General features: G+C 62.0%; 50 protein-coding genes and 2 other RNA genes (2 of these 52 running past the window's edge). 26 read left to right on the top strand and 26 right to left on the bottom strand.

Annotated features, from left to right (window positions below; translation table 11 throughout):
• Together VZ068_RS17835 and VZ068_RS17830 are read left to right on the top strand one after the other, a co-directional pair.
• On the top strand, positions 1-45 hold the end of the coding sequence (locus tag VZ068_RS17835) for a TonB-dependent receptor (protein ID WP_349656040.1). The gene continues 2577 nt to the left of window position 1, outside the view; 45 of the gene's 2622 nt are visible here — the last part of the coding sequence; the start codon falls outside the window, past its left edge; the stop codon is at positions 43-45.
• Positions 46-228: 183 nt separating this feature from the next.
• Positions 229-2514 (top strand): transferrin receptor-like dimerization domain-containing protein, encoded by a 2286-nt coding sequence (locus VZ068_RS17830; RefSeq protein WP_349656039.1) that lies wholly within the window; start codon positions 229-231, stop codon positions 2512-2514.
• A gap of 443 nt (positions 2515-2957) precedes the next feature.
• Here VZ068_RS17830 and VZ068_RS17825 read toward each other — a convergent pair whose 3' ends face one another.
• Complete coding sequence (locus tag VZ068_RS17825) at positions 2958-4346, bottom strand: DEAD/DEAH box helicase (RefSeq protein ID WP_259156570.1); 1389 nt, start codon at positions 4344-4346, stop codon at positions 2958-2960.
• 306 nt (positions 4347-4652) lie between these two features.
• Between VZ068_RS17825 and VZ068_RS17820 the strand changes: the two genes are divergently transcribed.
• Positions 4653-5711, top strand: coding sequence for a fumarylacetoacetate hydrolase family protein (locus VZ068_RS17820; RefSeq protein WP_349657749.1), 1059 nt, complete (start codon positions 4653-4655; stop codon positions 5709-5711).
• 43 nt (positions 5712-5754) lie between these two features.
• Positions 5755-6417, top strand: a complete 663-nt coding sequence (maiA, locus tag VZ068_RS17815) for a maleylacetoacetate isomerase (protein WP_349656038.1) — start codon at positions 5755-5757, stop codon at positions 6415-6417.
• 797 nt (positions 6418-7214) lie between these two features.
• Here the strand turns inward: maiA and VZ068_RS17810 are convergent.
• Positions 7215-8348 (bottom strand): PilT/PilU family type 4a pilus ATPase, encoded by a 1134-nt coding sequence (locus VZ068_RS17810; protein WP_259156566.1) that lies wholly within the window; start codon positions 8346-8348, stop codon positions 7215-7217.
• Between the two features lie 99 nt (positions 8349-8447).
• Here VZ068_RS17810 and VZ068_RS17805 point away from each other — a divergent pair, with 99 nt between their 5' ends.
• The 11 genes from VZ068_RS17805 (at position 8448) to VZ068_RS17755 (ending at position 20597) form a co-directional block, all read left to right on the top strand.
• Positions 8448-8831, top strand: a complete 384-nt coding sequence (locus VZ068_RS17805) for a DUF4398 domain-containing protein (protein ID WP_046963332.1) — start codon at positions 8448-8450, stop codon at positions 8829-8831.
• Positions 8828-9718 (top strand): hypothetical protein, encoded by an 891-nt coding sequence (locus tag VZ068_RS17800; RefSeq protein WP_349656037.1) that lies wholly within the window; start codon positions 8828-8830, stop codon positions 9716-9718. Before VZ068_RS17805 ends, VZ068_RS17800 begins: the two co-directional genes overlap by 4 nt.
• 353 nt (positions 9719-10071) lie before the next feature.
• The gene (locus VZ068_RS17795) at positions 10072-10290 is read left to right on the top strand and encodes a YdcH family protein (protein WP_002814034.1); all 219 of its coding nucleotides are present in this window, start codon (positions 10072-10074) and stop codon (positions 10288-10290) included.
• A gap of 238 nt (positions 10291-10528) precedes the next feature.
• Positions 10529-11899, top strand: a complete 1371-nt coding sequence (locus VZ068_RS17790) for a pyridoxal-phosphate dependent enzyme (RefSeq protein ID WP_259156539.1) — start codon at positions 10529-10531, stop codon at positions 11897-11899.
• An 89-nt stretch (positions 11900-11988) separates the two neighbouring features.
• The gene (locus VZ068_RS17785) at positions 11989-13203 is read left to right on the top strand and encodes a cystathionine gamma-synthase (RefSeq protein WP_349656036.1); all 1215 of its coding nucleotides are present in this window, start codon (positions 11989-11991) and stop codon (positions 13201-13203) included.
• Complete coding sequence (locus VZ068_RS17780) at positions 13196-14014, top strand: ABC transporter permease (RefSeq protein ID WP_046963328.1); 819 nt, start codon at positions 13196-13198, stop codon at positions 14012-14014. Before VZ068_RS17785 ends, VZ068_RS17780 begins: the two co-directional genes overlap by 8 nt.
• A gap of 41 nt (positions 14015-14055) precedes the next feature.
• On the top strand, positions 14056-15402 hold the full coding sequence (locus VZ068_RS17775; RefSeq protein ID WP_349656035.1) for an ABC transporter ATP-binding protein: 1347 nt from the start codon (positions 14056-14058) through the stop codon (positions 15400-15402).
• Positions 15399-15956 carry a CatB-related O-acetyltransferase gene (locus VZ068_RS17770; RefSeq protein ID WP_349656034.1) on the top strand — a complete coding sequence of 186 codons (558 nt, stop codon included), beginning with the start codon at positions 15399-15401 and terminating at the stop codon, positions 15954-15956. The genes VZ068_RS17775 and VZ068_RS17770 overlap by 4 nt, the downstream gene beginning before the upstream one ends.
• Positions 15895-17076, top strand: coding sequence for a class I SAM-dependent methyltransferase (locus VZ068_RS17765; protein WP_349656033.1), 1182 nt, complete (start codon positions 15895-15897; stop codon positions 17074-17076). The genes VZ068_RS17770 and VZ068_RS17765 overlap by 62 nt, the downstream gene beginning before the upstream one ends.
• 48 nt (positions 17077-17124) lie before the next feature.
• Complete coding sequence (locus VZ068_RS17760; RefSeq protein ID WP_349656032.1) at positions 17125-19632, top strand: glycosyltransferase; 2508 nt, start codon at positions 17125-17127, stop codon at positions 19630-19632.
• Complete coding sequence (locus tag VZ068_RS17755; protein WP_349656031.1) at positions 19629-20597, top strand: glycosyltransferase; 969 nt, start codon at positions 19629-19631, stop codon at positions 20595-20597. The genes VZ068_RS17760 and VZ068_RS17755 overlap by 4 nt, the downstream gene beginning before the upstream one ends.
• A 58-nt stretch (positions 20598-20655) precedes the next feature.
• Here VZ068_RS17755 and VZ068_RS17750 read toward each other — a convergent pair whose 3' ends face one another.
• Positions 20656-21234: a hypothetical protein gene (locus VZ068_RS17750; RefSeq protein ID WP_349656030.1), complete on the bottom strand. Its 579-nt coding sequence runs from the start codon at positions 21232-21234 to the stop codon at positions 20656-20658.
• Entirely contained in the window at positions 21231-22949 is a 1719-nt protein-coding gene (locus VZ068_RS17745; protein ID WP_349656029.1) for a hypothetical protein, read from the bottom strand. The genes VZ068_RS17750 and VZ068_RS17745 overlap by 4 nt, the downstream gene beginning before the upstream one ends.
• A gap of 196 nt (positions 22950-23145) precedes the next feature.
• Here VZ068_RS17745 and VZ068_RS17740 point away from each other — a divergent pair, with 196 nt between their 5' ends.
• Both VZ068_RS17740 and VZ068_RS17735 read left to right on the top strand, forming a co-directional pair.
• The gene (locus VZ068_RS17740) at positions 23146-24750 is read left to right on the top strand and encodes a hypothetical protein (RefSeq protein WP_349656028.1); all 1605 of its coding nucleotides are present in this window, start codon (positions 23146-23148) and stop codon (positions 24748-24750) included.
• A 20-nt stretch (positions 24751-24770) separates the two neighbouring features.
• The gene (locus VZ068_RS17735) at positions 24771-25292 is read left to right on the top strand and encodes a hypothetical protein (protein ID WP_349656027.1); all 522 of its coding nucleotides are present in this window, start codon (positions 24771-24773) and stop codon (positions 25290-25292) included.
• A gap of 41 nt (positions 25293-25333) precedes the next feature.
• Here VZ068_RS17735 and VZ068_RS17730 read toward each other — a convergent pair whose 3' ends face one another.
• From VZ068_RS17730 to VZ068_RS17675, 12 genes are all read right to left on the bottom strand, one after another.
• Positions 25334-26818 (bottom strand): hypothetical protein, encoded by a 1485-nt coding sequence (locus VZ068_RS17730; RefSeq protein ID WP_349656026.1) that lies wholly within the window; start codon positions 26816-26818, stop codon positions 25334-25336.
• A 69-nt stretch (positions 26819-26887) separates the two neighbouring features.
• Positions 26888-27280, bottom strand: coding sequence for a GtrA family protein (locus tag VZ068_RS17725; RefSeq protein WP_349656025.1), 393 nt, complete (start codon positions 27278-27280; stop codon positions 26888-26890).
• On the bottom strand, positions 27277-28575 hold the full coding sequence (locus VZ068_RS17720; RefSeq protein ID WP_349656024.1) for an NAD(P)/FAD-dependent oxidoreductase: 1299 nt from the start codon (positions 28573-28575) through the stop codon (positions 27277-27279). The genes VZ068_RS17725 and VZ068_RS17720 overlap by 4 nt, the downstream gene beginning before the upstream one ends.
• A gap of 40 nt (positions 28576-28615) precedes the next feature.
• Positions 28616-29560 (bottom strand): NAD-dependent epimerase/dehydratase family protein, encoded by a 945-nt coding sequence (locus VZ068_RS17715; RefSeq protein WP_046963318.1) that lies wholly within the window; start codon positions 29558-29560, stop codon positions 28616-28618.
• A 30-nt stretch (positions 29561-29590) separates the two neighbouring features.
• Positions 29591-30262: a class I SAM-dependent methyltransferase gene (locus VZ068_RS17710; protein WP_349656023.1), complete on the bottom strand. Its 672-nt coding sequence runs from the start codon at positions 30260-30262 to the stop codon at positions 29591-29593.
• A gap of 30 nt (positions 30263-30292) precedes the next feature.
• Entirely contained in the window at positions 30293-31021 is a 729-nt protein-coding gene (locus tag VZ068_RS17705; RefSeq protein ID WP_349656022.1) for an SDR family oxidoreductase, read from the bottom strand.
• Between the two features lie 2 nt (positions 31022-31023).
• Positions 31024-32325 (bottom strand): FAD-binding oxidoreductase, encoded by a 1302-nt coding sequence (locus tag VZ068_RS17700; protein ID WP_349656021.1) that lies wholly within the window; start codon positions 32323-32325, stop codon positions 31024-31026.
• Positions 32325-33713: a UbiA family prenyltransferase gene (locus tag VZ068_RS17695; protein WP_046963385.1), complete on the bottom strand. Its 1389-nt coding sequence runs from the start codon at positions 33711-33713 to the stop codon at positions 32325-32327. The genes VZ068_RS17700 and VZ068_RS17695 overlap by 1 nt, the downstream gene beginning before the upstream one ends.
• Before the next feature lie 95 nt (positions 33714-33808).
• The gene (locus tag VZ068_RS17690) at positions 33809-34804 is read right to left on the bottom strand and encodes a lysylphosphatidylglycerol synthase transmembrane domain-containing protein (RefSeq protein WP_349656020.1); all 996 of its coding nucleotides are present in this window, start codon (positions 34802-34804) and stop codon (positions 33809-33811) included.
• A gap of 23 nt (positions 34805-34827) precedes the next feature.
• Positions 34828-34903, bottom strand: a non-coding RNA gene (locus VZ068_RS17685) — sX9 sRNA.
• A 60-nt stretch (positions 34904-34963) separates the two neighbouring features.
• A complete protein-coding gene (locus VZ068_RS17680) occupies positions 34964-35908 on the bottom strand; it encodes an electron transfer flavoprotein subunit alpha/FixB family protein (RefSeq protein WP_349656019.1) in 945 nt (314 codons plus the stop codon).
• The gene (locus VZ068_RS17675; protein ID WP_104615412.1) at positions 35908-36654 is read right to left on the bottom strand and encodes an electron transfer flavoprotein subunit beta/FixA family protein; all 747 of its coding nucleotides are present in this window, start codon (positions 36652-36654) and stop codon (positions 35908-35910) included. Before VZ068_RS17675 ends, VZ068_RS17680 begins: the two co-directional genes overlap by 1 nt.
• Positions 36655-36884: 230 nt before the next feature.
• On the opposite strand from VZ068_RS17675, the gene rfbB reads away from it, so the two are divergent.
• The 4 genes from rfbB to rfbD are packed head-to-tail and all read left to right on the top strand — an operon-like array spanning position 36885 to position 40339.
• Positions 36885-37940, top strand: coding sequence for a dTDP-glucose 4,6-dehydratase (rfbB, locus tag VZ068_RS17670; protein WP_349656018.1), 1056 nt, complete (start codon positions 36885-36887; stop codon positions 37938-37940).
• A 52-nt stretch (positions 37941-37992) separates the two neighbouring features.
• A complete protein-coding gene (gene rfbA / locus VZ068_RS17665; RefSeq protein WP_349656017.1) occupies positions 37993-38880 on the top strand; it encodes a glucose-1-phosphate thymidylyltransferase RfbA in 888 nt (295 codons plus the stop codon).
• Positions 38877-39434 carry a dTDP-4-dehydrorhamnose 3,5-epimerase gene (rfbC, locus tag VZ068_RS17660; protein WP_349656016.1) on the top strand — a complete coding sequence of 186 codons (558 nt, stop codon included), beginning with the start codon at positions 38877-38879 and terminating at the stop codon, positions 39432-39434. Before rfbA ends, rfbC begins: the two co-directional genes overlap by 4 nt.
• The gene (gene rfbD, locus VZ068_RS17655; RefSeq protein ID WP_349656015.1) at positions 39431-40339 is read left to right on the top strand and encodes a dTDP-4-dehydrorhamnose reductase; all 909 of its coding nucleotides are present in this window, start codon (positions 39431-39433) and stop codon (positions 40337-40339) included. Before rfbC ends, rfbD begins: the two co-directional genes overlap by 4 nt.
• Before the next feature lie 104 nt (positions 40340-40443).
• On the opposite strand, the gene VZ068_RS17650 is transcribed toward rfbD, so the two are convergent.
• Together VZ068_RS17650 and VZ068_RS17645 are read right to left on the bottom strand one after the other, a co-directional pair.
• On the bottom strand, positions 40444-41847 hold the full coding sequence (locus VZ068_RS17650; RefSeq protein ID WP_259156510.1) for a mannose-1-phosphate guanylyltransferase/mannose-6-phosphate isomerase: 1404 nt from the start codon (positions 41845-41847) through the stop codon (positions 40444-40446).
• Positions 41848-41896: 49 nt separating this feature from the next.
• On the bottom strand, positions 41897-43243 hold the full coding sequence (locus tag VZ068_RS17645; RefSeq protein ID WP_349656014.1) for a phosphomannomutase: 1347 nt from the start codon (positions 43241-43243) through the stop codon (positions 41897-41899).
• 133 nt (positions 43244-43376) lie between these two features.
• On the opposite strand from VZ068_RS17645, the gene VZ068_RS17640 reads away from it, so the two are divergent.
• A complete protein-coding gene (locus VZ068_RS17640; protein ID WP_259163083.1) occupies positions 43377-44108 on the top strand; it encodes a CoA transferase subunit A in 732 nt (243 codons plus the stop codon).
• A complete protein-coding gene (locus tag VZ068_RS17635; RefSeq protein WP_349656013.1) occupies positions 44108-44743 on the top strand; it encodes a CoA transferase subunit B in 636 nt (211 codons plus the stop codon). Before VZ068_RS17640 ends, VZ068_RS17635 begins: the two co-directional genes overlap by 1 nt.
• 32 nt (positions 44744-44775) lie before the next feature.
• Here VZ068_RS17635 and VZ068_RS17630 read toward each other — a convergent pair whose 3' ends face one another.
• Both VZ068_RS17630 and VZ068_RS17625 read right to left on the bottom strand, forming a co-directional pair.
• On the bottom strand, positions 44776-46863 hold the full coding sequence (locus VZ068_RS17630; protein WP_349656012.1) for a glycoside hydrolase family 99-like domain-containing protein: 2088 nt from the start codon (positions 46861-46863) through the stop codon (positions 44776-44778).
• On the bottom strand, positions 46860-48509 hold the full coding sequence (locus VZ068_RS17625) for an electron transfer flavoprotein-ubiquinone oxidoreductase (protein ID WP_349656011.1): 1650 nt from the start codon (positions 48507-48509) through the stop codon (positions 46860-46862). Before VZ068_RS17625 ends, VZ068_RS17630 begins: the two co-directional genes overlap by 4 nt.
• A 125-nt stretch (positions 48510-48634) precedes the next feature.
• Between VZ068_RS17625 and VZ068_RS17620 the strand changes: the two genes are divergently transcribed.
• On the top strand, positions 48635-49234 hold the full coding sequence (locus VZ068_RS17620; protein ID WP_349656010.1) for an alpha-ketoglutarate-dependent dioxygenase AlkB: 600 nt from the start codon (positions 48635-48637) through the stop codon (positions 49232-49234).
• A 742-nt stretch (positions 49235-49976) separates the two neighbouring features.
• A non-coding RNA gene (locus VZ068_RS17615) (sX9 sRNA) lies at positions 49977-50052 on the top strand.
• A gap of 22 nt (positions 50053-50074) precedes the next feature.
• Here the strand turns inward: VZ068_RS17615 and VZ068_RS17610 are convergent.
• From VZ068_RS17610 to VZ068_RS17595, 4 genes are all read right to left on the bottom strand, one after another.
• Entirely contained in the window at positions 50075-50719 is a 645-nt protein-coding gene (locus VZ068_RS17610) for an ABC-type transport auxiliary lipoprotein family protein (RefSeq protein ID WP_349656009.1), read from the bottom strand.
• A complete protein-coding gene (locus VZ068_RS17605; protein ID WP_005991785.1) occupies positions 50716-51642 on the bottom strand; it encodes an MlaD family protein in 927 nt (308 codons plus the stop codon). The genes VZ068_RS17610 and VZ068_RS17605 overlap by 4 nt, the downstream gene beginning before the upstream one ends.
• Positions 51643-51644: 2 nt before the next feature.
• Positions 51645-52481 (bottom strand): ABC transporter ATP-binding protein, encoded by an 837-nt coding sequence (locus VZ068_RS17600; RefSeq protein WP_259156499.1) that lies wholly within the window; start codon positions 52479-52481, stop codon positions 51645-51647.
• Between the two features lie 85 nt (positions 52482-52566).
• Entirely contained in the window at positions 52567-53796 is a 1230-nt protein-coding gene (locus VZ068_RS17595; RefSeq protein ID WP_259156496.1) for an ABC transporter permease, read from the bottom strand.
• A 49-nt stretch (positions 53797-53845) separates the two neighbouring features.
• Between VZ068_RS17595 and VZ068_RS17590 the strand changes: the two genes are divergently transcribed.
• Complete coding sequence (locus tag VZ068_RS17590; protein WP_259156494.1) at positions 53846-55105, top strand: threonine/serine exporter family protein; 1260 nt, start codon at positions 53846-53848, stop codon at positions 55103-55105.
• 60 nt (positions 55106-55165) lie between these two features.
• Here the strand turns inward: VZ068_RS17590 and VZ068_RS17585 are convergent, their stop codons facing one another.
• Positions 55166-55630, bottom strand: a complete 465-nt coding sequence (locus VZ068_RS17585; RefSeq protein ID WP_259156493.1) for an H-NS family nucleoid-associated regulatory protein — start codon at positions 55628-55630, stop codon at positions 55166-55168.
• Positions 55631-55773: 143 nt separating this feature from the next.
• Positions 55774-56956, bottom strand: partial view of a proline--tRNA ligase gene (locus tag VZ068_RS17580; protein ID WP_349656008.1) — the 3' portion only. The gene runs 512 nt beyond the window's last position; only the last 1183 of its 1695 coding nucleotides appear in the window; its start codon lies beyond the right edge, outside the window; it ends in the stop codon at positions 55774-55776.

Below are 56956 nucleotides of genomic sequence, written 5' to 3'. Positions count from 1 at the left end.
CTGCGTGGGCGCTATTTCACCGTCGGCCTGGACTATCGATTCTGATCGGCATACGCACGGCCCTTGTGCGCGACGTGGGAGTGCCGGTCAGGCCCCATCGCGTGCAAGCGGACTCCTGCACACTGCGGCAGCTAGGTGCGCGACCGCAGCCGTGCAATGGTGGCTCTGCCTGCCACCGCTCTGAACGACTGCAGCGCCATTGGCCCTGAACACCTTCAAGGAATCACCATGACCTCTTCGCAGCACGCCTGGCTACTTGCCCTGGCCTTCGTCGCGCCTCCCCTGGTCGCGCAACCTGCCGCACCACCCGCCGCGCTACCGGGTTACGACACCGCCGCCGCACAGGCGCAACGCGCGCTGGAAGCGCGTTTCGATAGCGGCTTGCAGGACGCCGATTATCGCGGCTGGTTGAAGCAATGGTCGTCGGCGCCGAATCATGTCGGCGCGCCGCATAACCTGGAAAACGCCCGCGATCTGCAAACGCGCCTGCGCGGCTACGGCTGGGATGCGCGCATCGAAACCTTCGAGGTGTTGTGGCCCTCGCCCAGGACCTCGCAGCTGGAACTGCTCGGTCCCAAACCCTATGTCGCGCGTCTGAAAGAGCCGCCGCTGCCGGGCGACAGCACCTCCACCCAAACCGACAACGTACTGCCGCCGTATGTGATCTACGGCGGCAATGGCGATGTCACCGGCGATCTGGTCTACGTCAATTACGGCATCGCCGAGGACTACGAAGCGCTGGCGCGCAACGGCGTGGATGTGCGCGGCAAGATCGTCATCGCCCGCTACGGCAAGGGATGGCGCGGGCTCAAGCCGCGGCTGGCGCAGGAGCATGGTGCGATCGGCGCGATCATCTATTCCGATCCGCGCGACGACGGGTACTTTCAGGATCGGGCCTATCCCGATGGCCCGGCGCGCAATCAGTGGAGCGTGCAACGCGGCTCGGTCGCCAATTTCGCGATCTATCCCGGCGATCCGCTCACCCCGGGCGTCGGCGCCAGCAAGGGCGCCAAACGCCTGAAGATCGACCAGGCCGGCAGTGTGTTGAAGATCCCGACCCTGCCGATCAGCTGGGGCGACGCGCAACCCTTGCTGGCCGCCCTGGGCGGGCCGGTGGCACCGGAGGACTGGCGCGGCGCGCTGCCGATCACCTACCGCATCGGCGGCGACGACAGCGCGCGCGTGCATCTCAAGGTGGATGCGGACTGGGGCAGCAAGACCATCTACAACGTCATCGCCACCCTGCGTGGCAGCGAATATCCGGACCAGTGGGTGGTGCGCGGCAATCACCGCGACGGCTGGGTATTCGGTGCGGCCGATCCGCTCTCGGGCACCACCGCCTTGCTGGCCGAAGCCAAGGCGATCGGCGAGCTGGCCAGGCAGGGGCAGCGCCCCAAGCGCACGCTCGTCTACGCCAGTTGGGACGGCGAAGAAGCCGGCCTGCTCGGCTCCACCGAATGGGCCGAACAGCACGCCGACGAACTGCGCCGCAAGGCGGTGCTGTACGTCAACACCGACGGCAACGGGCGCGGCTTTCTCAATGCCGGCGGCAGCCATTCGCTGCAGCGGCTGGTCAATGGCGTGGCGGCGGATCTGCGTGACCCCGACAGCGGCGTGAGCGTGCTCGAACGGCAGCGCGCCCGTGCGCGTATCGATGCGCTGGCGCCCACCGCCAAGCCGGCGCAGAAGGACATCGCCAGGCAGGTCGCAGCCGGCGGCGACGTGCCGCTGAAGGCACTCGGCTCGGGCAGTGACTACAGCCCGTTCCTGCAGCATCTGGGATTGGCGACGCTGGATCTGGGCTATGGCGGGCAGGGCGGCGGCAGCGGCGTCTATCACTCGCTGTACGACTCCTACGATTACTTCGCGCGCTACATCGATCCGGACTTCAGCTATCTGCCGCTGTTGTCGCAGACGGTCGGCCGCACGGTGCTGCGCGTGGCCAACGCACTGGTGTTGCCGCAACGCTTCGGCGACTTTGCCGACGCGGTGGCCGGCTATGCGCAGGAACTCAAGCAGCAGGCCGACAGCGACCGCACTGCCGCACGCACGCAGGCCGAGTTGCTGCAGGCCGGCGCCTATACGGCCGTCGATAACCCGAACCGGCCGCAACGCGCGCCCGAGCCGAAAGCCGCGGTGCCGCAGATCGACTTCGCCGCGCTGGACCAGGCCATCGCGCGATTGCAGGCCAGTGCCAAGCGCTACGACGGAGCGCTGGCATCGCGTGGCGGCAGCCTGGATGCAGGCGTGCGCGGCAAGCTCAACGCCTCGCTGCAGCGCATCGACCAGACCCTGCTGGCCGAAGGCGGTTTGCCGGGGCGGCCGTGGTACCGCAACCTGATCTACGCACCCGGCCTTGCCACCGGCTACGAGGTCAAGACCCTGCCAGGCATTCGCGAAGCGCTGGAAGACCGGCGTTGGGAGGATCTCAACAAGTACATCGTGCAGACCGCCGCGGTGCTGGATCGGTATCGCGAGGCAATCGATCGCAATACCGCGTTGATCGACGGCTAGGCAGTGAGCACGCAAGACAGGAAGCGCTGAGGGTTGGCGGTGAGGTTCCAGCCTCCCGTCAGTCCTGAGCGTTGCCGCGATCGGTGCTCGCGCTCAAGCCGCTGCGTCTGCGGTGTGGCCGAGCGCAGGGAGTGCCGGAAGATCGTCGGGCACGTTGCCTGCCTTGCGGAAGCAGACCAACTGCAGCGGCGAGCGAGGAGGGGTGGCGCCAGCCACGCGCCACCAGCGTGACCGGGCTTGTTTGTGCAACCACCGGTTCTTGCCTTGATCGTTGCACCGCTCCGGCTTCTTCGATGGCACGCGCGGCGCTTGCGAAGGTTGCACCTGGCCTCTACCGCCTTGCACTTTCGCGCGACGACGCCCACAAAAAAGCCGTCCCGAGGGGCGGCTTTTTCTGTCACGTCACTGCATGCGGCAACGCCAGTGGAACCGGCGCGCGGGATTCAGCGCGTGCCGCTCGGGCGCTGGCCGCCACGGCCGCTGTCGCGACGGCCTGCACCGGCACCCGCGCCCGCACCGGCCTGACGCGGCCCGCTGCTGCGCTGGCCACCGGGCTTCTTCGGGCCGGCATGCGCATGCGCCTGACGCGGCGCATCGCCATGCGGACGACGGGCGTGGCTCTTGCGCGGGGCGCGATCGCCACCCGGCTGCTCGGCACGACCCGGCGCGCTATTGCCCCAACGGATCGGGGTCTGCGGCTCGTAGCCAGGCACGTCGCGGATTTCCACGTCGCGGCCCAGCATGCGCACGATCTGGCGCAGCAGCTTGGCTTCGTCCTGCGCCACCAGCGAGATCGCCTCGCCGGTGGAACCGTTGCGGCCGGTGCGGCCGATGCGGTGCACGTAGTCTTCGGCCACCATCGGCAGGTCGTAGTTGATGACCTTGGGCAACTGGTCGATGTCGATGCCGCGCGCGGCGATATCGGTGGCCACCAGCACGGTCACGCGGCCGGCCTTGAAGTCGCTCAGGGCACGCATGCGCTGGCCCTGGCTCTTGTTGCCGTGGATCGCCGCGGTCTTGATGCCGGACTTCTCCAGGAACAGCGCCAGCTTGTCGCTGCCGTGCTTGGTGCGGGCGAACACCAGGGTCTGCTCGCGGCTGTCCTGCGCCAGCAGGTGCAGCAGCAGGTCACGCTTGCGCGCGCCATCGACCGGGTGCACGCGGTGGGTGATGCTCTCGGCCACGGTGTTGCTCGGGGTGACCTGGATCTGCATCGGGTTGCGCATGAATTCCAGCGCCAGCTGCTTGATGTTCTCTTCGAACGTTGCCGAGAACAGCAGGGTCTGGCGGTCCTGGCGCGGCAGCTTGGTCAGGATGCGCTTGATCGACGGCAAGAAGCCCATGTCGAGCATGCGATCGGCTTCGTCCAGGATCAGCACTTCGATGCCGGACAGGTCCACGCTGCGACGCTCGATATGGTCGATCAGGCGGCCCGGGCAGGCGATCAGCAGGTCCACGCCACGACGCAGCGTATCGAGCTGGTTGCCCATGCCCACGCCGCCGTAGATCACCGCGCTCGGGATGCGCAGGTACTTGCTGTAGCCGCGCAGGCTGTCGTGCACCTGGGTGGCCAGTTCGCGGGTCGGGGTCAGGATCAGCGCGCGCGGCTTGCGCGGGCCGTTGACCGGCTGCGGGCTGGTGCCCAGGTGCTGCAGCAGCGGCAGGCCGAACGCGGCAGTCTTGCCGGTACCGGTCTGCGCGCCGGCCAGCAGGTCGTGGCCTGCCAGCACCAACGGGATCGCCTGCTGCTGGATCGCAGTGGGGGTTTCATAGCCCTGCTCGGCCAAAGCGCGCAGCAGGAAGGGCGCCAGGCCCAGGGATTCAAAAGACATCAGGAAGCTCCAAGTAAAGCGTCGCCACCAGGCCAGGCCCGGAGCGCAAACGCATTGCAGATGCAAAAAGTGAGGCTCGGAGCGTTCCCGTGAACCGCGCTGCGAGATGGTGGAACAACCCAATCAAGAAGCGATGGGTTTGTCGGCACCACGAAAGGCGTCGGGTGGGGCGGGCGAGCGGATCGAGCGATCCTGGCCTCGCCGGCGGTCCCAAAGGGAAACGGACGGCCGCATGCAGACCCGGCCAGTGTACGCCCCTTTGGCGCGCTGCACAAAATTCCGGCATCGCGTTGTGTTCCGGGTCAGCTGTTTCAACCGCAACCATTATTGCGCCAGGTCGTACAATCGGCACATCAGCCACAGCACAGGATGGTCATGAAGCTAGGTTCCCTGAAGGAAGGCGGCCGCGATGGCAGCCTGATCGTGGTTTCGCGCGACCTGAGCAAGGCCGTGCACGCCACCGGCATCTCACCGACGCTGCAGCGCGCGCTGGAAGACTGGAGCAACGTCGCGCCACGGCTGAACGCCTTGGCTGCCGCGCTCGACGAGGGTAGCGCCGATGGCGTCTTCGATCTGGATCTGCAGGCACTGGCCGCGCCGCTCCCGCGCGCGTACGAATTCGTCGATGGCAGCGCCTACCTGCCGCATGTGGAGCGCGTGCGGCGCGCGCGCAATGCCGAGGTGCCGGAAAGCTTCTACACCGACCCGCTGATGTACCAGGCCACCAGCGCCGGCTTCTACGGCCCGCGCGATGCCATCAAGGTGATCAGCGAAGATCACGGCATCGATCTGGAAGCCGAAATCGTGGTGATCACCGACGACGTGCCGATGGGCGCATCGCCCGAACAGGCGGCCGCGCATATCCAGTTGATCGGCCTGGTCAACGATGTTTCGCTGCGTAACCTGATCCCGGCCGAGCTCGCCAAGGGATTTGGTTTTGTGCAGTCCAAGCCGCGCTCGGCGCTGTCGCCGGTGTTCGTCACCCCCGACGAATTGGCCGATGCATGGCGCGACAACAAGGTCCATCTGCCGCTGGTGACCCACGTCAATGGCGCCTGGTTCGGCGCGCCGGAGGCAGGCAACGACATGCAGTTCGATTTCGCCCAGCTGATCGCCCATGCCGCCAAGACCCGCCCGTTGTCGGCCGGCACGATTGTCGGGTCCGGCACCATCGCCAACGAAGACACCACGCTGGGCGCATCGTGCTTCGCCGAACAGCGCGTGGTCGAGACCTTGCGCGATGGCAAGCCGAGCACGCCGTTCATGGCGTTCGGCGATGTGGTTCGGATCGAGATGTTCGATGCCGGCGGCGCCAGCGTCTTCGGCGCGATCGAGCAGCGCGTCGAACGGCAGCCATTGCCATGACGCGCAGCGTCTGGCCGGCGGGCGCGGTCACCGGCCGGCGCGCATGAGCGCGGCGCTGGAGCTGTTTTCGTACTGGCGTTCGAGCGCGGCGTATCGCGTGCGCATCGGCCTGCACCTGAAGTCGCTGGCCTATGTCACCCATCCGGTGCATCTGGTGCGCGACGGCGGCGAGCAGCATGCGGCGGCCTATGCGCAGCTCAACCCGCAGCAGCTGGTGCCGACGCTGCGTCACGGCGCAGTGGTGATCCCGCAGTCGCTGGCGATTCTGGACTATCTGGAAGAGGCCTTTGCGGGCAGCGCGCCGCTATTGCCGGCAGCCCCGGCCGACCGCGCCCGCGTGCGCGCGCTGGCCCAGCTCATCGCCTGCGATGTGCATCCGCTCAACAATCTGCGCGTCACCCAACTGCTGGAGCGCGAGTTCGCGCTGGACGCTGCGCAACGCCTGCACTGGACCCGGCACTGGATGCAGCGCGGGTTCGCCGCACTGGAGGCGCAACTGGCGCACGATGCGCGCACCGGGCGTTTCTGCCACGGTGACACGCCGGGGCTGGCCGATTGCGTCCTGATTCCGCAGCTTTACAACGCCCATCGCTTCGAGGTCGATCTGGCGCCGTATCCGACCTTGCAACGCATCGAACTGGCCTGCCTGGCGCTGCCGGCCTTCGATGCGGCACGGCCCGAAATACAGGTCGATGCGATGGCGTGAGGGTAGGGAATCAAGGCCCTCATCCGCCCTGCGGGCACCTTCTCCCGCTGCGCGGGAGAAGGGGGTGCCAGGACGCCGACGCGCTAGCTCCCGGCCAGGCACTGCGGGAACTGGCTTGTCGCTGGCACATCAAGCCCCTCATCCGCCCTTCGGGCACCTTCTCCCGCCGCGCGGGAGAAGGGGGTGCGGGAGAGGGGCATGCCAGGACGCCGACGCGCTAGCTCCCAGCCAGGCACTGCGGGAACTGGCTTGTCGCTGGCGCATCAAGCCCCTCATCCGCCCTGCGGGCACCTTCTCCCGCCGCGCGGGAGAAGAGCGCGCGGGAAGGGTGAGCCAGAACGCCGACGCGCTGGTTCCCGACCAGGCACTCCGGTAACCGGCTCCGCGTTGCGCGCACGCGTAAATCCTGGCGTTGCCATCAGCGAGAGCAGCGGCTTGCAACGCCGGTGGAGATGCCTTGGAGACCCAGGATGCGTGCTTGGGAGAAACGCAGGGATGCGCTTTGGAGAAGGCGAATGACGTGTTCTGGAGCAGGTGATGCTCTGGAGAAGGTGGATGACGTGCTCTTGAGAAGGCAGTAGCGCTGGAAACACTACCTCAGGCAGCAGCGGCGCTGCCCCCGGGCCACACTGACATTCCGGGTTGCCGACTCCGTTGCCCTTCTCCCGCGAGCGGGAAAAGGTGGCGCGCAGCGCCGGATGAGGGCGCTTCGGGCAGCGACGACACGCCGCAGGACTCAGCGCCGTCAGCGACCATCTAACAACGCTGCCGCCTGCCGCTTCTGCCCACCAGACCGATCAGATAAATCCGTGACTGATCTTCGGTGCGGCGGCAGTCTCGTAATCCGCATACGGGTCGTGCTCGCCCGAACCACCTTCGGACAGCCGGAACTTCAGTGCCAGGCCATCGCGCGAGTCGGCAGCGCGCAGCGCTTCCTCTTGCTCGATTTCCCCTGATTTGACCATGCGGAACAGACATTGGTCGAAGGTCTGCATGCCTTCTTCCAGCGACTCTTCCATCGCCTGCTTGACCTCGTGCACCTGGCCGCGGCGCAGCAGGTCGCGGATCATCGGGGTATTGAGCAGCACTTCGGTCGCCGGGCGACGGCGCCCATCCAGCCCCTTGACCAGGCGCTGCGAGACCACTGCGCGCAGATTCAGCGCCAGATTCATCAGCACGTTCTTGTGCGCGCTTTCCGGGAAGAAGTTGAGGATGCGCTCGATGGTCTGGTCGGCATTGTTGGAGTGCAAGGTGGCCAGGCACAGGTGACCGGTCTCGGCGAAGGCGATGGCCGCCTCCATGGTCTCGGCATCCAGGATCTCGCCGATCAGGATCACGTCCGGCGCCTCGCGCATCGCGTTCTTCAGCGCGCTCTGGAACGCATGCGTGTCCAGGCCCACCTCGCGCTGGTTCACGATCGACATCTTGTGCTTGTGCAGATATTCGATCGGGTCCTCGATGGTGAGGATGTGCCCGGTGGTGGTGCTGTTGCGGTGGTCGATCATCGAGGCCAGCGAGGTCGACTTGCCGGAGCCGGTCGAACCGACCACCAGCACCAGCCCGCGCGGAGTCATGATGACGTCCTTCAGCACCTGCGGCAGGTTGAGTTCTTCGATGCTCGGGATCCGGCTGCGGATGGCGCGGATCACCATGCCCACCTCGCCTCGCTGCTTGAACACGTTCACGCGGAAGCGGCCGGCGTCGGGCAGGGCGATGGCCATGTTGAGCTCGAGCTCGCGCTCGAACTGCGGTACCTGGCCTTCGTCCATCAATGAGTAAGCGATTTTCTTGACCATCCCCGGCGGCAACCCCGTATTGCCGAGCGGGTAGAGCTTGCCTTCGATCTTGATGTACACCGGCGCACCGGTGGTCAAGAACATGTCCGAGGCATTCTTTTCGGTCATCAGCTTCAGGAAGTAGCCGATATCCATGCGCAATGGTTCCCCAACAAACAGCAGCGTCTCGTTGCAAGTCCGCCGCAGGCTTCCGACAATGGCCGTGCTCGAGACTTCCTCGCTACGGCTCCCCTAATGACGGCTAGCTTCGCATACTTGCGGCGATCCCTGTATGGCATCGCCTGTTTCATGGTTCTTTCCTCTCCGGCCGCCGCCCAGGTGGCTCCGGAGCTCACCGCCGCCGAACAGGCCGTGCAACGCGCCACCCAGGCCGACGCCGACCAATACGCCCCGGATCTGGTCAACCTGGCCCGCCAGGAACTGATGCAGGCCCAGCAGGCGCAGCTGGACAAGCGCCAGCGCAAGCAGGTGCCGCAGATCGCCCTGCGCGCCGCCGCCGATGCCGATCTGGCCAAGGCGCGCAGCGAAGAGGCGGTGGTCAGTGCCCAGCTGGAGCAACGCCGCAAGGAAGTGGCGCAACTGCAGAACAGCCTCAACACCGGGGAGAGCGGTCGATGAAACTGCGCCCCTACCTTTATATCGGTGTGCTGAGCCTGGCCACGCTGCCGTCGCTGGCGATGGCGGCCAAGGACGACCCGCAGGCCGACGCGCTCAACCGGCGCCTGGCGGCGCTGCAGAACGACCCGCAGACCAGCGACCTGGCCCGCTACGAGCGCTTGCAGGCCCAGCAGACCGTGGCCGCGCTGGCCGAGGCCAAGCGGCGCGACCGCGATGAGCTGGTGTTTCTGGCCGACCGCCGGGTCGAGATCGCTGAGCTCACCGCCCGCACCGCGCTGGCACGGCGCGAGCTCGACCGCCTGGAAGGCACCCGCAACGACCTGCTGATCGAAGCCAGCCGCCGTGACGCCTCGCGCGCCCGGCAGGAGGCCGAGCGCCTGCGTGTGCAGGCGCAGATCCAGGCCGAGGAGGCCGAGCGCATGCGTCAGGCCGCCGAACAGGAAACCCTGGCCCGCCAGGATGCCGAGCTGGCGCTGACCAACGTGGCCGGCAAGCAGACTGCCAAGCTCAACGCCGCCCAGCAGAAGGCGCTCCAGCTGGCGCACGAGGAGGCCGAACTGGTGGCAGGGGCCAAGCTGCCCTCGTCCAAGGTGGACAGCCGCGGCGAAGTGTTCTCGCTGGGCAGCGGCGCGTTCGGCGGCAAGGCGGCGTTGTCCGGCGATGCGGCCGGGCAGGCCAAGGCGCTGGCCGAGTATCTGAACATCGGCAAGAAGGGCCGGGTCAGCATCGTGGGCTTCGACAGCGATGCGGCCATGGCCAAGAAGCGCGCCGAGGCGCTTCGCGATGCGTTGGTCGCCGGCGGCGTTGCGGGATCGCGGTTGCAGGTCAGTGGCAGCAAGGGTGCCGCCAGCAAGACGCGTGCGGCCGAGGTCGTTGTCGCTCCATAATGCAAGTAGTTGGAAGTTAAGGCGTTTTAACCCAGGCATGACGCCCGGTTGAACCGCGGTCACTGATTGACGCAAGGAACGGCAAAAGCAGCCGTTCCGGCCTTGAACCCCCTTCGCGACCGGCGTAGGGTCGTACCTCCGGGCAGCAACTCCGCCGCCCGGAAAGTACGGAGGGCCGGGTCAGTGACGCAAGGGCACACAGCGACGCACGCAGTTGCAACAGGTAGTGGTTTTACCAATGCGTCTACCGTGGTGACCTTTGCCAACGCGACTCGCGGGTCTTCCATTCCCAAGCAGCGCCCTGCGCCGTCCGCGGCCGGGGCGTTCTTGTTTTAAGTGAAGGAGGTAACGCCATGTTCGAAGGGCAACCGCAGACCGAAATCGACGCATTGGTCAAGTCCGATCCCGAGTTCAAGCAGCTGTACCAACGCCACAAGCTCTTGAACAAGAAATGCATGGATGCCGAACTTGGGGTACTCCCCATCGACGACGTGACCTTGGGCCAGATGAAACGCGAAAAATTGCAGGCCAAAGAAAAGCTCACCCGGATGTACGACCAGCTCACGCACTGATCCTTCCCCACCGTTAGAACAAGTTCACCGTCGCGGGCGGTGGCGGCCTCCTCGTCGGCTTGCCACCGTCCGCGTCCTTGTTTTGGCCGATGCCGGCGCCACCAGGCGCCAGCATTTCGAGCAGTTGAGCACGCTCGTTCATAGGCGGGCACGATCGTTTCCCGCCTGGATGAGCATTCCCCGGCGGTTCGTCGGATAATGACCGGTCTAGCCCGCGCGGCGCAGCGACGATATCCCGATGGCGATCCATTCCTCCGTACTCGAACTGATTGGCAACACGCCGATCGTCAAGGCCCAGCGCCTGGACACCGGTGTCTGCGAGCTGTTCCTCAAGCTGGAGGCGAACAATCCCGGCGGATCGATCAAGGATCGCATCGGGCTGTCGATGATCGAAGCGGCCGAACGGCGCGGCGATCTCAAGCCCGGCGCCACGCTCGTGGAAGGCACCGCCGGCAACACCGGCCTGGGTCTGGCCCTGGTGGCGCAGCAGAAGGGCTACCAGCTGATCCTGGTGGTGCCGGACAAGATGAGCCGCGAGAAGATCTTCAATCTCAAGGCCATGGGCGCCAATGTGGTGCTGACCCGGTCGGACGTGGCCAAGGGCCACCCGGAGTACTACCAGGACCTGGCCGCCAGGATCGCCGCCGAGACCCCCGGTGCGTATTTCATCAATCAGTTCGGCAACCCGGACAACCCGGCTGCGCACGAATTCGGGACCGGTCCGGAAATCCTGGCGCAGATGGACGGCCAGCTGGACGCGATCGTGTTCGGTTGCGGCAGCTCCGGCACCATGACCGGCCTGTCGCGCGCCTTCGCCACCGCTTCGCCGCACACCGAGCTGGTACTGGCCGACCCGGTGGGTTCGATCCTGACCCAGTACATCGAAGAGGGCACGGTCAGCGAGAAGTCCGGCAGCTGGCTGGTCGAAGGCATCGGCGAAGATTTTCTGCCGGACATCTCCGACTTCACCCGGGTCAAGAAGGCCTATTCGATCAGTGATGCCGAAAGCTTCCACACCGCGCGCGAGCTGCTGGCCAAGGAGGGCGTCCTCGGCGGCTCGTCCACCGGTACCTTGCTGGCTGCGGCGCTGAAGTACTGCCGCGAGCAGACAACGCCCAAGCGCGTGCTGGTGTTCGTCTGCGATACCGGCAACAAGTATCTGTCGAAGATGTACAACGACTACTGGATGCTCGACAACGGCTTCCTGGAACGCCCGCAACACGGCGACCTGCGCGACCTGATCCTGCGCCCGTACAACAAGCGCGACACCGTGGTGGTGGGCCCGAAGGACCTGCTGACCACCGCCTATCAGCGCATGAAGCTGTATGACGTGTCGCAGCTGCCGGTGATCGACGACGGCGAACTGGTCGGCATCGTCGACGAGAGCGACGTGCTGCTGCATGTGTATGGCGATGAAGCGCGTTTTCGCGACCCGATTTCCACCGCAATGGTCAGCAAGCTCGACCGTCTGGATGTGGCCTCGCCGATCGAAGCGCTGCTGCCGGTGTTCGACCGCGGCCAGGTCGCCATCGTCATGGACGGCAAGCAGTTCCTCGGCCTGATCACCCGCATCGACCTGCTCAACTACCTGCGCCGCCGCGTGCAGTGACCGCACAATGCCGCGCGCGCTGGTGAGGCGCGCGGCATTGGCCGTTCAGACCTGCTTGCTACAATCGCCCACTTTTTCCGGGAACCTCCATGTCCAACAGCACGACCAAAGGCCACGAGGGCGAGCGCGCATTGGCGCTTGCAACGCTGGCGATCCATGGAGGGCAGTCGCCAGATCCCAGCACCGGCGCAGTGATGCCGCCGATCTATGCGACGTCCACCTACGCGCAGTCCAGCCCGGGCGAACATCAGGGCTTCGAGTACTCGCGCACCCATAACCCGACGCGCTTCGCCTACGAGCGCTGCGTTGCCGCGCTGGAAGGCGGTGCGCGCGCATTCGCGTTTGCTTCGGGCATGGCCGCCACGTCCACCGTGATGGAGCTGCTGGATGCCGGCAGCCACGTCGTGGCGATGGACGACCTGTATGGCGGTACCTTCCGCCTGTTCGAGCGTGTGCGTCGTCGCACCGCCGGCCTGGATTTCAGCTTCGTCGACCTGACCGACCCGGCTGCCTTCGAAGCCGCAATTGGTCCCGACACCAAGATGGTCTGGATCGAAACCCCGACCAACCCGATGCTCAAGCTGGTCGACATTGCGGCGATTGCCGCCATCGCCCGCAAGCACGGCCTGCTGATCGTGGTTGACAACACCTTCGCCTCGCCGATGCTGCAGCGCCCACTCAGCCTGGGCGCCGACATCGTCGTGCATTCGGCAACCAAGTATCTCAACGGCCACTCGGACATGGTGGGCGGCATTGCGGTCGTTGGCGATAACACCGAGCTTGCCGAGCAGATGGCGTTCCTGCAGAACTCCATCGGCGGCGTGCAAGGCCCGTTCGACAGCTTCCTTGCGCTACGCGGATTGAAGACCTTGCCGCTGCGCATGCGCGCGCACTGCGAGAACGCCCTGGCGCTGGCGCAGTGGCTGGAAACCCACCCCGCCGTCGAGAAGGTGATCTATCCCGGCCTGGCCTCGCACCCGCAGCATGCATTGGCCAAAACGCAGATGTCCGGCTTCGGCGGCATCGTCTCGATCGTGCTCAAAGGCGGGTTTGATGCGGCCAAGCGGTTTTGCGAGAAGACCGAGCTGTTCACCCTGGCCGAATCGCTGGGTGGTGTGGAAAGCCTGGTGAACCATCCCGCCGTCATGACCCACGCCTCGATCCCTGTGGCCCGCCGCGAGCAGCTTGGTATCAGCGATGCGCTGGTCAGGCTGAGTGTTGGGGTTGAGGATTTGTGGGATTTGCGGGGGGATTTGGAGCTGGCGCTTGGCGCGGCCGCAAAGGGAGCGGCTGAAAATGCGTAATCCCTTGTCCGTCTTGTCGGCTGTCCATAGTCTGCGACAGCACCGAAAGCTTATTTACCAATTGGCCAAGCGCGAGGTGCTGGGGCGTTACCGCGGCTCCATCGTCGGACTAGCTTGGTCATTTTTCAATCCGCTGCTGATGCTGGCGGTGTACACCTTCGTTTTCTCTTACGTGTTCAATGCACGCTGGGCAGGATCGGCGCAAGGTAGTAGGTCCGAGTTCGCGGTGGTTCTATTTGCGGGCATCATGGTCCATGCCTTTCTTTCCGAGTGCATAAGTAAGGCGCCCAATTTGGTGCTGGGGAATGCGAGCTACGTAAAGAAGGTAGTGTTTCCACTGGAAATCCTGACTTGGTCTGCAGTTGCATCGGCATTCTTCCACATGCTGATTACCCTGGCAGTGCTGCTTATTGCGCAATATTTCCTGCTTGGGCGACTGCCGCTGACCGTGTTGTATTTCCCGCTCGTCATTTTCCCGTTGGTGTTGGTCTCAACTGGCGTCACTTGGTTCTTTGCGGCACTGGGCGTGTACTACCGTGATATCGGGCAGATCACCGGACTATTGGCAACCGTGTTGTTGTTCATGAGTCCCGCGTTGTATCCAGTCTCTTCATTGCCGCCAAGCATGCAGAAGCTGATTTATCTCAATCCGCTCACTTTCATCATCGAGCAATCGCGCAACGTGTTGATGTGGGGCTTGCCGCCGGATTGGTCGGGGCTATTGAAGTACTTCATCGGAAGCGTGGTGCTTGCCTACCTTGGTTACTACTGGTTCCAACTGGTCCGTCGCGGATTCGCGGACGTTGTTTGACAGTGGTATCCACATTCGACACTGAACTAAGGGCTCCCCCAATGCCAGAGTTGGCAATCCAGGTTTCTGGCGTTTCCAAGTGTTACCAGGTCTACGACAAACCACACGACCGGATTAAGCAGGCTGTTGTGCCGCGCATGCATCGCGCGCTCGGCTTAGAGTCCCGGCGGTATTTCAAAGAGTTCTGGGCGCTGCAAGACCTTTCTTTCGAGGTCCGCAAAGGCGATACGGTCGGCATTATCGGGCGGAATGGCTCGGGCAAGTCGACGCTGCTGCAGATGATCTGCGGCACGCTCACTCCCAGTACTGGTGACATCAAAGTAAAAGGACGCGTTGCTGCGTTACTGGAACTCGGTGCGGGTTTCAATCCCGAATTCACTGGGCGCGAAAATGTGTTCATGAGTGCCGCCATCCTTGGTCTGAGCCATGAGGAGGTCGTGGAGCGCTTTGATCGGATCGTGGCCTTCGCCGATATCGGTGACTTTGTCGATCAGCCTGTCAAGGTGTATTCCAGTGGTATGTACGTGCGTCTGGCGTTTGCGGTGATCGCGCATGTCGATGCAGACATCCTGGTAGTCGACGAAGCGCTAGCTGTGGGAGACGCGGTGTTCGTGCAAAAATGCATGCGCTTTCTGCGTTCTTTCCGCGAGCGCGGTACGTTGTTGTTCGTCAGTCATGACACCAACTCGGTCCTGAGCTTTTGCCAGTCCGCGATTTGGCTGGACAAAGGCGTAATGCGCATGCACTCCAGTGCGCAGGAAACTACCCAGGCCTACATCGAGTATTGTGCCCAGGAAAGTTATGGCGATGAGGTGAAACTGCAAGCGCTGGATCGCCGGCAGATCAAAGGCAGCATATCCCCGAGTGGACGGACGCCGATCAAGCCTGTCGAAGAAGTCACTCTGGAGATGTTCGATAACATCGCCCATTCGGACGGATGGAAGTCAGACGAGGCAAGCATTGAGAAAGTCTCGTTGACCAACATCGACGATCCCTCACGGGCTTTCTTCTATGGTGGCGAGCATGTTCTGCTGCGGATTTCGGCACAGGTTCACCGTGACATGAATAGTCCGATTATCGGGTTTTTCGTCAAAGACAGTCTTGGGCAGTCGTTGTTCGGTGAACATACCTATACCCATGTGCAGCCACCGATGGAGTTGAAAGCTGGGCAGGCAGTGGAAGCCGAGTTCGAGTTTCACCTGCCATTGCTGCCGAATGGCGACTACTCGATGACGGTATCCATCGCAGAGGGCGACCCGGTGACAAATACTCAGCATCATTGGCTGCACGATGCGGTAATTTTGAGGGTTTCATCGCCGACCCTGCGTTACGGACTGGTTGGTATTCCTTTCGACCGGGTACAGATGCTGATGGTGGATAAATCGTGAGCGGATACGCAAGCCAGATCGCTCCGTTGCTTAGCCATGATCCACGTGTGGAGGTCGGACGCTTTACCTACGGGAATCCGCAATTCAAGGTGTGGAGCGATGACGAGTCGGTGAGTGTCGGGGCATTTTGCTCGATCGCAGAAGAAGTCGTCATCTTCGGTGGTGGCGAGCATCGCAGCGAGTGGGTGACGACCTTTCCGTTACGCATTGCGTTTGGCGATGCTCTCGCCGGACGCGACGGCCATCCGGCGACCAAGGGGCCGACGCGGATCGGCAATGATGTATGGATCGGCTATGGCGCGACCATTCTTTCCGGTGTGACTGTAGGCGACGGCGCGATCATTGGTGCGCGCGCTGTGGTTACGCGAGACGTGGCGCCGTATTCGGTAGTGACGGGCAACCCTGCACGCCAGGTGAAAATGCGTTTTACGCCCGAACAGGTCGACGCGTTGATGCGTATCCGCTGGTGGGATTGGCCGATCGAGGAGATTCATGCGCGGCAGTCCGATCTTTGTGGCGGCAGCGTGGAAGCGTTCGTTCAGCGATTTCGTTAAACAAGACGGCACATGGGCCATTGGCCTTGTTGCTACATACAAGATTTATGAGGCCCTGATGATCAGCTTCACCATCAACAATTCGATGTTCATGCAGCCGCGCAACACGCCCGAAAGCGCGTGGTTGGGGCATATTCCATTTGCAGCCTGGCTGGTTGAACTCGTGCGCCCATATATTCTTGTAGAGTTGGGAACGCATCGTGGCGCCTCTTACCTGGCTTTCTGTCAAGCTGTCCAGACTTGCGCGGCTCCGACACGATGCTATGCGGTCGACACGTGGCAAGGTGATGAGCATGCCGGCGAATACGGCGATGAAGTGTTTCTGCCGCTGTTGGATTATCACGAGCGCAACTACGCAGATTTCTCCCGTCTCATGCGTATGCGCTTCGAGGAAGCCGTCGAATATTTTGATGACGGTACTGTTGATGTATTGCATATCGATGGCCTGCACACGTATGAAGCGGTTCGAAACGATTTCGAGACATGGCAGGCAAAGCTTTCCAGGCGCGCAGTCGTCCTGTTCCATGACATCAACGTCCGGGAGCGTGGCTTTGGCGTTTGGAAGTATTGGGACGAGATGCGAGTCCAGTATCCATCATTCGCTTTCACGCACACTCACGGCTTGGGGGTATTGCTTGTTGGCCCCGAACAGCCCCAGCCGTTGTTAGATCTGTGTCGTCTGGACGATGCTAATGGAGATGCAGTGCTTGGTAATAGGTTGTTCGATCAGCTCGGTAAGCTGATCGACGCCAATATCGACATAGTAACTCTGGCTCGAGAGCAGGGCCGCCTTATTGGCTTGGTTAACGAGCATGAAGCTGCCCGCCAGGCGCTTAGTCAGGAGGTCGTCGATCTCAAGACAGGTCTTGAGCAGCGGATAGATGCGCTGCACAAAGGAGCCTTGAAGATGGATGAGCTGAAATCCTCTTTAGATGCCGCTGATTCGTTGCTTCGCGAGCAGCTGAGTCACAGTCAGGCAATTCTTGCTTTTCGTGAGAAGGAAAACCAGGATTTAAATGCATCGTTGCTGTCCATCACAAGAGAATTGGAGCGGGTGCGAGGGTCGTTGAGTTGGCGTTTGATGGGGCCATTTCGGCGGGTACGCAGATTATTCGGTTGATTTGTAACTGATTGCCCACCACCACACGGCGACAAATGGTATGTCTCGATGAAGCAATGGCGCGTTCTGATCCTCGATACGAAGAGGAGCAATCCGAATCACTACATCTGCTTGGCCATGGCCAGGGCCTTGGCTGAAGTGGACTCGGTGGAGTGCGTGGTGCGTGCAGACTACGCCGGCGCCGTTTTGGCAGCGGAGCGTGGTGCCTGCAATCTCTTTATCGCCTTTGACGGGGAGCAGCTGGACCGCCCCATCGTCGAGCGCATCGCCCAGGTATGCGGACGCAGCGTGCTTTGGGTGACTGAGGATCCGTACGAACGCAGCATCAATGTTGCTAATGCTGATCTTTTCGATTTGGTGTTCACCAACGACTCGGGAAGTGTGTCTGGATACGGCGGCAAGGGTGTGTCGCTGCCGCTAGCAGCCGATCCACGCTTTCATTTTCATGCTATCCCCGATGATCACGACGATGCCCATTATCTGTACGACCTGTTTTTCGCAGGTACGGCATGGCCCAATCGCTCCGACTTTCTGGCGCGCCTGCAGTCAGCGATTCCGGAGATTAATCTGAAGCTGGCGTTGCCCGCTAATCCTTATATTCCGGCGCCCAAACTCGGCATGGATCCGAGCGCCTACGACTGGCGCACGCCAAATACCGAATTCGCCCGGTTCGCCAACCGTAGCCGTTCGGTCCTGACCCTGCATCGTTCATTCTCGTCTTCGGGCAACGATCCAGTGGCGCATACGCCTGGTCCGCGTTTCTTCGAGGTCGCGCTGGCCGGTGGTTTTCAGCTGGTCGATGTTTCTATTCCCGAAATCCGGGTCCAGGATTACTACCAAGAGGGTCGCGACTACGTTGGCTTCGACGGTCCTGCAGATTGTATTGAGAAACTGAGGCATTACCTGGCGCGTCCTGAGGAGCGTATGGCGGTTGCCCGATCGGCGCAGGCGGTTACGCTGAAGCAGCATCTATACCTACATCGGGTGGAGTATCTACTGTCTTGTGTAGATGCTTTGCGGGGCGAGCCCGAGTCAAGCAGGAAGCCTGGCGAAGTTTCTCCACTGGCTCGACGTAAAGTTCTGGTCGTGTCGCACAATATCCTCGGTGTAGCTCCTTACGGAGGCGTGGAGGTCTATCAAGACTCAGTACGCCGGGCATTGGCCGACGAGATTGAGTTCCTATTTTATACGCCCGACCGTAGCGTCCAGCCTAGCGGCAGTCGCTATACATTGCGCAACGAAGCACTGGAAGTCATCGAATCGATCGGCTTTGATGGAGGGCTGGACGAGGCCGCATTGACCTGTTCCATGCGCGAAGAAGCTTTTTCCGGATTACTTTATAAGTACGGCATTGAGCTGGTGCATTTCCAGCACCTGATAGGGCATCCGCCTTCGATCTGCCTGCTGCCTGCAGCTTTAGGGTTGCGTTGTCTCTTCAGCCTCCACGACTACTATGCCGTATGTTCTCGCTTCAATCTGCTCGATTATCGTGAGGTGTACTGCAATATTCCCTCGCTGCCGATCGAAACTTGCGATGTCTGCCTAAATGCTTCGCGAGGTGCTGACACCGGCAGCCAAGCACGCCGACGTGCTTTCTTCAGTCGCGTGCTGGAGAACATGGACGTCCTGCACGCAAATACGCCCGGAGTCGCTGCACTCTACGAGCGCATGTATCCGGGGCTGTCGGACTCCGGGCGTCTTCGCGTCAATGCGGTGCCCATGCCAAAGGATGACGAAATAGCCGCTGTGCCGCTGCCGCAGTTACATAGGGGCAAGTTGAGGGTTGCCATACCCGGCAACTTTACTCGCAACAAGGGCGGCAACGAACTGATCCACGTGCTCAATCAACTTCGTTACGATGAAGTGGAAGTCAGTATTGTGGGTCCGGTTCCGCCCGAATACCAGACGATTCTGGATATTCTGAAGATTCCCAACCTGAAGCTACATGGTGCCTATAAACCAGGAACGTTGAAGCAGATCCTGGCAGGCCATGATCTGTCGATCCACTTCTCGATTTGGCCCGAGACCTACTGCATTAGCCTGTCCGAAGCATGGTCGGCCGGAGTGGTTCCGATTGTTTCTGATATCGGGGCCCTGGGGGAGCGGGTGATCCATGGGGAAAATGGCTACGTAATTCCAGTCAGCGAAGCGGGCAGTATGGTTTGCCTAATCCGCCAGCTGATTGCCGACCGTACCGGCTTGGAAACCATACGTGGCCGCGTGTTGGCGGCGACCACGCAAAATCATGACGAACACATGCAGTGGCTCCGTGACCTGTATGTCGAGCTGCTGCCGCTGCAGCCCTTCGTGCAACATACGCAAAAGTACCCGCGCGGCAACACCATTCGAGATCTGGGCATTTTACTCGTCGAACCGAACTGGGTAATCCCGCCGCGTGCGGCAAGCGTCGCCGATGGAGGTAATGGCCCAATTCCGGTTCTCCCGATAGGCCTCGTACGCAAGGCATACCGCTTCTATAACAAAAACGGGCTTGGAAATACGATCGCGAGAGTTCTGCAGGAAATTGCGCGGCGCCTCGGAGGAGTGCGGACATGAGTGCTTTTGCGCAAAAGATCTTAGTCAGCGGGGCATCTCCTGACAACCAGAACCGTAATGTCGTTCTTCGCAAGTATGTGGCAGAAGGGTTTGCGCAACTGCCGCACGTAGTGCAAGCGTTGGCCACCCCGTTGGAATTTGCCGCTGAACGTGCGAGCGAGCTGCAGCCAGATGTAGTTGTCTGTTTTGGATCGTGCATGCCTGACGATGCCGAGTACGCCCGTCTACGCCGCTATTGCACGCAGGCTGGTGTGCCGATGGTGTTCTGGCTGCACGATGACCCTTATGAGTTCGATTACAACTACAAGATCCTTCAAGTTGCCGATATCGTCTTCAGTAATGACCGCTGGTGTGCCGAGCACTATGCACACCCGTTTGCGCGGCACTTGCCTCTGGCCGCTAGCCAGCAAGCACATTGGCGGCCGGTTCGCGCTGATAAAGACATCAACATTTTTTTCTGCGGCGTCGCTTTCGCCAATCGTAAGCGCCTGTTGGGTGACCTGAGCAAGACCCTGCAGTCGTACGATGCGATGATTCTTGGGGATGGCTGGCCCAATGAGCTAGCGTTCTGCAGCAATCGTCGACTGCCTAATGATCAGCTGTCCGATCACTATGCGCGGTCTTTGGTGACACTCAATATGGGTCGTGATTTCAATTACGCCAACGATCGCTTCAAACTCGAGCCTTCTACACCTGGCCCGCGAACCTTCGAGGCTGCTATGGCCGGAACCACTCAGGCGTTCTTCGTCGAGAGTCTAGAGATCACCGAATACTACCGCCCTGGTAGCGAGATCCTGCTGTACAACTCGGCTGCTGAGTTTGCACACCTGATGGATCAGGTACTGTCGGATCGTGGTGGGTGCGCACGTATCGCAGAGGCGGCGCAACGCCGCACCATCAACGAACATACCTACCAGGCGCGCGCGCAGCACATTCTCGATGTCGTAGACGAGTGGCGCGCGTGAGGTAATTGAGCCCTCATCGGGTCTGAAGACGGGGGGCGACGCTCCCACGCCCCGGTTACTACTGTGCGGCCACTTCCGCCACCACGACCTTGGGATCTCGCATCAGCGTCCAGATCCCCTGCTGCGCACTCGGTACCAGCTGAATCTTTACGTTATCTCCAGCCAGTGGTGCAAGGTCCAGTTCGATTCGGGTCCATTCGGTCTGTTTTTCCAGGCTGGGCGTCAGTGTCGCCTGCAGGGGCGGCTTGCCCGGCGAGAGTGCAAGCACTCGGAACTCGACTTCGGTAGCACGGTCGCGGGGCCACTCCGGATGCACGCGAACCTCAGCGACAAAGCGACTGCGTCGCGTCGCCGGCACATGATCGAAACGCAGCCATTGTCCAGTATTGATCCATGATTCGTGGTGCAAGGGCGGGTCACGATCTGGCCGATTTATGCCGAGAACCGCCCCACCGTTCCGATAGACAGAAATTTGAGTCCAGCGACCGAGGTCGACTTGCTCGCCATTCTCGATAAAGCCGCCGTCATTGCTGAGTCGGTAGACCAGGCGAGGAGCAACGAGTGCGCTGACGGCAACGAAACCGACTGCAACAGCCATGCAGAGATTAGGAGTCAGCCATTGCAGATGGCGGCTCATCGAACATGCTCCGGAATTCCTCCTGGAAGGGGCAGCCGGAGTGGCCGCGGCCAAGCGATGCATGCAGCGGTAAACAGCATGCCTACCGTGATTGCGGCGAGGTAGTAAGCGTTGAACTCGCCGACGTAGCGTCCTGGTGGGTAGCGCCAGAAGTAGATCATCAGGTACTCGGCAATCATCGCCAATCCAATGACAGTCATCGTGCTGTTGCGCAGCAAGTGGAATCCGATGGAGAACGATATCAGTACTGGTATCGCTGCGAACATCATGATCGGCAGAAGGAAATGATCGTCGCGTCGGTATAGGCCAAGGCCTGGAATCAGGGGCAGGAGGAAGAATGCAATTAGCGCCAGCCGCGGCAACCACTGTGATGAATTGGCATGTGTCAGGCCTCGGCAGGCAACAGCGCCTCCAATCAGCCCCAGTGCGAACCAGGCGCGCATGAATTGCGTGCGGAATAGAGTCTCACCCAGTGCGCGCCAGCCGGTCGCCTCGTTCGAGAGGCGATAGTTGAGTATCAGGTCGAGCGTTTCGATTGGCAAAATTCCCTTGATCATGTTTATCCATGGCAGGTTCACGAGGTTCGTAGCATTCGTCGAGGCATAGAATCCCTGCGCGATCTGTTCGGCGCTATGGTGCAGGCCATGGTTGACCGAAACGTTGTAAAGATAATATGTACGAAGCGGGGTGGCACTTCCGGTCAAGTGTTCCGCTGCGAACCAAGCGGCCGGTACAGCCAGGCAAATGAGTAACATTGCTGCCAATCGGGGCCAGGCCATTGACGACTGTCTCCACCCTTGGGCTATTAGGGTGAAGATCAGTACTCCCCCAAATGACAAATGGGCCCAGAGGAAGGACCCGTGTGCGAAGAACGACGCACCGCTGAGCAACATTGCTGCAATCCACTTTTGGCGTAGCGCTTGATTGCAGGCATAGCACAAGAGCGCAAGTGCCAGCAATTTGGGCCATGCCCCAATGCTGTTGAACACCAGGAAGGGTGATGCCAGAACCAACAGGCTGATGATCAACGCGCTACGGCCACGACTGAAGCGTTCGACGATCCCCAGAAGGCTGAGTGCAGAGATTGCGTTGATCGCAATCCATAGGCTGACATAAGCGAACGCGGTCAGTTCTGAGTAGTCGAAGAACCTGGAAGGTAGACGGATGCCGAAAGCGGGTAGGGTGCCGGCGGTGATGATTCCACCTAGGAATGGGCGGTCGAACAGAGCAAAATCCTCTGCGCCGATAAGGTTTTTGCCAAACAGTAGGTATTGCGCCTGCAGCGCTGCCTGGGGCGAATCACCCGGAGTGATGTTGGTCAGCGTGTAGATGCTCCAGAAGATCGTAACGCCACGCCCTGGACCACCGTGGAAGCTAAGTAGCAACCCGAAACAGACCAAACTGTACGATATAACCAGCAGGGTCGGCATGCACAGGCCTGCAAGCTGAGGCCGCTGCCAGCGCCAACTAACCAAGCAACCGGCAAGCAGGATCCAAAGCGATGCCCCGCTCCAAGACGGCGCGACAATGAGAAACGCACTGGCCAACAATACATGGGCCAGCAGGCCGGCAAGCAGCACCGAGGCGCCGCGTTCCCAGCGGCATGTGATGCCGCGGATCCATGTGTGTCCGACGGTGCTCCCGACAAGACAAAGAATTACTAGGTAGGCGGGACCTACCAGCGCCGCTAGAGTGGCGGTCTGTAGCTGACTCATCCTGTGATCCCAAAGCTTGCGTTGCCGTAATCGTCCGGCACAGACGATTCTCTATTATAAGGTTGCCGCGTACCAAGTAAGCCGAAGCATCCTGGCGATACGATGGCGTGATCAGACTGCGGAATTGCTCTATCCTCTAGCCATCGGGCTGCAGTCTCGGGAGCTGCAGCCCATTTTTCTTACGGGGGTGTTGAAGATGATGGCGATGCTGGTGGCACTGGGGTTGATCGCATTGACCGCCTTATTGGTGCTTGTGGTAGGCGGAGCCATTGTTGCCTGTTCTGCGCGTGGCCGTATGCTCATGGGATTGGAGTTGTTGTCTTACTCCATTGGGTTCGGGATCTTGGGGCTCGCGATTCTAGGCGTGGGCGTCGTTTCGGTGTCTCTGGATTATCAGACCAATGCATGGGTGCTGCTCTCCATCGGATTGCTATTGTCGTGTGTCCAGTGGTATCGAACAAACGTCTTTTCGCGCATGTTTGGATCCAAGGCAGGTACGTCAGCGACGGATGCACGAATTGCGATACTGGGATGGCTGTTGATGGCCAGTATCCCGATGTTGATCACCTTCTTGCCGGTCAAGATGCCCTCTGACCTGCCGGATGGCGCATACGTGATCAAGAATGACCACTTGCATGTCAGGGTGCAGGTGATGATGGGGGCAATGCCAGCCGACAATTTCATTCCTTTCGCTGCAACGGAGTACTTGCTGCGCGATATCTCCTTCGCGGAGGAGCGGCCCTTGATGCCGGGCCAGGAACTCGCCAACCGACCTATCTTGATGTCGCTAGCGGCTGTGCCGCTGCGTGCTGCAATGGGCCCTCCGCAAAAGGTGGTCGGGCCGTTGCCTACATTTCGCTATGTTGGCAAGCAGTGGCCTGACGTCGGAAGCTTTGGCGACGATCGTAGCTACCGTCGGTTTCTGGCAGTGGCTTTGGTCCTGAATGCTTCGCTCTTTGTCGGCGCTGCATTGCTCTTCCAATACTTCAGGCTGCGGCGCGGCTACTGGATTGCGGGTCTACTGGTCTTCGGCAGTAGTCCTTATTTTATCGGGCAGACGCTATTCGCCTGGCCAAAATCGCTTGCTGCGTTCTTCTTGTTGCTGAGCGCCTTTACCTTGCTGGCCCGCGACCGCACCTGGGTCGCTGGCCTGTTGGCTGCTTTGGCCTATTGGTCGCACCCGTATGCCGTAGTGTTCATCGGTGCATTTGCTTTGTATCTGTTGATCCGGGAACGAAACGATCAAAACCCTCGCCGCGGACTGTTGCCGTTTGCGATAGTCGCCACCGGAGGACCAGTGGTTTGGTGGGCGTGGGCGTACTGGTACCTGCAGTTGCCATCGGACTTGGTTGAGCAGAATCTTAGCGTGAGCGCAGGTTTTGCGTCACATGCCGCAACGCGTTTCATTAACCTGCTTAATGCAATCGCACCCATCAGCTTCCATGCTTTACCATCTGTCGTCGACTTGGTGCAAGCATCTCTGCTTGGCATTGTCGGCGCTGTCGGGCTTCTGCTGTTGCCCCAAGCCGCATTCGCATCTGTCCAATGCATCCGCCAGCATTCCAAGGAATTTGTATTGCTGCTGGCATTGCCTTCGGCGTTACTGATCAGTGTGTTCAGCGTACTGACCATTCCCGCAGTTCACGGCCTTCATGCAGTTTCCGTGGCGCTGCTGATGCTATCCCTGCGCTGGATGCAGCAGAGAAACCTTACTTCACTGATGCTGGCCTGCGTCACAGGGCAGCTAGTAATCAATATCGCCTTGTTACTGCATCGCGGTCATGCGTTGCTGTTCGGCTGAACCGTCTTTTTGGAGGAATCATGCATAAACACCTTCTTATCAGCCTCTTGCCGTTCTCGTTGGCGGCTTGCCATCAACATCCTCCTCGCGATTGCCAGCTCGGTGCCAATGTTCAGGTGCAAGTTCGCTCGCCATTCGACGATTCTTCCAACCGATCCATTCGGCTCTCTGCAGGTGAGACGATCCGTGGAACGTTTTCTCCTGTCGGAGCATTGCGAGTGGATTCCATTGCGGTGCAGATTGGAAATGGCGGAGGAGCCGCAGATGGCGAAGTGGAGTTCCGCCTCTGCCAGGATGGCCGTTGTGTCGAGGGCAAAGCTCCGCTGCAGGGCTCGAAGGACAATGATTATCTAGAGATTGGATTACGTCCTAATCTTGGTGTGACGTTCGAGGGAGGCGTGATTAGTTACGAATTCAGAAGACTGTCCGGCACCAAGGAAATGGTGGCTTGGATCTACCCGGGTATGGGGCGGCAGACTGGATCAACGTTGACTGCAGGCAGCACGGCTGAAACGTTGAACCTAATGCTTCGGCAACACTAGCCTTCAGCGGGGCAGGTGTGCCGACCTGCCCGTCATCATTTTCATTTACCTTGGTCTTGGAATTTCACGCAGTCGCGGCAGCCAAGTTCGCTTTCTAGCAATCCGCTGAACTGATGCAGTTCAGCGTGGAACTCGGGATCCAATTCTAAAAGTGGACGGTCTTGAATGAAGCCTGTCGTCTTCAGTTGCATGCGGGCGTCATTCACGACTTTGGACCAGCTTACCGAGAATGGCGTTGCGAAAATTGGCCAAAGCGTCGTCACCGTCGTGAAAAAGACGTAAGTCGCGATCACGGTCCCTCCGCCAATCGCGCTGGCGGGCAGGATGATCCAATTACCCAGACTTTTTGCCATCGGGATCAGTAGCAAGGGGCTGAGCAGAAAAATGAAAAACGCGGGAAAGATCAGGTAGCGAGTGCCGAATAGAAATGGATTTATCGCGGTATTTCCAGGTGAATACTGGAGGCGAACTACGATCAGGGCGCAATAAAGCCCCAGCGAAAACGCGAAGATTCCAGTAAGCAGTCCGTAAGCGACCAGTAACGGCTTCTGCTCCCGTCGGCCCTTCCATAACAGTGCGATCGCTGTCGCGACCAGGGCGAGAAGTAGCGCGTACCCATATGCTGCGTCGGTGGCATAGGTATCGGGATTCGGCCAAGGGAAGCGGCCGTTAGCCCAGAGCGAGCGGGCACCGCCCTGGACAGACCCCATGTAGAGAGCGCCCATTCTGGTCACTTGATCGCTCCAGCCGACCGCCCGCTCGCCAGTCGCTTGCTCGGGGCTCTGTGCCATGACTGCGGCATGTATCAGTGTCATGATCGTAGCCGCCGTAGCGGCTGCATATGCCTTGGCAGGCAGTCTGAGTGCCCATGTACATGCGATGGTGGCCACGATGACCGTAACGCTGATCGTGAAGCCCACGCCGAACAGATGCATCGAGGCATAGCCCCATGCGAGAGCCCAGTAAATGTGTTTGATGTCACTGGTGCGTGTGGCGTTCAGCAGATTCGACGTTGCCATTGCGCCGCAAGAAATACAAAGTAGCTGAGCGGCCATGAATGGCCACGTCGTCAATTCTAGAACTGTGGGTTGTACGACGAATGCCATTGCCACCAGCCCTGCGATGACCGCGCAGGCCCGCTGATGCAGAGACGTAAATACAAGTGCGGAGCGGCTGAGCAGATAGAGTGAGGTCGACAGAAGTCCGAGCACAAGCATCTGACGAATGAACCAGTACTGCTCATCAGCGCCAAACCAACCCGCCTGCACGAACTCCAAGATGAAGAACACCGGTGTGAAGTGGCCGTTGCGAGCATGCGTCAACAACGGCTTGATGAAATCGAAATGGTCGCCATGGCTCCAGGCTTGCGCGATGAACAAGCCCGATTCTGCCTTGAACGGCGTTATGTTGAGCCCGATCAGGTGGCTGTATGCCGCAATGAGCAAGGAGGAGACGATGAAGGCGATGACAACGTGCCAGGTGTCTACCGCTTTGCTTGCGCCGTTGAAATGCTCGCTGGGAATCATGTCGTATGGAGTGCTTGTCATTGAGTGGAGCAGAAAGGTTAGAGCGCTGGCTGGCTGGGTGCGTCGTTGTTAGCTGCGGAAAGATAGTCGTTTGTGACCGATGTAACTCGTCAGCACCGGAGTGGCGACGCCGATGGCGTGCGCAATGGTCTCCGCGCCGCGAGTGACGCCCAAAAAGGGCAGCAGCCAGCGAGCCAGCAGTAGGCTGACGCAGAAGGTTTGCAAGAGCGCAATAGCATTAACGACCAGGAACCACATCACCTGAGAATGAGCTGCGTTGCTGGTGTCCTTGAAGGCAAGTTGTCGCATCAGAACGAATGCCACGACAAGGCCAACCATGAAGCCCAGAACGATCGCAAGTGAGTATGGAAACCACTGGCTGAAGAGAATGCGCGAACAGAAATTGGCAGCGGCTGCAATGCCACCGGATACGATAAACATGAAAAAGCGTTTGCTGATCACGGCTCGCCTGCTGCAGTCTCGGCCAGCGTAGTACCGACTGCCAAGCTTTCGGAAATCGAGCGGTCCTCAGGATAGTAATACGCTGTATCGGCCATATAGAAGCCGGTCAATGGTGTCTTCATCGCCGGCAGCATGTCCTGAAACCCTGGGGGGCAGATGGTCTGCGCAAATTCGTAACGGTGACAGTGCGTGGCGAGGACCCACTCCGGTTTGAATGCCGGGTTGATCTTGGGCATGTAGCTGATGACTTCATCGATCAGCTGCTGATTGCTCCATTGCCACTTCGGGTGGGTTTTGGGCATGTAATAGGGCGCGTACAGGATCTTCTGCGCGTTGTCCGTGCCCGGGTTGAGGTTGCTGTATTCGATCACGCCCGGAATAGCGATGCCGTCATCGCTGATATTCATCCAGAAGTTTTCGCTGATCGGTTGGCTAAGCTTGAGAATGACGCATGCGACCGGAATATTTTCGATTCGCCGTATGGAATCAGCGAATGCCGTAGGCAGTCCCGGAACCATCGCCGGCACGTACTGAATCGGTGCAGTTGAGATCACTGCATCGTATGCGTGGAATTGATTGCCCACGCGAATACCAGTGACCTGATTGGCTTCGGAAACCACTTCATCGATCGGCCGGCCGAGCAGGATACGGCCGCCGCGACGCTGGATCTCGGCCACCATGGCATCCAGCAGGATTGCCGAGCCGCCCTGCAGATAACCCAGGCTCTCGTTGAACAGGTTGCGGCGGGAGAGGGCGATGCGTTTGATGCGCGTGCCGATCCACGATGCCGACAGGTCGTTGGCGTACTCGAAGAACTTCAGGCCGAACGCTTTCTCCCACATGACCTTGTAGGCTTTCTTGCCGATCCAGCCGGTGATCCAGTCGCGTGCGTTCACCTTGTCGAGCGCTGACCAATCGGAGATGCTCTTGGTGTGCATGACGTGCAGCGCATAGCGCAGCTTGCTGATCGGGCCGAGGTGCGGGAAGCTCAGCAGCGCGAACGGTGAGCCCCATTTATACAATCGGCCATCGTAGAAATACCCCATTTTGGTGTCGGTCCACTTCAATTTGTCGGCCATGCCAAGGCGATCGAGCAATTTGAACAATGGGTAATCGGTTTTGCAGATGAAATGGTAATAGCGTTCGATCGAAAGGCCGTCGAAGTCGAACGCCGCCGACATGCCGCCGATGCGGTCGTCGCGCTCATAGATGTCCACCGCGTGGCCGCGGTCGAGAAGTTCGAGTGCGGCCATCAAGCCCATGGGGCCACTGCCGATAATTGAATACTTGCTCATGTCTGCCTTGGAGATGATGGATGCCGGCTTGTACGGCGTGTCAACGCTTGAGGACGATGTGACTGTAGCGCGGGTCGCAGTAGCTTTCGCGGATGGCCTCTTCGAACGGAGTCTGGGTTACGCCGAAAATAGCCTGCGTATCTACGCCTTTGAAGTCATCGCCGGCCGAGAGTGCCTTGAGTTGATCGGCGGTGAATGGAGGCTTGCTGCTGAACAGGCTGTACACCCGGAGTAAAAAGGCAAAGAAGCCAATCGGGATATGCACGATCACAGTGCGCAGTTGCTTTGCGCGCTTGATGGTACGAATGATATCGACGTAATCCACACGCGTGGCGCCGACGATATCGTAGATATTGCCCGCAGGTTCGCGTTCTATGCACTGCACGATGCAGCGACAAAAATCCCGCTCGTACAACGGTTGGCGCATGAACTTTCCATCTCCGGGGATTGGGAATACCGGAGTGCGGGCCATGAAGCGCGATAGCCATCCCAGGTGCTTGGGATCGAACCAGCCGAACATCAACGTCGGACGCAGCACGCAGTGAGGGATTCCACTGGTGCGAACTAGCGCCTCCTGCAGTTTCTTTGTGTCTGTGTAGTCATCCGTGGCAACCGAATTCACCACCGATGAGCTGATATGCACCATGTATGGAACCTGGTGATCCGCGCAGGCCTTCAGCACGCGCTCGGTCGCCTGCAGGTTGTTGCGGTCGAACAATGTGCGGAACTTGCCGGTGATCTGTGCGTGCAGCTGTACCACCAGGCGAGCGCCTGCGAACGCTTCGCTCCAGGCACCAGGTTCGGCCAGGTCTGCCAAGATCGTCGTCACATCCGGATGCAGGTTGCGCAAGATATCGAGGTTGTGCTCGTGCTTGTCGATGGCGACCAGCTGCGTATATCCCTGCTGTTTCATCTCGACGATAAGATTCTGTCCCACCAGGCCTGCGGCACCGGTCAACACGATCTTGTCACTTTTCTGTGCCATGGCTGGACTCTGAAACGAATGGAGGATGGGTCAGTCGCGCTTGTAGGCAATGACCAGCGCTTGCTTGCCCAGGACGTGCCAGGCGAGCGGGATGCGCAGGTACAGCGATACCAGCCAGGGAGCCTGCGGTAGTCGGCTCTTGGTGGTGTAGGGCAGGAATTTGGGGATCACCACCTGCGGATCCAATCCCGCCATCAGTACTCCCTCTACCAGGCTGCGGTCGCTTAGCGCCGTATGGTGATCGAAGTAATCCCAATACTCGTCGTACAAAAAGCGAATATTGGGTTGCAAGATGATGACTCTTCCGCCCGGCTTGAGCATACGTGCGCTTTCCCGCAGCGTTTGCAACACCAGATCCTTGGTTGGCAGGTGCTCAAGAAAGTTGCTCATGAACACCGCATCGACACTGGCGCTAGGGATCGAGCTGACTGCAATGCACGACTCGTTGATGATGCGGATGCCATCGGCGGCGAACTTGCGCACGTCGGGATTGAGATCGACGGCGATCTTGTGCGCGGCTGGAATGTTGTTGATGAACTCGCAATACCCGGCTCCGATGTCTACCACGGTCTCATTCGGTTTGACGAACCGGCTGAAATACTGCGTGCACAACACTTGCCAGATCCGGTTCTTGTTGGCCAGTTCTTCCTTCGGGAAACGGTGTTGATAGAGTACGTCGAGATCTTGGTCGATGTCTGGCATCTCAGCACTTCCTCTGTGGGGTGGAGCGGTTTATAGCGAGATGCGACGAAAAATGAATTCCGGTATGTTCTTGATCACCAACATGATGACCCACCAAAAAGCCGGCAGATAGGCCACAGCGCGACGCTTGTCCACTGCGGCGAGGATTCCCTTGGCGATCTGGTCCGGCTTTGCCCACAGTGCGCCCTTCTTGAAAGCCGCGGTCATGGGCGTGTCGACGAAGCCTGGCTTGATCGTGAGGACGTTGATGCCTTCCGTGCGCAGGCGCTGTCCCAGACCGCTCAGGTAAGCAGTCACAGCCGCCTTGGCACTGCCGTAGAGGTAGTTGCTCGCTCGGCCGCGATCTCCCGCCACCGAAGAAATGACAGCAAGCGTGGCGCCCGACGTTAGTCGCGGCACAATCGTTGCGCACAGGGCAATCGTGGAAGTGCCGTTGGTTGCGAACTCGCGCAGCGACAGTTCGACCGATGCGTTACACGCAGCTTGATCCGGTAGCGTGCCATGTGCGATCAACACGACATCGACACCGCCCAATGCAGCCCAGGCCGCATCCAGGATCTCGCCATGGCGTGCATCGTCGTTGACATCCAGCACGCCGATGCTGCTTCGGGCGCCGCGGGTCGTGAGGTCTGCGGCAATTGTTTCCAGGCGCGCGGCCTGGCGGCCCAGCAGATGGATGGCCGCCCCACGTGCGGCGTAGCGGCGGGCGGTTGCTTCGGCGATGGCCGAGGTGGCGCCGATGATGAGGACGCGTTGCATGTCTACTCCGTGACCCGGCGCCAGAAGCCGGAAGAAAAACGTGGATCGAGATAGCCGCTGAATTCGCGCCAGCGGCCGTAGGCGCGCTGAAACGAACACGCAGCCATACGTGCGTCCTTGGCAGGGTACAGAGCGCCGCCAGTCTCGTCGACGATGCGGTCGAGGCGTTCGAGCAGGCTCAACACAGCAGGACCGGTATTGGGAAAATCCAGTGCAAGCGTGGTGCCCGGCCTGGGAAAGGACAGCATGCCCAGGGACGGTGTGTTGCCGAACTCCTTCAGCACAGCCAGGAACGAGCCGCTACCACTGCGTGCGATTTCGCCCAGCAAGGCATCGACGCCATCGCGGGAGGCGCTCGGCGGCAGCACACACTGGTATTGCAGAAAGCCGGCGGGTCCGTACATGCGGTTCCAGTCTCGGATGCCGTCCAGCGGATAGAAGAACGGCAGGAGATGGCTGACAGAGCGCTTGCGCGGTGCGGGTTGGCGCCAGTAGTAGAGCGTGTTGAAGGGTCGCAGAGATGCCTTGTTCACCAACGAAATCGGTGGCGTGATCGGCATGGACAGACCCTTGCCTGGGGGCTTCGGCTGTTCCTGGGGCAGCCCGGTGCAATGATCGGCACGGGTGAAATGTCCTCGACCACGCGCCTTCCCGCTTGCCAGGCAATCGATCCAGGCTACGCTGTATTCGTGGCTATCTGCCGATGCTGCCGACAGCGCAAAGAACTCGTCGAGCGAGCCGAAGCGTATGTTCTCCGTTTCCAGCGCCGGGCTAGCGACGCGGCGCAATTGAAGTTCGGCCCAGGTGATCAGCCCGGTCAAGCCCAGCCCCCCCAACGTGGCTGCGAACCAGCCATCGGCATCGTGCGGCGTGCAGAGGCGGCGCTCGCCATCGCTGCGCAGCAATTCGAATGCGCGCACGTGATGGCCGAAGCTGCCGGTACGGTGATGGTTCTTGCCGTGCACGTCGTTGGCGATCGCGCCGGCGATGGTCACATAGCGTGTGCCAGGCGTGACCGGCAGAAACCAGCCCTGTGGCAGCACCAGCTCGATGATGTCGGCGAGGGTGACACCGGCTTCGCAACGCAACACGCCAGTAGCCGGGTCGAAGGCGACGAAGCGATCAAGTCCGCGCGCGCACAGCAGTGCGCCATTCGGGTTCAGGCAACTGTCGCCATAACTGCGTCCGTTACCACGCGGCAGGGCAAGGCCGTCGAATGCGGGCAGATTCGCCGCACGATCGTTGATCGGTAGCAACATCTGCTGCGCTCTGGGATATCGCCCCCAGGATTGCCCCGCCGCCATCAGATGGCGCTCAGGGCGAATAACCCGCACAGCACCACAACGATCTGGCTTACGCGATCGGTGGCGGCGAACACGATCGGGTCATCATGCATCTCTCCGCGATGGGCGATGATCCAGACTCGGCTCACCCAGTACAGCAACACCGGACACACCAGCCAGAGCAGCTTGGGATTGCGGTACAGCTCCACACTCTCGGGACTGTTGATGTACAGCGCCATCACCATTACCGCGATGTAGCCGGCCGCCGTGCCCATCGACTGCAGCAGCGAAAGATCCTCCACCGAGTACGCACGCCCACTGGCCTTGGTCTTGCCGCTGCTCAACATGGCATGCAGCTCCGTGTAGCGCTTGAGCAATGCCAGCGATAGGAACATGAACATCGAGAAGGCCAGTAGCCAAAACGACAATTCGATACCGATCGCCATCGCTCCGCCGATGATGCGCACGGTGTATAGCGCTGCAAGCAGCACCACATCAATCATCACAATGCGCTTCAAACGCAGCGAATAGGCCAGGGTCATGACGTAATAGGCCAACAACACCAGCGTAAACTCGATGCTGCAGGCCAGGGAAAGCAGCAGTCCGGCAATGGTGAGCGCGGGCGCGACAAGCAGGCCTTGCAACAAGGGCAGTCGGCCAGCAGCGAACGGTCGCCTTCGCTTGCGCGGATGCTGACGGTCCGGGGTCAGATCGAGCAGGTCATTGAGGATATACACGCCGGATGCGCACAGCCCGAATGCCACCAGTGCAATTGTGGATTGCACTACCGATTCCAGATCCAGGAAGCGGTGCGCGGTGAGCAGCGGGACGAACACCAACAGATTCTTCAACCATTGATGTAGTCGCAGAGCCTTGAGCCATGCGCTGCCGCGCGATGGAGCGGGCCAGTGCGCATGCACTGTCGTGCGTTGCGCTGCGGCCTTCGCAAGCGCAGTGCCATTGTTGACGACCCAGGCGCCGCCGGCCTTGTCCCACACGTGCAGGTCCACGCTGCCGTTGCCGGCGTAATCGAAGTTGCCCTGGCCGAACGTCTCAACCAGCACATCTGCCTTGTTGCGGCCGGACAGGTTGCGCTTGCCGTCGCTTGCGATCACTTGTTCGAACAAGCCCAGATGCGCGGCTATTGGCGTCACCAGCAGCGCGTCAGAGGCGGTGCACAGCACCCGCGGGCGCTGTGTCGTGGTTCGCAGAAGCTCCAGTACCTGGGGGTTGTAGGGCAGGGTTTCTGCGGGCAATGCCACGCGCGAGGCCAGCTCGCGTTTCAGCGCCGCCTTGCCGCGCAACAGCCACAGCGGCAGCAGGAACAGATACAGCGGGCTGCGCGCCAGCAAGGCGAGTAACGACTCGTAAAGGATGTCCGAATTCAGAAGCGTGCCATCCAGATCCACGCACAAGGCGCGTCCCGAAACAACCGGACGAGTGGAGCTGCTGGTAGGGGCGGACATCGACGGCCTGGCGATCCATTGCGGGGCCGCGATTATACCTAGTCGACTAGGCTTGCCTCATTTTGTAAGGCAAATTCGGCGATCGACATAGCCACCGCGCCAACCGCGATCGCGTACCAGAGCGTGACCAGGCGGGCTGCGACAGCGGCCGCAATTGCGTCTGCGGCGGAGATCCCGAGCCGATCAAGCATCAAAACAATGGCCAGTTCGGTGGTGCCCACACCTCCAGGAACAAAAGACAATGCGCCAATCAGCATCGCCAGGGGGTAGATGCCGAACGCGACAACAGGATCCAGCGGCAAGCCCATGCCTGTGCACAATCCCACGAACACAGCCGACGTCAGCCCCCAAGCGATCGACCCCGCAAGCATGCTTTGCGCGAATGCTCTAAGGTCCAGGCAGCTGCGTAGTTCCAGCACTGCGGCGAGGCCAAAACGGGTCAGGCGCCGCAACCATGTTCCAGGCAAGCGTTCGCTCAGGTTGGTCAATTGGTTGAGCAGAGCGGGCCAGGCCGCTGCACCGAACAACACGCAGACAAATCCCAGAACCACTGCAACCAGGGCCCCCAAGGTCGGGAACACCGGTGCAGCCAGCAGCGACAAGGACAAGATCACCAGCAGGTCGGATGCACGTTCGAAGACGAAGACTCCAAGCGTGCGCTCGGGCGGAATGCCCATGCGCGCGAAGTAGCGGATACGCATCAGCTCACCGGCCTTGCCGGGCGTAGCAGTCAGCGCAAAGCCCGCCAGATAGCCAGCCAGACCGTGCAAGAACGGTACTCGATGTCCCTTTCGGCGCAGCAACCAACGCCACCGCCAATATCGGAACAAATAAGTGATGGACACCGGCACGATTGCCAGCGACATCAACTGCCAGACATCGCCCAGCTTGGAGAAGGTACCGTTGCCGTGATCCAGCCACAGCAGTACAGCCACGTACCCCGCACACAGCACCAGCACGAAGGCGGCCAGATAATCCAGACGATGCCGCGGCTTGGCGGCATCGCTGATGTTTGGTGGCGAGGGTGGAGCCATTGCAGCCGACAGGACCTTCGAAAGGCCAACGAAATGTCGCGAACAGTCGCCAGGAAGGTTTCGGTAGCGCTCGGTAGCTGGAATGTACGAATCGTACATGCCGCACTGAGTCCGGGCTTCGCCGACCTGGCAACGTCGCTGGAGTTTCGTCAGGTGCTCTTAGCCCAGCGCAGCCTCCAACTCAGGCAGCAGCGTAAATAAATCCCCCACCAACCCGATATCGGCGATCTCGAAGATCGGCGACTCCGGATCCTTGTTGATCGCCACGATGGTGCCAGCGTCCTTGATGCCGGTCAGATGCTGGATCGCGCCGCTGATGCCAATCGCCACGTAGAGCTCGGGCGCGATGATCTTGCCGGTCTGTCCGACCTGCAGCTCGTTGGGCACGTAGCCGGCATCGACCGCCGCACGCGAAGCACCCACGGCGGCACCGAGTTTGTCTGCCAGGCTGTAGATATGCTGGAAGTTCTCTGCCGAGCCGACGCCGCGACCGCCGGACACCACACGCTTGGCGCTCTGCAGGTCGGGGCGGTCGGAGTTGCCTGCAGCCAGGCCGATGAAGCGGGTGTGCACCGGCAGTGCGACATCGATGCTGGCGGATTCGACCGCTGCGCTTCCGCCGGTAGCCGCTTCCGGCCACGAGGCGCTGCGCACGGTTGCCACCACGACCTGGTCGGCCGGCGCCTTCACGGTGATGATGGCATTGCCGGCGTAGATCGGGCGCTTGAAGGTATACGCATCTTCGACCGTCATCAGGTCGGAGATCTGGTTCACGCCCAGCAGCGCGGCCACCACCGGCATCAGGTCCTTGCCGAAGGTGGTGGAGGGGCCGAAGACATGGGTGTAGCCCTGACCGGCCAGCTGCGCGATCTGGGGGCCAAGCACCTGCGCGACGGCGTGTTCGTTGGCAGCGTTGGTCACCGTCAGCACGCGGGCAACACCCGCCAACTGAGCGGCCTGGGCGGCAACGGCCGCAGGATCGGCGGCCAGCACCACCACGTCGATCGACTCGGGCGATACGGCCAGGGCGGCGCTCAGCGTCTTGGCGGTGGCCGCGTTGAGCTGGCCGTTGAGATGTTCGGCAACGATGAGAACCTTGGCCATTACAGCAACCCCTTCTGCTTGAGTGCGGCCACCAGTTCGGCGGCGTCCTTGACCATCACGCCGCGGCTGCGCTTGGCCGGTGCCGCGTAGTGGGTGGTGGTCAGACTGTCGTGCGCGTCCACGCCCAGATCGGCGAAAGCCAGGGTCTCCATCGGCTTGCTCTTGGCCTTCATGATGTCCGGCAGCTTGATGAAGCGCGGCTCGTTCAGGCGCAGATCGGTGGTGATCACCGCCGGCAGGTCCACTTCCAGCGTTTCCAGGCCGGCATCCACTTCGCGCGTCACCGTGGCCTTGCCATCGGCAACCACCAGCTTGCCGGCGAAGGTCGCCTGAGGGCGACCCCACAAGGTGGCCAGCATCTGGCCGGTCTGGTTGGCGTCATCGTCGATGGCCTGCTTGCCCAGGATCACCAGATCGGGCTGCTCCTTCTCGACCAGCTTCAGCAGGGCACGTGCAGCAGTCAGTGGCTGGATGGCCGCATCGGTGACCACGTGGATGGCGCGGTTGGCACCCATGGCCAGGCCGTTGCGCAGGTGCGCGGCGGCATCGGCCGGGGCGAGAGTGGCGACCACTACCTCGGTGGCAATGCCGGCATCGCGCAGGCGCAACGCTTCTTCGAGGGCGATTTCGTCGAACGGGTTCGGTGACAGCTTGACGCCGTCGGTCACCACGCCGGAGCCATCTGGCTTGACCTGAATGCGGACGTTGTAGTCCACCACGCGCTTGTAGGCGACGAGGATTTTCATCGTGTACGAGATCCTTCAGCTATTGCGGGAAGGCCCGGCCGCGGCGGCAGGCTCGGGAGTGCGCCCATTCTAACCGGGCAGCATCCACCATGCGATGGCGTATGGATGCTGCGGTGCGACATGGCAGCCGTGCGTACTCGCTCGCGCTTAAGCTCGATAATGCCCGGACCGTATATCCTGTGCGGTTTGAAAACGCAGCGCGGTTCGCGCGCGACCAGGAGGGGTAGACAGTGGCGACTTGGCTAGTAACCGGCGGTGCCGGCTTCATCGGCGGCAATTTTGTTCTTGAAGCGGTCTCGCGCGGGATTCGCGTGGTCAATCTCGACGCGCTGACCTACGCAGGAAATCTGAACACGTTGGCATCGCTGGAAGGCAACGCCGATCACGTGTTCATCAAGGGCGATATCGGCGACGGGGCGCTCGTCACCCGGCTGCTGCAGGAGTACCAGCCCGACGCGGTCCTGAACTTCGCAGCCGAAAGCCACGTGGATCGCTCGATCGAAGGCCCGGGCGCCTTCATCCAGACCAATGTCGTCGGCACCCTGGCATTGCTCGAGGCGGTTCGCGATTACTGGAAGGGGTTGCCGGACACGCGCCGCGACGCGTTCCGTTTTCTGCACGTCTCCACCGACGAGGTCTACGGCACGCTCGGCGAAACCGGCAAGTTCACCGAAACCACGCCCTACGCACCCAATTCGCCGTATTCGGCCTCCAAGGCCGCTTCGGATCACCTGGTGCGCGCGTTCCACCACACCTATGGGCTGCCGGTGCTGACCACCAATTGCTCGAACAACTACGGCCCGTACCACTTTCCCGAAAAGCTCATCCCGCTGGTCATCGCCAAGGCACTGGCTGGCGAGCCGCTGCCGGTCTACGGCGACGGCAAGCAGGTGCGCGACTGGCTGTTCGTCAGCGACCATTGCGAGGCGATCCGCACGGTTCTTGCCAAGGGCAGGGTCGGTGAGACCTACAACGTGGGCGGCAACTCCGAACGTCAGAACATCGAAGTCGTGCAGGCGATCTGCGCACTGCTGGATCAACATCGTCCGCGCGAAGATGGCAAGCCGCGTGCGAGCCAGATCACTTACGTCACCGATCGGCCAGGGCATGACCGGCGCTATGCGATCGACGCCTCCAAATTGAAGAACGAACTGGGTTGGGAACCTGCCTACACCTTCGAGCAAGGGATTGCGCAGACGATCGAGTGGTACCTGACCAATCAGACGTGGGTACAGGGTGTATTGGACGGAAGCTACCGCCTGGAACGCATCGGCGCGACGGCATAACTCTCCACCCCCAGTGTCCGCACAGATGTACGGACCTCCCAAGGAAGCTCTCATGACACAACGCAAAGGCATCATTCTGGCGGGTGGATCCGGCACGCGCCTGTATCCGATCACCAAGGGCGTCAGCAAGCAGCTGCTGCCGGTGTACGACAAGCCGATGATCTATTACCCGCTCAGTGTTCTGATGCTGGCGGGCATCCGTGACATCCTGATCATCAATACGCCCCATGAGCAGGCACTGTTTCAGTCGCTGCTGGGCGATGGCTCGCAGTGGGGAGTCAACATCCAATATGCCGTGCAACCGAGTCCCGATGGACTGGCGCAGGCGTATCTGATCGGCCGCGATTTCGTCGATGGCAAGCCGAGCTGCCTGGTATTGGGCGACAACATCTTTCATGGGCATGGCTTGACCGAGACGCTGCGCCGTGCCGATGCGCGCGAGCAGGGCGCAACGGTCTTCGGTTACTGGGTCAATGACCCGGAGCGCTATGGCGTCGCCGAATTCGATCAGCACGGCAAGGTCATCGATATTGCCGAAAAGCCGGAAAAACCCCGCTCCAACTATGCGGTCACGGGTCTGTATTTCTACGATGGCAAGGCCAGCGACTATGCGGCTGCGCTGCAGCCATCTCCACGCGGTGAGCTGGAGATCACCGATCTCAATCGCTGCTATCTCGATGCGGGCAACCTGCATCTTGAGCCGCTGGGGCGTGGCTATGCGTGGCTGGATACCGGTACGCATCAGTCGTTGCACGAAGCAGCCAATTTCATCGAGACCATCCAGATGCGGCAAGGTCTGCAGGTGTGTTGCCCTGAAGAAATCGCGTTTGGCCAGGGCTGGATCGATGCCGAGCAACTGGAGCGCCTGGCAGCACCGTTGCGAAAGAACGACTACGGCAAGTATCTGCACGAATTGGCGTTAAGAGGAGTTGTTCCATGAAAGTGATTGAAACCAAGCTGTCTGGCTGCGTGGTGATCGAGCCGGCGGTGTTTGGCGATGAGCGCGGCTATTTTTTCGAGACCTGGAACGCGGAACGTTTTGGCCAACAGGGTTTGCCGACTCGCTTCGTGCAAAGCAACGTGTCGACGTCGGCCAAAGGCGTGCTGCGCGGCTTGCACTACCAGTGGCCGCGGCCGCAGGGCAAGCTGGTCAGCGTGCTCGAAGGCGAGGTCTACGACGTGGCCGTTGACGTACGCCATGGCTCGCCTACCTTCGGCCAGTGGGAGGCAGTGGTACTGAGCGCAGAAAACAAAAGGCAATTCTGGATTCCGGAAGGCTTTGCGCACGGCTTTGCGGTGCTGTCAGAACGCGCGGTCTTCAGTTACCTGTGCACTGACGTCTACGTCAAGGAAGCCGACGCAGGCGTGCGTTGGGACGATGCGGCAATCGGGATCGACTGGCCGATCAGCGACCCGGTGCTTTCCGCCAAGGACGCGGCTGCGCCGTTCCTGGCCGATGTGCCGGTCGAGCGCCTGCCGGTGTTCTCTCCGTGACCATTTTGGTTTTCGGCGCAAACGGGCAGGTCGGCACCGAATTGTTGCGTGCGCTTGCGGTCGATGGCGCAGTAACCGCGACGACACGCAGTGGTCAACTGCCTGATGGCACCGCTTGCGAAACTGCCGATTTCGACGCGCCAGGCACGTTGACAGGTCTGCTGGAGCGCATCCATCCAACCGCTGTGGTCAATGCCGCCGCCTACACCGCGGTGGATCGTGCCGAGCAGGATCGCGACAGCGCCATGCGTGCAAATGCGCAATCTCCAGGCGTCATCGCGCAATGGTGTGCTGCGCACGAGGTGCCATTGGTGCATTACTCCACCGATTACGTCTTCGACGGGCAAGGCAGCGCGCCCTATCGCGAAGACTCGCACACCTCGCCGCTGGGCGTGTATGGCGAAACCAAGCTCGCTGGCGAGCAGGCGATCCGGGAGTCGGGCGCCCAACATCTGATCTTGCGCACTGCCTGGGTGTATGCCTCGCATGGTGCCAATTTCCTGCGCACGATGCTGCGCGTGGGTGCAGAGCGCGACGAATTGCGGGTGGTGGCCGACCAGATCGGTACACCAACGCCTGCTGCCTTGATTGCCAATGTCACCGCGCAGTTGCTGCGTCAGCGCAGTCACAGTACGTCGGGGACCTGGCACCTGACGGCGGCGGGCCAGACAAGTTGGCACGGGTTTGCCGAGGCCATCTTCGATCAGGCCGTCGCGGCGGGCTTGCTGGCGCGTGCGCCGCGTGTCGTGCCGATCACCACAGCGGACTACCCGACGCCAGCGAAGCGGCCGGCATATTCGCGGTTGTCGGTCGACAAGCTGCAGAACGATTTTGGCATCGTGTTGCCGCAATGGCAGGCCGGCTTGCAGCAGGTGATTGCCGAGTTGGCTGCGGCCAGACGTTGACGGCAGCGCCTGGGTCGCGGTGATGCCGCGGACCAGATCCACAACGAAAAACAGCCGGGAATCCCGGCTGTTTTTTGTTCAGAACAGATAGCGCAAGCGAGCGGTCAAGCTCGGCCGTAGGTATCCTCAAAACGCACGATGTCGTCTTCGCCCAGGTAGCTGCCGGACTGCACTTCGATCAGCTCCAGCGGCAACTTGCCCGGATTGCGCAGGCGATGGGTTACGCCCAGCGGGATGTAGGTACTCTGGTTTTCGGTCAGCAGCAGGACCTCGTCGCCACGGGTGACTTCGGCGGTTCCGCTCACCACGATCCAGTGTTCGGCGCGATGGTGGTGCATTTGCAGGCTCAGCACGGCACCGGGTTTGACGGTGATGCGCTTGACCTGGTGGCGCTGGCCCATGTCGATGGAATCGTAGGCGCCCCACGGACGATAGACCTTGCGATGCCAGGTGGCCTCGGAACGGCCAGCCGTCTTGATCTGGCCGACCACGTCCTTGACCTCCTGGATGCGATCGCGATGACCGACCAGCACGGCGTCCGGCGTCTCGACGACGACCACGTCTTCCAGGCCGACCATGGCGATCAGGCGCGAGCCATAGGCGTAGGTATTGCGGCAGTCGACCTGGATCACGTCGCCATGATGCGCGTTGCCGTGGGCGTCCTGCTCGGACACATCCAGCAGCGACGACCACGAACCGACATCGTTCCAGCCGGCATCCAGTGGGACCACGACCGCATCGGCGGTCTTTTCCATCACCGCGTAGTCGATCGAATCCGACGGGCTGGCTGCGAACGCGTCCTTGTCCAGGCGGGTGAAGTCGGCATCGCGCTTGCCGTTTTCCCAGGCTTTCTGGCAGGCATCGGCAATGGCCGGGTGGAACTTGCGCAGTTCCTCCAGGTAGCGCGAGGCACGGAACAGGAACATGCCGCTGTTCCAGTAGTACTCGCCGCTGGCGAGGTAACCCTGCGCGGTGGCCAGGTCGGGCTTCTCGACGAAACGCTCGACGGCGGTGGCGCCCGTCCCGGCACCGGCCTTGATGTAGCCGTAGCCGGTTTCGGGCGCGGTCGGCTTGATGCCGAAGGTGACCAGCTTGCCCTGCTCGGCCGCACCCGCTGCTGCCGTCACCGCGGCCTGAAACGCGGCTTCATTCTGAATGACGTGATCGGACGGAAGGACCAGAAGCAGCGGGTCGGCGCCGTTGCGCATGGCTTCCAGGGCAGCGACCGCGATCGCCGGGGCGGTATTGCGCCCCTTGGGCTCCAACAAAATGGCTGAGGGCTTCACGCCCAGCTGCTGCAACTGCTCGGCTGCCATGAACCGATGTTCTTCGTTGGCAACCACGATCGGCGCATGGCCTGCGACCGGAGCCGAGCGCAGCCAGGTCGCCTGCAACATGCTCTTGTCGCCGACCAGCGGCAGGAACTGCTTGGGATAGGATTCGCGCGACAGCGGCCACAGGCGCGTGCCGGAACCGCCGGACAAAATGATGGGTAGGACGTCGCTCATGGGCGGGGGAAACTCCAAAGTGCGTCTATGGGTGGGAGAGGAGAGTGAATCAACCGCGCAACAAGTCGGAAATCTCTTGTGTGCGGCTTTCCAGCAGTGCGGCATCGCCGCGCGTTTCCACGTTCAGGCGCAACAGCGGCTCGGTGTTGGAGCTGCGCAGGTTGAAGCGCCACTGGCCGAAATCCGCACTGATGCCGTCGGTGTAGTCCAGCTCGGGCGACAGGTCGGCGTAGTGTTCCATCACGCGGGCGACCGAGGCCTTGGCATCGGCAACCTTGAAGTTGATCTCGCCGCTGCACGGGAACTTCTGCATGCGCGCTTCGACCAGGTCGGCCAGCGAACGTCCGGACTGCGACACCAGCTCGGCGATCAGCAGCCACGGGATCATGCCGGAGTCGGCGTAGGCGAACTCGCGGAAATAATGGTGCGCACTCATCTCGCCGCCATACACGGCGTTTTCGCTGCGCATCTTTTCCTTGATGAAGGCGTGGCCGCTCTTGCACAGCACCGGAATGCCGCCGGCTTCTTCGACCTGCTCCACCGTATTCCAGGTCAGGCGCGGATCGTGCACGACCTTGCCGCCGGGCTGCTTGGCCAGGATCGCCTGGGCCAGCAGGCCGACCAGGTAATAGCCTTCGATGAAGCGGCCGGTGTGGTCGAAGAAGAAGCAGCGATCGAAGTCGCCATCCCACGCGATGCCGAAGTCGGCGCCGTGATCCTTGACCGCCTTGGCGGTCGCATCGCGGTTTTCCGGCAGCAGCGGGTTGGGAATGCCGTTGGGAAAGTTGCCGTCCGGTTCATGGAACACACGCACGAATTCGAATGGCAGATGCGGTGCAAGCAGGTCCACGATCAGGCCCGCACCGCCGTTGCCCGCATTGACGACCAGCTTGAGCGGCTTGAGCGTGCTGCGGTCGACGTAGCTGAGCAGGTGCTCAAGATAGGCGGTCTTGTCGGTGCGGCTGTGCTCGCTTGCGGTAGGCTCGCCGGCTGCGGCGGTATCGGCAGCAACCGTGTCGCGGATCGCGAACAGGCCGGTATCGGAACTGATCGGCCGGGCCTGCTCGCGCACCAGCTTCATGCCGTTGTAGTCCATCGGATTGTGGCTGGCGGTGACCATCACGCCGCCGGCAGCCTTGAGGTAATCGGTCTGGAAATAGACCTCCTCGGTACCGCACAGGCCGATGTCGATCACCTCGCGGCCGCTGGCACGCAGGCCTGCCGACAGCGCTTCCTGCAAGGCCGGGCTGGCCAGGCGCACATCGTGGCCCAGGACCACGGGCCCTTGATCCAGCTGCGCCGCCAGTGCCACGCCGATCCGGCGGGCCAAGTCCTCGTTGAGTTCATCCGGCACGCGGCCGCGAATATCGTAGGCCTTGAAGGCGGGTAGCGTCATGGGCAATTCCTGTGGTGGGGGACAGCCGAGTTTAGCGGGTGCGCCGTGTCTTGGGTGTGGCGGAATTGCGACCGGGGACAGGGAACAGTCAGCGGCTAGAATGGGCGTTTACATCAGCGAGGCGAGGGCGGTGATGCGCAACGATGGAGAGGGTGAGGCCGGCGGTAAACGCTATGCCGACGCAACGGCGGCGCTGGATGGCGTGCTGGCCGATGGCCAGACGCTGGCGGTGGGCGGCTTTGGTTTGTGCGGGATTCCCGAGGCCCTGATCGCCGCCGTGCGCGACAGCGGGGTCGGCGGATTGACGGTGATTTCCAACAACGCCGGCGTCGATGGATTCGGGCTCGGTCAACTCCTGGCCACCCGGCAGATCCGCAAGATGATTTCGTCCTACGTGGGCGAAAACAAGGAATTCGAGCGCCAGTACCTGGCTGGCGAGCTCGAGCTGGAATTCAATCCGCAGGGCACCCTGGCCGAGCGCCTGCGTGCGGGCGGTGCGGGAATTCCCGCGTTCTACACCGCTACCGGCTACGGCACCATCGTGGCCGAGGGCAAGGAAACCCGGCAATTCGACGGCAAGCATTATGTGCTGGAAACGGCGCTGCATGCCGATGTCGCGCTGGTGAAGGCGTGGCGCGCCGACACTGCCGGCAACCTGGTCTTCCGCAAGACCGCGCGCAATTTCAACCCGGCCTGCGCCATGGCTGGCCGCGTCTGCATTGCCGAGGTCGAGGAAATCGTGGAGCTGGGCACGATCGACCCGGACCAGGTGCATCTGCCTGGCATCTACGTCGACCGGCTGGTGCTCAACACCGCACCGGAAAAACGCATCGAACAGCGCACCGTGCGCGAAGGACAGCACTGATGGCCTGGACCCGAGATCAGATGGCCGCACGCGCGGCACGCGAATTGACCGACGGCGCTTACGTCAACCTGGGCATCGGCCTGCCGACGCTGGTGGCCAATCACATCCCCGATGGCGTGGACGTGTGGCTGCAATCGGAAAATGGCCTGCTCGGCATCGGCCCGTTTCCTGCCGAAGACGAAGTGGATGCCGACCTGATCAATGCCGGCAAGCAGACCGTGACCGCGCGCGCCGGTGCCAGTTACTTCGGCAGCCATGACTCGTTCGCGATGATCCGCGGCGGCCATATCGACCTGGCGATCCTTGGCGCGATGCAGGTCACCGACCGCGGCGACCTGGCCAACTGGATGGTGCCCGGCAAGATGGTCAAGGGCATGGGCGGGGCGATGGACCTGGTGGCCGGCGTCAAGCGCGTGGTGGTGCTGATGGAACACGTGGCCAAGGACGGCAGCCACAAGATCCTGCCCGAGTGCGACCTGCCATTGACCGGCGTGGGCGTGGTCGACCGCATCATCACCGACCTGGCCGTGTTCGATGTCACCGCCGATGGACTGGTCTTGGTGGAAGCGGCCGATGGGGTGGGGCTGGAGGAGTTGCGTGCCAAGACGGGCGTGAGTTTCACCTCGCAGCGATAAGCGAGGCCGATGTCATTGTCCGCAGAGCGCCGTCATGGCGCCTTGCGGGCATAGCGATAAGGCGCTGCCGAGGGAGGTTTGCCCACTCCCAGAACCTGTTCGATCGTTGTGAGCCGGTGTCCGGACTGCGTCACCGTAACGCCAACAAATCGTTCGATCGCATGTGCCAGGGTTCCGTCAATCTGGCCCTGCTCGCTCTCGAATTCGCTCGGATGCAGATGCGCGTCGAGCAATGGACGCAGCGCCTCGAGTCGGGCCCAGAACATGCTGCCCGACGCAAACTGGCTCTGTTCTGCAACTGCGGCGCTGCCAGTGCGAACGGCCAGGTAATCCAGGGTGTCGGCATTGGCCCCGACAAAGTCGGCGACCGGCAAGACATGTTCTGCCGGCGCGACCAGCCCGAGCGACGGATCGATGGCAAACCCATCCACAATTGCGTCGACGTGGCGTTGCGCCAACAGCGCTGCAAGCATTTCACGTCGCCAGGCTTCGCCGTCGCTGCGATGAGTCGATTTTTTTGTATGAAGTTTGACTGCCAGTTGTTCGCCTTCGTCGAGCAGTCGATTGGCAACATGCAGAAAAGGAAGAACGTCGCGGCCGCGGTTCTCGAAGCCTTCCACCTCAGCGTGCAGCTCACGTTGCGCCACGCGCTGACGAACCTGATTGACCAGCGTGGTTTCGGTGGTGATCACAAGTCGCAGTGGCATATCCACTTGAACGATCGCATCGAGCATCTCGTCCAAGACGTCCAGGTACCAAGCATGCAAGACGACGCAAAATTTGTGTTGGCCGGGCGTTGCAGTACCTTGGGTCGGAGTTAGCAGGGCTTGCCGTGTAGCCTCCAGCCAGGCATGCCCGAGACGCGTATCGGGTTCGAGCACCGCGCCTTCTGCCCACTCGTTCCAGGCATTGATAAAGACCATGCGATGCACCGGTGGGGCGTCAGCGAGGCGGTGCTGTACGGTGTGCGATAACCAGTCGCGATATCGGCGAGGCGATGCGTGCAGAAAGACGCGTCCTTTTCCCGAGCGACGCGGCTCATTGTCCCAGCCCGGATTGACGCCGGGGTAGAGCGTGTAGTCGCGCAACGGGCGCTGTTCCATGTCACGCGCCAGCTCTCGCCAATCCAGTACTTCGCCGTTGAAGTCGAGATTTATCAGGCGCTGCTTGGCGACGACCGACGCTGGGGTACTCATGTTCGGCGGAAATTCGACGGCGGCATCAAAGCCGATATCGCGTGGATCGGGCCGTTCGAAGCCCTGCACGTAGGCAAGATGGATGTCGCCGATGCCGTTGTCACGACACCAGGCGCGCCAGCGCGCTGCCGTCTGCGCTGGCTCGGGTAGCAGATGAGGGCGGTAGACGAGCAAGAGGGGACGCCCATCCACGCGCAGGTACTTCGGGTTGCGCATGTAGGACGCGACATGCGCGATGAAAGCAAGATCGTCATCGGCATCGTGCGCCTGATCGATCAGGATATCGTCGCCGCGCCCGTCCCAGCGACGTGCCCACTTCTCGTTGGCCCAGCAAAGGCAAAAAGGCAGCGTGATCGAGTTATCTTCGTGCCACTGGCGGATTGGCATTTCTAGCAAAGTCTTGCCGGCGAACCAGTAGAAATAAAAGCAAAACGCACCCAGGCCGTAGTCCTGCGCCAGCCGCGCTTGCTCACGCAGGGTCTGAGGATTTCGGAGGTCGTAAAAGCCCAGGTCGGCGGGCAGCCTGGGTTGCTGATGCCCCTCGAATTGCGGAAGGGCGCGGGTCACATTGCGCCATTCGGTGAATCCTTTGCCCCACCAGGCGTCGTTTTCCGGGATGGGGTGAAACTGCGGCAAATAGAACGCAACCAGAGTGGCTGGAAGCGTCGCAGGCAAGGTGGCTGGGCGATACCGAACGTGGCCGATCGCAGCTTCATCGCCACGGCTGACGGCGCGGCGCGAGGCATCGTAGCCTGTGCGTCCTCGCTCAGGCTCCGGTACCCACCCAGAATGTCTGTCCAGAAACCACATGCGCCAACGGTCGCGCGTTGCTTCGCTCAGCGGCAACGCACGAAACGCAGTGCGCAGCAGCCCGAATAATTGCGCGCGCGCACGTGAGCCCACGGAGCGACCAGATGCACTCACAGGTTCTGGTAGTTCGGCCCAGAACCACCCTCCGGTGTGACCCAGGTGATGATCTCGTAGGGGTCCTTGATGTCGCAGGTCTTGCAGTGCACGCAGTTGGCGGCGTTGATCTGCAGGCGCTTGCCGGAGGGGCTGTCGGTGTCTGCGACCATCTCGTAGACGTTGGCCGGGCAGAACCGGGTGCAGGGGTTGTCGTATTCCTGCACGCAGCGGGTGGCGCAGATGTCGGTGTCGAGCACCTTCAGGTGCACGGGCTGGTCTTCGTCATGCTCGGTGGCAGCGAAATACACCGCCTGCAGGCGGTCGCGCGGTGCCAGTTCGCGCGTGCCGTAGTCGCGCTTGGGTTGTTCGTAGTCGCCGAGCTTGTGCAGCGCCGACCAGTCCGCCTTGTTCTTCAACGTCCACGGCGAGGCGCCCTTGAGCGCGGTTTCCCAGGCGGCATTGAGCAGGCCGAACCACAGGCCCTTCTTGAAGCCAGGCTTGATGTTGCGCACTTCTTTCAGCTCGGCCATCGCATCGGAGGCGCGCAGCTTGGCGTCGAAGCCTTGCGGTACCAGCTGTGAGTGCACCAGGTGTTCGGCCGCCAGCATGCCGCTGCGGATCGCCTGATGGGTGCCCTTGATCTTGGGCACGTTGAGCAGGCCGGCGGTGTCGCCGATCAGCAGGGCGCCGGGCATTTCCACTTTCGGCAACGACTGCCAGCCGCCGGTGACGATGGCACGCGCGCCGGCCGAAAGAATGCTGCCGCCCTCCAGCAGCGACTTGATCAGCGCGTGGTTTTTCCATTGCTGGAAGGCTTCCCACGGCTGGTATTTCGGGTCGCTGTAGTCCAGCCCGCTGACGTAGCCGAGGGCGACCTGGTTGTTGTCCAGGTGATACAGAAAGCTGCCGCCGTAGGTGCGATTGTCGGCGGGCCAGCCGATGGTGTGCACGATCTTGCCGGGCGTGACGCGGCCTTCGGGCACCTGCCACAACTCCTTGATGCCAATCGAATAGCCCTGCGGGTCGCTGTCTGCGGTAAGGTCGAAGCGAGTGAGCAGGCGCTTGGTCAGATGCCCGCGCGCGCCTTCGGCCAGCACGGTGACCTTGGCGCGGATATCGATGCCGGCCGTATAGCCGGGCTTGTGCGAACCATCCTTGGCCACACCCATGTCGCCGATGCGCACGCCAATGACCTGGCCGCTGTCGTCATGCAGCGTCTCGGCGGCGGCAAAGCCCGGGTAGATTTCCACGCCCAGCGCTTCGGCCTGCGGCGCCAGCCAGGCGCACATCGCCCCTAAGCTGACGATGAAGTTGCCGTGGTTGCGCATGCCCGGCGGCACCACCGGGAACTTGCGCGCGCTGTCCTTGCCGAGGAACCAGAATTCGTCCTCGGTGGCGGCCACGCAGATCGGCGGCGGGTTGTCGCGCCAGCCGGGCAGCAACGCATCCAGCGGGCCAGGCTCGATCACCGCGCCGGACAGGATATGCGCGCCGATGGTGCTGGATTTTTCGATCACGCACACACTCAACTCGGGGTTGAGCTGCTTGAGCCGGATCGCGAACGACAGCCCGGCCGGACCGGCACCGACGGTGACGACGTCGTATTCCATGACGTCGCGCTCGACCGTCTCTGACGCTTGCGCGCCGATTCCCGCTTCCGACATTGCTCCGCTCCCGTTGGCTCGATGGCTGGGGCGTATTTTCCGGGATTGCATGTGATGGCGGCAAATCGCGTCGATTCATCCGCCGCTGCCGGTGCGCTCCGACGCGCGCATGCTAGCGTTTGTGCATGAAAATACGCGTTGCACTGCCGCAAGCTCAGATCCACTGGTGTCGCGGCTGGTTGCAGGCCGCGCATGCCGATGCGCTGATGCAGGCGCTGCTGGACCAGGTGCAGTGGGAAGTCCATCGCATCCGAATGTTCGGGCGGGTGGTGGATTCGCCGCGTCTGAGCAGCTGGATCGGCGATGCCGATGCCAGCTATCGCTACTCGGGCACGCAGTTTGCGCCGCAGCCGTGGCTGGAGGTGCTGCAGCCTTTGCGTACGCGTCTGCAGGATGAAACCGGCTGCCCGTTCAACAGCGTGCTGGTCAACCGCTACCGCAGCGGAGCCGATGCCATGGGCTGGCACAGTGACGATGAGCCGGAGCTGGGCGCGCAGCCGGTGATCGCGTCGCTGAGCCTGGGCGCGACGCGGCGGTTCGCGTTCAAGCATCGCGACGATACAGCGTTGAAGCAGACGCTGGAGCTGGGCCACGGCGATCTGCTGCTGATGGGCGGCGATACCCAGCGTTACTACAAACACGCCTTGCCGCGCACCGTAAAGCCAGTCGGCGAGCGCATCAATCTGACCTTTCGTCAGATCGCGATGCGCGTGTCCCAGCTATAAGAGCGGCTAGCAAAACGTAGCGAGCGCTCGGCTGGCGGGGGCGCAGCGGTTTTGTTAGTCGCATCTTGGTTGATACAGTCAGAAGCTTATGTCAAATGCTGAGTGGGTCGAGGGCGCGGTGCCCTCGCCGCTTGCGGGACACGCCGCAAGTACGTCCATGTAGGCTCGGTGGCGGCATCCATGCCGCCACACGGTCCCGCAACCGGCGAGGACACCGCACCAGACCGTTGGCTGGCAGCTTTACTGACCCTGCGAACCGACCATCTCGACTGGTCCTTGCCCGCCCACCGTCACGGGACCTTACGCGGCATGGATGCCGCGTGAGAGCTTACAAGGACGTACTTGCAGCGTGTCCCGTGACGGTGGGCGGGCAAGGGCCCTGCAGCAAACTCGCAGCATCGAAGGCGCGGTGCCCTCGCCGCTCGCGGGACACGCCGTTAACCCGTCCATGGGGGCTCGATGGCGGCATCCATGCCGCCAACGGTCCCGCAATCGGCGAGGACACCGCACCAGATAGTTGGCTGGCAGCTTTACTGAAAACCCTGCACACCGACCATCTTGACTGGCCCTTGCCCGCTCACCGTCACGGGACCTTACGCGGCATGGATGCCGCGTAAGAGCTTACAAGGACGTACTTGCAGCGTGTCCCGCGATGGTGGGCGGGCAAGGGCCCTGCAGTCAGGCAGCAGATCAGCCGCGTTGCGGCAGCCCCAGGCGGGCGCGGCCGGTGCTCGGAACCGGTATGTACCACTCGTATGCCCCGGCTCCTGCGCGCCGTCCGTGCCCACCTGGCGGCCGCTGGCTACGTTTTCCTGGCTGCTCTGAGTCTGCCGTTCGCGCCTACAACGAGCGCGGCAGGTTCTGGCTGTCCTGCTGGCCGGTGACCAAGGTCCAGCCGACCAGCTCGGTGGTGACCTGGGTCATCGCCTGTTCGAATGCCGCTGCCACAGCAGCCGTGTCGGTGCCGCTGGATGGGCGTGCGACCAGGAAGGTGCGCGAGGCGGCCACGCGTTGATCTGCCGAATGCAGCAGCTTGGCGTTGAGCTCGATCGTGGCCGAGGGCAGCGACTGGCCGGCGTAATCGGCTTCGAAGCGGCGCAGGTCGATCGCCAGCTTGTAGTCCGAGCGGATCCCGGCGCCGATGCGCGCAACCGCGGCGATCTTGCCGGAGTCTTCGAACGCGCGCACCACGCTGTCTTCCAGCATGTCGGTAGCCGGTTGCGCCCAGCCGGCGCCGTGGTAGACCTGCAACTCGCCGGGGGTCGGGCGCACGTTGATGCGCGGGCTGTCGACGATGCGGGCCGCGCTTGGCTTGGCGATCGCCAACTGCCAAATCACCTGCGGCCAGGTGGGATTGGGCGTGACGCGCACGGTGGGGGCATAGATCGTGGCCGGCTTCTGGTCGCCACCGGTCAGGACCGAGCAACCGCCCAGCGCCAGCAGCGAGACGCACAGCAGGGGACGCAACAGGCGCATGGCAGTCATTTCGGTTCGAACTCCTTGGGTGCGTCGCGACCGAGCAGGTAGCGCGCAGGGTTGTTGTCCAGTTTGTCGCTGACCCGGCGCAGGTCGCGGATCAGGCCGCGCAATTCGGTCAGTGTCGGTCCGAGCTGGCCCAGGCCGTCGTTGGCGAAGCTGTTGATGGCCGCACGGTTCTCGCCAAGGATGTTGTCGGCGTTGCCGGCGGCCGAATCCAGCTTGACCAGCGTTGCGTCCAGCTTGTTGAGGATGCCCGGCAGCTGCTGCACCAGGTTCTGGTCCAGCCGCTTGATGGTGCCATTGGTGGTGGTCAGGGTGGTATCCAGATTGCGCGCGGCATCGCGTGCGCTGACGATCAGCGCCTGCATGCCTTCGTCGCGGTCGGCGATGCCGCCGCTGATCTTTTCCAGGTTCTGCAGCGTGGCCGAAATGCTGGCCACGTTCTTGTCGGAGAGCATTTCGTCCATGCGCTCGACGATGCGGTTGGCGGTATCGGTGATGTTCTGCAATGCAGAGGGCGTGGTCTGGATGATCGGCGCATCGCTCTTGTCGATGGTGGTCAGCGACGGCGCCTCGGGCGTGCCGCCGGAGAGCTGGATGATCGACGGGCCGGTCAGGCTGGTGATGGCCAGCTTGGCGCGGGTGTCGCTCTTGATCGGCGTGGTGGAGTTGACCCGCACATGCGCCACCACCTGGCGCGGGTCGTTCGGCGCCAGCGTCAGCTCGGTGATCGAGCCCACCGCGATGCCGTTGTATTGCACGGGGCTGCCGACCGACAGGCCGGTCACCGCCTCGCGGAACACCACCCGGTACTGCTGCCAGGTGCGGTCGGAGGAGTACTTGGCGGCCCATAGCCCGAACAGCAGCAAGGCCAGGCCTGCCACGATGGTGAAGGCGCCGATCAGGACGTAATTGGCTTTGGTTTCCATGCTCAGGCGGTCTCGGTGGAGTCGGTCTTGGCCGCGCGCGCGGCGCGGGCACGCGGACCGTGGAAATATTCCTGGATCCAGGGGTGGTCGATCTGCTCGACCTCGGCCAGCGGTGCGTTGGCGATCACCTTGCGATCGGCCAGCACCGCGATGCGGTCGCAGATGGCGTACAGCGTATCCAGGTCATGGGTGATCAGGAACACGGTCAGGCCCAGCGCCTGCTGCAGGGTGCGGATCAGGCGGTCGAAGGCGGCCGCGCCGATCGGGTCCAGCCCGGCGGTGGGCTCGTCCAGAAACAGCAGCGGCGGGTCCAACGCCAGCGCCCGCGCCAGGCCGGCGCGCTTGCGCATGCCGCCGGACAATTGCGAGGGCAGCTTGTCCAGCGCATCGGCCGGCAGGCCGGCCAGCTTGATCTTCAGCAGCGCCAGCTCGAAATACCAGCGCTCGGGAAACTCGCCGTGATGTTCCTTCAGCGGCACCTGCACGTTTTCGCCGACGGTCATCGACGAGAACAGCGCGCCGTCCTGAAACAGCACCCCGGTATTGCGGGTGATGTGCTGGCGGTCGGCGAAACGGCCCGAGCGCGCGTCTGCACCCAATACCTGGATGCTGCCGGCGTCCGGCTCGCGCAGGCCCAGGATGCTGCGCATCAGCACCGACTTGCCGGTGCCCGAGCCGCCGACCACGCCCAGGATCTCACCGCGACGCACGTCCAGATCCAGCTCCTCGTGCACCACCTGGCTGCCGAAGCGGTTGGTCAGCCCGCGCACGGAAATCGCCAGCTGGTCGTCGTCGGCCTCTGGGCCGGGATTGGGGAGTGGGGATTCGGGATTGGTCAAGGCACTTCTCTCCCGAATACCAGTGCAAGCGCCTCGCTTCTGCTCTGCACGAATCCCAAATCCCGAATGTCGAATCCCCGCCTCATCACCACCCCATCTTCATGAACCACAACGCCGCAATCGCATCGAGGATGATGACCAAGGAAATCGTCTGCACCACCGAGGAGGTGGTGCGCTCGCCCACCGACTGCGCGGTGCCGCTGACCTTCAAACCTTCCAGGCAGCCGATCAGGCCGATCACCAGCGCAAACAACGGTGCCTTCGACAAGCCGACCAAGAAATGCCGCAACTGGATGGTGTCGTGCATGCGCGCCAGATACATCTGCGGCGGGATATCCAGATCGAATGCGCCCACGGTGACGCCCCCGGCCAGGCCGGCGATCATCGCGATGAAAGTCAGCAGCGGCAGGGTGAAGATCAGCGCCAGCAGGCGCGGAATCACCAGCAGGTCGATCGGGTCCAGCCCGAGGGTGCGGATGGCATCGACCTCTTCGCGCGACTTCATCGCCCCGATCTGCGCGGTGAACGCGCTGGCAGTGCGCCCGGCCAGCACGATGGCGGTCAGCAGCACGGCGAACTCGCGCAGGAAGGCGATCGACACCAGCTCCACCACGTAGATCTCCGCGCCGAAGTCGCGCAGGATGGTCGAGCCCAAAAACGCGATCACCGCGCCGACCAGATACGACAGCAGCACCACCAGCGGCACCGCATCCAGGCCGACCTGCTCCATGTGGTGCACGGTGGAGGTCAGGCGGAAGCGGCGCGGCTCGTGGATCAGCCGCCCGATCTTGACCATGTTTTCGCCCAGAAAGCTGTTCAGTTCCAGGATGCCCTGGCCGACGCCATGGGTGGTGCGGCCCAGGCGGTCGAGCGCGGCGACGAAGCCGTAGTCGCGCTTCGGCTTGGGGCGCTCGTCGTTGAGTTCTTCGATGGTGCACACCAGCGCCTGGTGTTCATCGCGGAAATCGATGGCGTCTTCTTTCAGCCCCAGGCGGCCGGCAAAGCGCAGCAGCTGCAGCACGCCGGCCGAATCCAGTTGCCCGATGCCGCGCGCGTCGATGCGACGCACCCCGTCGGGCACGGCTTGCAGCAGTTCGGCCTGGGGCAGGGCGGTCGCCAGGACCCAACTGCCGGAGAGTCGGACCTGTGCCTGATCCTGCGAGTCTTGTTCGATGCGTGGAGGTTGCGGTTTGATCATGGGTGGCCTGTCCGTGGCGCCAGCATACCGCGCCGGTGTGAGCGAAAGATGGGGACGCGACCGAAGCGATGTCGGTGCGGCCGCCGACGGAGCCGCCGGCCACGCGCGCTGCGGCATACACTGGCGGCCTCGCCGCACGGCGTTTTCCCGATCCGACCCGCCACGCATGTCCGCTGCCACCGTTGTCTTACCGTCCGCCAGCGCCACCTACGCCCAGCGCGTCGCCTTCGTGTCGGAAATTGCCGGGCGCCTGCATTCCTATGGCACCACCGCGCAGCGCCTGGAGGCTGCGGTGGTGGGTCTGTCGCAGAAACTGGGCCTGGATTGCGAGCCGTGGTCCAATCCCACCGGCATCATCCTGAGCTTCAGCGACCCGACCAAGGCGATCGGGTCCAGCGACATCACCCGCGTGATCCGGCTGGCGCCGGGCGAGAACGATCTCTACAAGCTCAGCGTGGCCGACTACGTGGCCGACAGCGTGGCCAACGGCCGCATGAGCATTGCGCAGGGCCACACCGCGTTGCGCCGCCTGGATCGTGAGGTCGACCGGCGCGGCAAGACCTTGCAGGTGCTGGCCTTCGGCCTGGCCGCGGCCGGCGTGGCCGGGTTGTGGAAGTTGCCCTGGCTGGATATCGCCACCGCTGGCGCGATCGGCATGTCGATCGGCCTGCTGACCCAGTACACCGACAAACGCCCCGCCACCAAGGAGGCCGGCGAAGCGCTGGCCGGACTGCTGGCTGGCGTGGTCGCCGCGCTGGTGGCCTCGCTGGTCGGGCCGCTGAATCTCAACACGGTGATCATCGCCTCGCTGGTGGTGCTGTTGCCGGGCATGTCGTTGACCAATGCGTTCAACGAGCTGGCCAGCCAGCACTGGGTGTCCGGCACGGCGCGGCTGGCCGGTGCGGTGACCACGGTGCTCAAGCTCACGGTGGGCGCGGTGATTGCGGTGACGCTGACCCAATTGATGGGTCTTCACCCCCAGGTGGCTGCCTTGCGTCCGCAAGCCGGCTGGGTGGAATGGGCCTCGTTGCTGGTGGCCGCTTATGCGTTTGCGGTGTTGTTCAAGGCCAATCGGCGCGATTATTTATGGATCATGGCCGCAGCGATGTCCGGTTATGTCATTGCGCGTTATGCCGGGCATGCCTGGGGCGGTCCGGCCGGAGTATTTGCCTCGGCCATGGCGTTGACTGCCGCCGGGAACCTGTTCGGGCGGGTGGTGCAAAAACCCGGTGCGCTGATTCGATTGCCAGGCATCATCATGCTGGTTCCCGGCAGCGTGAGCCTGCGGGGATTTTTGACCCTGGTGCAGCAACAGGATGTCAGCGTCGGACAAGCCGCATTGTTGGCGGTCACCAATATCGTGATGGCTTTGATGGCCGGTTTGCTGTTTGGGAACCTGCTGATTCCGGCGCGCAAGAATTTATGAGCTGCCAGAAAATCGTCCAATAAAAAACGCCGGCAATGCCGGCGTCTTTATTGGACTGGATCAAGCGGCCTTGGACTTCTTGGCAGCGCGCTTGGTGGCCGTCTTGCGTGGCGCGGCCTTTTTTGCCGATGCCTTCTTTGCAGCGCCGCCGACCTTGCTGATCAGGAAGTCTTCCACCTTCTTGCCAGCAGCGGTCAGTTCGGCCAGCCAGCGCGGCTGCTTGCCACGGCCGGTCCAGGTCTCCTGGGCGTTGGACGGGTTGCGGTATTTCGGCGCAACCTTGCCCAGCTTGCGGCCGGCGCGCGGACCCGGCTTGCCGGCAGCGGCCGGACGACCCGGGCCGGCACTGGCGGCGGTACCAAACAATTCTTCGATGGAATAACCCTGGGCTTTAGCCGCGCGGGTCAGCTGCGTGCGAACCTTGGCGATCGGGGCGCGCTTGGCAACCACGGTCTGCTGCTTCTTTGCATTTTTGATCAGGGCGCCCAGCTGCTTGGCCGACAGGCCAGAAAGATCGATCGACATCACTACTCCGGAAGATTGAGAGAGAAAGAATGCCGGTCCTTGGCAGCGGCGCCATCATAATGTCAGAAAACCCGCATGACAAATGCGCCGAAATAAATCGGCGCCTTGTGTTCATCCAATTGGAGCGTGATTGCCCGGTTTGATCAGCACCCCAGGCGGGAGAATAATCCGGCCTTATCCAGATTTTCCGCCGATTCGGCGGTGCGGGCGCGATATTCAAATGTGCCGGCTGCCAATCCACGTTCCGAGACCACCACCCGATGCGGAATGCCCAATAGTTCCATATCGGCAAACATTGCGCCGGGACGCAGGCCGCGATCGTCCAATGCGGCGTCGAGACCGGCGGCGATCAATTCGTCCAGCAATGCCTGGGCGGCGGCGACCACCTGGGCATCCTGCTTGGGGTTGATCACACACACCACCACCTGCCACGGGGCCATCGGGGCAGGCCAGAGGATGCCGGCGTCATCATGGTTCTGTTCGATTGCCGCCGCCACGATGCGCGAAATACCGATGCCGTAACAGCCCATCTTCATCACCGCGACCTTGCCGCTTTCGTCGATGACGGTGGCCTGCAGCGCCTGTGCGTACTGGCTGCCGAGCTGGAACACGTGCCCCACTTCGATGCCGCGGGCCAGGCGCAGCTCGCCGCCATCGGCGGCGCGTTCGCCGTCGATGACGTTGCGCACATCGGCCACCGTCTCCGGCTCGGGCAGGTCGCGGCCCCAGTTGACGCCGGCAAGGTGGGCGCCGGCCACGTTGGCGCCGACCACGAAATCGGCCATGGCCGCGACATCGCGATCGGCCACCACGCGCACCGGGCGGGCGGTGTTCACCGGCCCCAGGAAGCCCGGCTCGCAGCCGAGGTGGTCGCGGATTTCCGCCTCGTTGGCCAGGCGGTAACCGGCCAGGCCGGCCACCTTGGCCAGCTTGATCTCGTTGACCGCGTGATCGCCGCGAACCAGCACCAGCACGAAGCCGGCGGCGGTCATCACCGCCACCGACTTGACCGTGCGCTGCATCGCGATGCCCAGCAGCTGGGCGACGTCTTCGCAGGTCTTCTGGGTGGGCGTATCGACCTGGCGCATGGCCTCGGCCGCTTCCGGACGCGGACCCGGCAGCGCGGCGCTGGCGGTTTCCACGTTGGCGGCGTAATCGGAGGCCGTGGAGAACGCCAGCGAGTCCTCGCCGGAGTCGGCGATGACGTGGAATTCCTGCGACGCATCGCCACCGATGGCGCCAGAGTCGGCCTGCACCGCGCGGAACTCCAGACCCAGGCGGGTGAAGATGCGGGTGTAGGCCGCACGCATGTTGTCGTATTCGCGC

Source organism: Xanthomonas sp. 10-10 (assembly GCF_040182365.1).
Classification (GTDB): domain Bacteria; phylum Pseudomonadota; class Gammaproteobacteria; order Xanthomonadales; family Xanthomonadaceae; genus Xanthomonas; species Xanthomonas arboricola_F.
The sequence above is the reverse complement of the archived record's forward strand: the minus strand, read 5'-3'. Positions and strand labels throughout refer to the sequence as shown.

What these genes read in the sequence shown, in the direction of transcription:
- VZ068_RS17605 (WP_005991785.1), bottom strand. Translation starts at nt 51,642, where the DNA reads ATGGAAACCAAAGCCAATTACGTCCTGATCGGCGCCTTCACCATCGTG.
- VZ068_RS17805 (WP_046963332.1), top strand. Translation starts at nt 8,448, where the DNA reads ATGACGGCTAGCTTCGCATACTTGCGGCGATCCCTGTATGGCATCGCC.
- VZ068_RS17745 (WP_349656029.1), bottom strand. Translation starts at nt 22,949, where the DNA reads ATGAGTCAGCTACAGACCGCCACTCTAGCGGCGCTGGTAGGTCCCGCC.
- VZ068_RS17785 (WP_349656036.1), top strand. Translation starts at nt 11,989, where the DNA reads ATGTCCAACAGCACGACCAAAGGCCACGAGGGCGAGCGCGCATTGGCG.
- VZ068_RS17750 (WP_349656030.1), bottom strand. Translation starts at nt 21,234, where the DNA reads ATGAGCCGCCATCTGCAATGGCTGACTCCTAATCTCTGCATGGCTGTT.
- VZ068_RS17730 (WP_349656026.1), bottom strand. Translation starts at nt 26,818, where the DNA reads ATGATTCCCAGCGAGCATTTCAACGGCGCAAGCAAAGCGGTAGACACC.
- VZ068_RS17610 (WP_349656009.1), bottom strand. Translation starts at nt 50,719, where the DNA reads ATGACTGCCATGCGCCTGTTGCGTCCCCTGCTGTGCGTCTCGCTGCTG.
- VZ068_RS17720 (WP_349656024.1), bottom strand. Translation starts at nt 28,575, where the DNA reads ATGAGCAAGTATTCAATTATCGGCAGTGGCCCCATGGGCTTGATGGCC.
- VZ068_RS17810 (WP_259156566.1), bottom strand. Translation starts at nt 8,348, where the DNA reads ATGGATATCGGCTACTTCCTGAAGCTGATGACCGAAAAGAATGCCTCG.
- VZ068_RS17635 (WP_349656013.1), top strand. Translation starts at nt 44,108, where the DNA reads ATGGCCTGGACCCGAGATCAGATGGCCGCACGCGCGGCACGCGAATTG.
- VZ068_RS17680 (WP_349656019.1), bottom strand. Translation starts at nt 35,908, where the DNA reads ATGGCCAAGGTTCTCATCGTTGCCGAACATCTCAACGGCCAGCTCAAC.
- VZ068_RS17650 (WP_259156510.1), bottom strand. Translation starts at nt 41,847, where the DNA reads ATGAGCGACGTCCTACCCATCATTTTGTCCGGCGGTTCCGGCACGCGC.
- VZ068_RS17775 (WP_349656035.1), top strand. Translation starts at nt 14,056, where the DNA reads ATGCCAGAGTTGGCAATCCAGGTTTCTGGCGTTTCCAAGTGTTACCAG.
- VZ068_RS17790 (WP_259156539.1), top strand. Translation starts at nt 10,529, where the DNA reads ATGGCGATCCATTCCTCCGTACTCGAACTGATTGGCAACACGCCGATC.
- rfbC (WP_349656016.1), top strand. Translation starts at nt 38,877, where the DNA reads ATGAAAGTGATTGAAACCAAGCTGTCTGGCTGCGTGGTGATCGAGCCG.
- rfbA (WP_349656017.1), top strand. Translation starts at nt 37,993, where the DNA reads ATGACACAACGCAAAGGCATCATTCTGGCGGGTGGATCCGGCACGCGC.
- VZ068_RS17625 (WP_349656011.1), bottom strand. Translation starts at nt 48,509, where the DNA reads ATGTCGGAAGCGGGAATCGGCGCGCAAGCGTCAGAGACGGTCGAGCGC.
- VZ068_RS17760 (WP_349656032.1), top strand. Translation starts at nt 17,125, where the DNA reads ATGAAGCAATGGCGCGTTCTGATCCTCGATACGAAGAGGAGCAATCCG.
- VZ068_RS17735 (WP_349656027.1), top strand. Translation starts at nt 24,771, where the DNA reads ATGCATAAACACCTTCTTATCAGCCTCTTGCCGTTCTCGTTGGCGGCT.
- VZ068_RS17740 (WP_349656028.1), top strand. Translation starts at nt 23,146, where the DNA reads ATGATGGCGATGCTGGTGGCACTGGGGTTGATCGCATTGACCGCCTTA.
- VZ068_RS17700 (WP_349656021.1), bottom strand. Translation starts at nt 32,325, where the DNA reads ATGGCGGCGGGGCAATCCTGGGGGCGATATCCCAGAGCGCAGCAGATG.
- VZ068_RS17690 (WP_349656020.1), bottom strand. Translation starts at nt 34,804, where the DNA reads ATGGCTCCACCCTCGCCACCAAACATCAGCGATGCCGCCAAGCCGCGG.
- VZ068_RS17780 (WP_046963328.1), top strand. Translation starts at nt 13,196, where the DNA reads ATGCGTAATCCCTTGTCCGTCTTGTCGGCTGTCCATAGTCTGCGACAG.
- VZ068_RS17795 (WP_002814034.1), top strand. Translation starts at nt 10,072, where the DNA reads ATGTTCGAAGGGCAACCGCAGACCGAAATCGACGCATTGGTCAAGTCC.
- VZ068_RS17620 (WP_349656010.1), top strand. Translation starts at nt 48,635, where the DNA reads ATGAAAATACGCGTTGCACTGCCGCAAGCTCAGATCCACTGGTGTCGC.
- VZ068_RS17800 (WP_349656037.1), top strand. Translation starts at nt 8,828, where the DNA reads ATGAAACTGCGCCCCTACCTTTATATCGGTGTGCTGAGCCTGGCCACG.
- VZ068_RS17595 (WP_259156496.1), bottom strand. Translation starts at nt 53,796, where the DNA reads ATGCCGCAGCGCGCGTGGCCGGCGGCTCCGTCGGCGGCCGCACCGACA.
- VZ068_RS17590 (WP_259156494.1), top strand. Translation starts at nt 53,846, where the DNA reads ATGTCCGCTGCCACCGTTGTCTTACCGTCCGCCAGCGCCACCTACGCC.
- maiA (WP_349656038.1), top strand. Translation starts at nt 5,755, where the DNA reads ATGAGCGCGGCGCTGGAGCTGTTTTCGTACTGGCGTTCGAGCGCGGCG.
- VZ068_RS17585 (WP_259156493.1), bottom strand. Translation starts at nt 55,630, where the DNA reads ATGTCGATCGATCTTTCTGGCCTGTCGGCCAAGCAGCTGGGCGCCCTG.
- VZ068_RS17755 (WP_349656031.1), top strand. Translation starts at nt 19,629, where the DNA reads ATGAGTGCTTTTGCGCAAAAGATCTTAGTCAGCGGGGCATCTCCTGAC.
- VZ068_RS17830 (WP_349656039.1), top strand. Translation starts at nt 229, where the DNA reads ATGACCTCTTCGCAGCACGCCTGGCTACTTGCCCTGGCCTTCGTCGCG.
- VZ068_RS17640 (WP_259163083.1), top strand. Translation starts at nt 43,377, where the DNA reads ATGCGCAACGATGGAGAGGGTGAGGCCGGCGGTAAACGCTATGCCGAC.
- VZ068_RS17715 (WP_046963318.1), bottom strand. Translation starts at nt 29,560, where the DNA reads ATGGCACAGAAAAGTGACAAGATCGTGTTGACCGGTGCCGCAGGCCTG.
- VZ068_RS17675 (WP_104615412.1), bottom strand. Translation starts at nt 36,654, where the DNA reads ATGAAAATCCTCGTCGCCTACAAGCGCGTGGTGGACTACAACGTCCGC.
- VZ068_RS17825 (WP_259156570.1), bottom strand. Translation starts at nt 4,346, where the DNA reads ATGTCTTTTGAATCCCTGGGCCTGGCGCCCTTCCTGCTGCGCGCTTTG.
- VZ068_RS17645 (WP_349656014.1), bottom strand. Translation starts at nt 43,243, where the DNA reads ATGACGCTACCCGCCTTCAAGGCCTACGATATTCGCGGCCGCGTGCCG.
- VZ068_RS17710 (WP_349656023.1), bottom strand. Translation starts at nt 30,262, where the DNA reads ATGCCAGACATCGACCAAGATCTCGACGTACTCTATCAACACCGTTTC.
- VZ068_RS17765 (WP_349656033.1), top strand. Translation starts at nt 15,895, where the DNA reads ATGCGCGGCAGTCCGATCTTTGTGGCGGCAGCGTGGAAGCGTTCGTTC.
- VZ068_RS17705 (WP_349656022.1), bottom strand. Translation starts at nt 31,021, where the DNA reads ATGCAACGCGTCCTCATCATCGGCGCCACCTCGGCCATCGCCGAAGCA.